Below are 56,431 nucleotides of genomic sequence, written 5' to 3' on the forward strand. Positions count from 1 at the left end.
GGTGTGCGTAGCCAGATCCTCGGTGTGTCAACCTGAGTGTTCGCTGGAGAAGGCGTTGTTAAGGCCGTCGCTCAGCATGCTGTCGAGGATCTGGGCATGGCCCATGCAGTCGCCCCATCGACCGTCCTCCATCAGGTACGGTGCCCGGTCCATGTTCTCCGTCCCGCCCGCCAACGCAACATCGTGGTGGCCGAGCCGGATCTCGTCGGTGGCCGTCGCGATGGCCTGGGCGCCGGAGCCGCAGACCCGGTTCACCGTCAGGGCCGGCACCGAGACAGGGACGCCCCCGTTCACCGCGGCCTGGCGGGCCGGGTTCATGCGGTTCCCGGCCTGGACGACGTTGCCCATCGTCACGCTTCCGAGCCTGCCGCCGTCCAGCCCCGAACGGCGAAGGGTCTCGCGGATCGAGGTCGCGCCGAGCTCGGTCGCGACAACGCCTTTCAGGCTCCCGCCATAGGCGCCGATAGCAGTCCCACGGGATTGCAGAGGACGATGTCACGCATGGTCAGGCCTCCATGTCCATCAAAAGCGTGGCGTCAACAGATCTTGTACCAGTCGGACACATCCCAGGTTCGGTCTGGCTTAGCTGGGACGCTAGTGTCGGGCGTGTCGACGATGAGGCAGGTCATCGTCGCCTTTGCGTAGGTCTGCCCGTCGCCATCAGCGAGCTGCGCCTCGGCGACCATCCGCTGTTCCCCAACGTCGATGATCTTGGCCGTTACTACCAGGGCGTCCAAAGTGGCCGTCACGGGACGCAGGTAGCTGATCCGGGTGTCCAGCGTCGTGTAGGTCCGACGGTCCGGCAGGACGGACTGGAACGCAGATCCGAGCGCCAAGTCGAACAGGGCAGCCACGGTGGTGCCATCAGCCGGACCGAAGGGATTGTAGAGATAATCGACAGGCCTTCGGCGCAGCGTGGCGTTGCCCTCGGTGACCGAAACGAATTCGATGCCGAGTAGGCTCATTGAGGGCGGTGGCAGGATCTCCCCCGCGACCATGGCGCGGAGCAGGGTCATTCCAGGCCCTCCACCTCCGCGACGGCCGGTGCCGCCGCGGGTTTTGGGCGCGGCCGGGGGCATGTCGGCTTGGAGCGCATTTGCATCTGCGTTTGGCTTGAGATCGTCCATGGGGTGCGAACTCCAGTGCCGTGCCTGAGGTTACCTGGTCGGACTCATCCAGGGCAGTCTCGCCACAATAAATATTATGATCAACATCTATTATCACAACAGCAGCGCGTCAACCGCCGTGTCAGTTCATTCGCGGATGTCTCGCTTCCGGGAGCGTGGCCCTCAGCTGGTGGGCATCCGTCTCAGGACGATGCTCGCGTTCACGCCCCCGAATCCGAAGCCGTTCGAGAGGGCGTAGTCCACGGTTGCCCGCCGCGCCGTCGGACCGATCAGGTCCAGGCCGTCGGCGGCCTCATCGGGGTCTGTCAGGTTGAGCGTGGGCGGGAGGACGCCCTCGCGCAGCGCCTGGACCGTGATGATGGCCTCCAGGCCGCCCGCCGCGCCGAGGAGATGCCCGGTCGCTGACTTGGTCGAGGAAATCGCCGGGCCGCCTTCGCCGAAGACGGACCTGAGCGCCGCCAGTTCGCCCGCATCGCCGACCGAGGTCGCGGTGGCGTGCGCGTTCACGTAGCCGATGGCGGCGGGTTCGAGCCACGCCATCGCCAAGGCCGTGGTGATCGCCTGCCGGGCGCCGCTACCGTCCGGAGGGCAGGCGGTGAGGTGGTAGGCGTCGGCGCTGGTCCCGTACCCGACCAACTCGGCCAGTGGGACCGCGCCCCGCCCCAGGGCATGCGACAGGGTCTCCAGCACGAGGATGCCAGCACCCTCGCCCATCACGAACCCGTCACGGCGCCGGTCAAATGGGCGGGAGGCCGTCGCCGGCGTGTCGTTGAAGCTGGTGGAGAGACTTCGGGCCGCGGCGAAGCCGCCGAGCGCGACGTGGTTGATGCATGCCTCCGCGCCGCCGCAGACGACGACATCCGCCTCGCCGCTGCGGATGAGACGCATGCCGTCGCCGATGGCTTGAACGCTTGCCGCGCAGGCGGTGACGGGCGCCCCGAGCGGTCCCTTGAACCCATACCGGATGGAGACATGCCCCGCGGCCAGATTAACCAGGAAGGCCGGAACGGTGAATGGAGAAAGGCGCGTCGCACCACGTGTGCGAACCGTTTCCACCGCATCTGTAATGGTTTGGAACCCACCGATGCCGGACGCTACGACGGTGGCGGTCCGGACACGCTCCAACTCGCTGGATGGCTTCCAGCTAGACTGTCGCAGCGCCTGATCCGCCGCCATCAGCGTGAACTGGATGAAGCGGTCCATCTTCCGGCGGTCCTTCACCGGGATGAGGGCATCCGAATCGAAGCCGTCGGGATCCTCGTCCTTCGAAGGGACAATCCCACCCACTTTGGCGTCGATATCGGGGACGATGTCGTCGGGCAGGCGCCTTACGCCGGACTCGGAGGCGATCAGACGGCGCCACATCCCCTCAACGCTGCAGCCGAGCGGGGAGACCACGCCCATTCCGGTTACCACGATCGGCTCACGCATCGGCATTGACCTGTTTCATCGTGAAGCGCGCGAAGACACGGCGCGCATGTTGTTCGGATCGCATCATCGGTCCACTCGATCAGGGCTTTCGGGACGCAAGCGCCGAGGTCCCTGAAACCATGCCCGTGAATGTCAGCTGGCGACTGAAGAATGCGCCGCCTGGAGCAGGTCGCTCGCCAGCGTCTCGTCGTTGATGGCCCGTGCCAGAACCACGGCTCCGACGAGCGTCGACAGCGTCGCGAGGGACTTCTGCCGACGGCGCACTCGCGATGCCTTCGGGGTCAGGTTGGCCAGGATAGAGGCCAAGCGCTCGACGCCGTGTGTGAACCGAGCCCGAACGGGGCTGCCCGGCGCTTCCCGCGAGATGTCGTTCGCTAGAGCTGCAAGGGGACATCCCTTCCCGGGTGCCCGGACGTGCCCTAGGGAAAGGTAGTTCGGGAGGATGGTGTTCACGTCCCTGCTTCGATCCTCGCTAACCGCAGCATCGAACGCCTCGGCCGCCAGGGCGTCCTTGTTGGCGAATTGGCCGTAGAAGCCGCCATGGGTCAGGCCAGCAGAGGCCATGATGTCGGCAACGCCGACGCCGTGTAGGCCGCGCTCGCGAAACAGGGTCGCCGCGGCCTCGACGACGCGCTGACGGTTGAGCCTGGCCTGCTCCTGCGAAACTTTTGGCATGCCCTGCACCTTCGACCTTCCGACGCCCAATATACATTAAGATCATCATCAAAAAAGGCGAACCCTAGACAGCTCGCTACGAGGCCAACAAGAGACGACATGCGACCGGCTTGAGCGGGCGGGGCTGGAGAGCAGCCCGTCCGGCGTAGGTGTTATCGGGGCCGTGAGGCCGGAGCCGGCGTCGACGCGGCGTCAATCGCGGACACGGTCCGATCGCTTGGGCGGAGGAGCCGCGTTGGACGATCCGCAAATCTCTCGCCGGTCTGCGCGTCAACGACGACTGCCGTGACCTCTTTGCCGGTCTTGGCGTCAACGATGCGGCTCAACGGTCCTCCAACATGATGTCGACGCTCCCATTCGCCGAGCGCGAACAGCACGGGAAGGAAGTCTCGGCCAGATACCGAAAGCACATACTCGTCGCGTGGCGGCCGCTCGCTGTAGCGTCGCTTCTCAAGGAGGCCGGCATCGGTCAGCGCCTTGAGGCGCCGGGACAGGATGTTGGGTGCGATCCCAAGGCTCGCCCGGAACTGGTCGAAGCGCGTCTGTCCGGCGGATGCGTTCCGCAGGACCAGCATGCTCCAGATGTCACCGACACGCGCTAAGCCATGTGCGATTGGGCACGTGGTTGATGAAAGTTTCTCGATGTCCATTGCAAAAGAATAGCGACTCGCTACTCATTTGCAAGCGACGTCCGGCCTGGGCGCTGGGAGACATCGACATGAGCATACAAGCGAAGGGTACTGCGGTCATCACCGGAGCGTCGTCCGGGATTGGAGCGGTTTATGCGGACCGTCTCGCCGCCCGTGGCTACGACCTGGTCGTGGTGGCGCGTGACGTGGAGCGTCTTGATGCCCTGGCCGCCAGGCTGAAGCAGGACACCGGGCGAAACGTGGAGGTCATGAGGGCCGATCTCACAGATCGTGAAGACCTGCGGGCCGTCGAGACGAAATTCGCGTACGATCCCTCGATTACCCTCCTCGTCAACAACGCGGGCATGTCCCTCCACGGCGGCCTGCTCGACACCGAGCCAACGGCGCTGGAGCGCTTGATCGCCCTCAACATCACGGCCCCCACGCTTCTGGCGGCCGCGGCCAGCAAGGCTTTTGTCGCTCGGGGTACCGGCGGGATCATCAACATCGCGTCCGTGCTCGCGCTCGCACCCGAGATGTTCGACGGCGTCTACAGCGGGTCCAAGGCGCACCTGCTCAACCTCTCCCTGTCCCTCGCTAGTCAGACGAAAGACAAGGGCGTGCAGGTCCAGGCCGTGCTCCCGGGTGCGACTCGGACCGAGATCTGGGAACGGTCCGGCAAGGACATCGACGCGTTCCCCGCGGAGATGGTGATGGGGGTGGACGACCTGGTTGACGCCGCCCTGGTCGGGTTCGACCGCGGCGAGATCGTGACCATCCCACCGCTTCCGGACGAGGGCCAATGGAAAGCCTTCGACGAGGCCCGTCTAGCGATGGGACCGAACCTGTCAAAGCGTGACGTCGCCGAACGTTATCGCACCCCGATCGCGGCCTGAATTTGCTCCGTCGGCGCCGTGGTCCGGGTACACGAAGGTCGCCTAAAGGTGATGCTCGGCACTGGTCCAAGGCCTGCGGCTCGGCGGTGCGTAGCTGCGGAGCCTGGGTACGCGCCGATACTCCGCCGACGAGGTCTGGCCTCGCACAAGGCCGACACGCAGGAGTGTGCCGGCCTTGCGGATGCGAAAATCCCGGCGATCCGGGCCAGACCGCCCGCCCCGGTTTCGAAGCAGCGAACGGAAGCTCGCCCCCGGTCGACGATCCCGATGAGATGTCGCGTCGCGCAGTTGTAATTGGAGACTACGATGCACCCTGGTGAACTCGCCGCGAGTTCCGTCGACCCCATCGCCGAAGGCGAGTCGCCCGTTCCAGCGGAGTCGCGGATTGCTCGGCCGGTTCGGCCGAACCAAGTGCTCGCAATCGTCTGCGTCGGCATCGTGCTGGCCAACCTCGACCTGTTCATCGTCAACGTCGCGTTGCCAGACATTGCCCGGGACTTCCGGGGTGCGGACCTGCAACAGCTGTCCTGGATCTTGAATGCCTACGCCATCGTCTACGCGGCGCTGTTGGTGTTCTTCGGACGGCTCGCCGAACGCTATCGCCGCGACGCCAGCTTCTTGCTCGGCGTGGCTCTGTTTACGCTCTCCTCGGCAGCCTGCGCCGCCGCGACGAGCGTCGGGATGCTGGTGGCATTCCGCATCGTCCAGGCCGCCGGCGCCGCGCTGATGACGCCGACGTCGCTCGGCCTCCTGCTCGCGACCTTCCCGGCCGAGCGACGCGGTCACGCAGTGCGGACCTGGACGGCCATCGGCGGCTTCGCCGCGGCGCTGGGCCCCGTCGTCGGCGGCCTGCTCGTAGCATGGAGCTGGCGCTGGATCTTCATTGTGAACGTGCCGATCGGCGTCTTCGCGCTCGTCATCGGCATACGGAAGTTGCCGTCCATCCCCGGTCACGCTGCGCGCCGGCCGGATGCCTGGGGGGCGCTGCTCGTCACGCTCGGCGTCGGCGTCCTCACCTTCGGGATCATGAGCTCGGCCGAGTGGGGCTGGGCATCGGGCGCCACCATGCTGACCCTGGCCTCGGCGGTCGTCCTGCTCGCCTTGTTCGTCGTCGATTGCCTGCGGTCGGACAACCCACTGGTCGACCCGAAGCTGTTCCGCATCGTACCGTTCACCGGCGCGGCGCTGATCCTAGCGCCATACTCCGTCGCCTTCGGCGCGATGCTGCTGTCGATTGCGCTCTGGCTTCAGGAGGGCTGGGGCTGGTCGGGACTCAAAGCCGGCCTGACCATCGCGCCGGGGCCGTTCCTCGTTCCGGTGACGTCTCTCCTGGTGGCGGGTCGTCTGATTGCCCTGATCGGTCAGGCGGCCGTCGTGGCGCTCGGCATCGTCCTGTTCGCTGGCGGCCTGATCTGGTGGGCTCTCGTGCCGGGGCTCGACCCGAACCTTCCCGCGGCGCTCGTCGGCATGACGTTCCTCGGGGTTGGCGTCGGCTTGGCCTTCCCGACGCTAATGGGCGTGGGGACGGCCGCGCTACCCCCCTCGTCCTTCGCCACCGGCTCGGGCGTCTTGAACATGGCGCGCCAGACCGCTCTCGCTCTCGGCGTGGCGATCTTCGTCGCCGTGACGGGCACGCCGGGCACGCCCGCCGTTCGGTTGATCGCCTTCGAGCGCACGTGGTGGTTAATGGCGGGTTTGACGCTCGCTTGCCTCTGGCCGGTGATGCTGTTGCGGCGTCCGCGCGCGCACTCCAGCTAACAGGCCTGGCCCCTCCAGGCGGCTCATCGCGCCTCAGACGCGCAGCTCGATGCGCTCCCCCGACAGGACTGCGCGTCGGGCCGGTGGTCAGTCTCGTCCTCGACGTAGTCGACGGCGGCTTTCCGGCTTCGGAACAGGCCGCCAGCGCGCCCGTGGATCTCGATGGCGACACAATGGCCCTCGGGGTCCTGGCCGACCATGAACCGGGCCGCATCCGAGACCGGGGCCTCTGCATGGATGGCGGGGACTTGAATGGTGGGAGACATCGTGTGTCTGGGGTTCGCGCGGCCCTCTGGGAACCGCCCGACTAAGCTGTGCCCGAACGCGTTAGGGTTCGAGCGGGAAGCGGAGCCGATCCTCTCGCGTAACGGCGGCGCGTTGCCCAACTGGGCCTCAAGGCTTGGCAGGCGGGTGGGGGATTGTGTGCGCGTAAGTTGGCGTTGCCGCGCGTCCGTGAGGCGTTGCTCCCCCTGGGCCTGACGGCTCTGCTCGTGCTCGGTGCCATCGCGGCCTTCTACCTGACACGTCCCACGACCCTGACCATCGTGGTGGCGCCGAGCGGCGGGACAGAGCTGGCGCTGCTGCGGGCCTACGGCGACGAACTTGCCCGGCGGAAGCTCGGAATCCGGCTGAAGGTGGTCGCGTACGGCGGGGTGCGCGAGAGCGCCGAGGCGCTCCAGGTTGGCAAGGCCGACCTCGCGGTGGTTCGGTCGGACGTGGTGATGCCGGGCAACGGCCTCACCCTCACGGTCCTCCGGGAGCTCGCCGCCTTCGTAGCGGCGCCGGGCGCCTCCGGCATCAAGGGCATCCCGGACCTGGCGGGCAAACGGCTGGGAATGCTGGCGAGCCGGACGGCCGACAGAGCCCTGGTCGGCAACCTCGCGGCCGACTACGGCTAGAGCTCCTGGCAGACGCGCCGGCCGATGCTGTGCCCAAGAAAGCTGTCGTGCTCGTCCCGTTGCAGGAGGCCGAGGTCGCAGCCGCGCTTCGGGACGGTCGCATCGACGCGATGGTGCTGGTAACGACAGCCACCTCCCCGGCCGCGCGTAGGGTCGTCGGCCTGGTACGGGATGCCAGCGGGGACGATGAAGTCCTATTATTCGGCATCTCCGCACCGCGGCGGTCCTGGCGCGCTGGCCACGCCTGCAGTCCGTCACGGTGCCTGCCGCCCTGTACGGCGGCAACCCGCGCCTGCCGGGCGAGGACGTCGCGACCGTGGGCTTGTCCTATCGGCTGATGGCACGGGCCGAGCTGTCGCGCAGCCTGGCCGCCGAGGTCACGCAGCACCTGTTCGAGATGCGCGCGGCCCTCGCCGAGACCGTGCCCGCGGCCGAGGACGTCAGCCACCCGGATTATGAGGACACGGCCGATGCCACCAGCGCCCGCCTGCCCATCCACTACGGCGCCATCGCCTACTACGAGCGCGAGCAGGAAACCTTCATCGAGCGCTACGAGAGCTGGATCTACCTCGTGGCCATCCTGGGCGGCGGCCTGGGCTCGACGGCGGCTTGGCTGCGGCAGCGACTTGGACGCATCCGCCGGGAGTGGATCGAGGTGGCGACGGCGCGCCTACTCGAACTCCAATCAGAGGCACGCGGGGAGACCGACCGTGAGCGCCTTGAGAGCATGGCAGGCGAGGTAGACGACCTCGCAGGCAGCATCGCGCGCCACGCCCTGAACAGGCCGACCGAGACCCGGACGCTAGGAGCCGCCACGCTGGCCATCGACGCCGCCCGCTCGACGATCCGGCGCGCTATTGTTCGTGAGGGATATTGCTCGTTAAATGACCGAGCCTCATCCCTCGACGTCCGCTTACAGGATACAAGCAAGGACGGGTGAATGACCGGGATGGGCGCAAAGCGGAACGTCCGCTTTCGGTTTACGGCAGCGCTACCCTGCTCTGGCATGCCAAACTCCACATCCCTACCAAATTTCAGCCGATCGCAAGTTTGCAGCTTAGATACATTATCCCTGACAGGGCCCCGATACATCACATCAATAAAAATGCGAACGCAATCGCTGCGATGGTGATCTGTTGATCTAGGCAAACTAAAATCTATATAGATTTAGCTGATACATCGTATCAGCGGCGCCTTACCCCGACCAGGAAATTGGTTGCCCCTCCACACACGAGCTATTCATTTCAAATCGCTATAGGTAGAGGCAATCTCCTCTCGCACCTCTTTTTCACCCCTCCAGCTCCTCTCCGTCAGGGTGAAGCGCTACAGCCAAGCAACAGATCGTCATCTGTCCTGTGTTCGTTCGACGAGCTGAAACGGTCGGCCACCTGCACCAAGTAGAGACAAGCTCTTACCCGCCAAAATAAAAGAGACAGCTCCCTATGAGCCCCGAGCCTCCACCGCCAGCCATGCGGGACGGAGATCGCCGGGTCGCAAGCCGAAGGGCATCGGTATAAAAAAGCGGTACCGTACTTCACGGACCGCAGGATGGAGGGAATGGGTAGCCCCAGACCTCCAGAACGACCCCGATGCCCCGCGGATCGAGCGGACGGGTCCGTCCGCGCTGGCCGTCCAAGCTGACGGGAAGCAGTGTCTAAAGGCCGACCGCACAGCCCCGGCCTACCTGTCGCAAGGTTGCACCTCGATCCGCCGGTCGACCGACGGCGTGGCTCCGGGATCCGGACATCCTCGGTAGAGCGTGGCTTTGCCGCTCACCGGCAAAGCCTTGCCTGCAGCAAGCCGATCTCCCTCAAACGTCCACCAAGATCCGGGGCAGGACAGGGAGCACTGACCCCGTATCTCCGCCGCTGCCCGGCTGCGGCCCCACCCAAAGCTTTTGTGAAAAGCCGTCGTACCTACGGGAATCCCGCCCCGAGGCCGCCAACGCCGTGGCTGCACCGGAGCCTGCCTTTCATGCCTACCAACGACCTGCACGCCCGTCTCGCCGCGACCATCCTCGAGCAGCTCGAGACCGCCGACCCCGCTTCATGGACGCCGCCCTGGCACGGCGCAGATCCGATGCCGTGCAACACCCGCACCGGTCGGCGCTACCGCGGCATCAACGTGCTTGCGCTGTGGTCTGCCGCCCAAGCCCATGGCTACACCAACGCAAGCTGGGCGACATACCGGCAGTGGGCGGCGCTCGGCGCGCAGGTCCGCCAGGCCGAGCGCGGCACCCTCGTGCTGTTCTACAAGGAGCTGCCCCGCGGGACTGACGCCGATCCCGCCGATGGCACCCCCTTCGTCGCCCGCGCCGCCTACGTCTTCAACGCCGCGCAGGTCGATGCTGCCCCGCCGCCTGCAGATGCGCCTGGGGCCAGCGTCACCCCAGACCCACTGCCCGCCTTCGACGCGTTCGCGGCGTCTACCGGCGCCGCGATTCAGCATGGTGGCAACCGCGCCTGCTACATCCCAGCCACCGACACGATCCACCTACCGCCCCGCACCGCCTTCCGCACGCCGACGGGCTACGCCGGGACCACCGCCCACGAGCTCGTGCACTGGACCGGCGCGCCCCACCGTCTCGACCGTGACTTCACCGGCCGGTTCGGTGCCCGGGCGTATGCCGCTGAAGAACTCGTGGCAGAGCTCGGCGCCGCCTTCGTACTGGCGGATCTAGACATCAAAGTACATGGACTGAAACGGACCCCAAGTCGGCTGGTGGGGGCAATGCGCGTGCCGCTCGATCATCGCCGCGAAGTCGACCTCGCCGGTTTCAGGATCGAAACTCGGCCCGCGTTCTTTAGCCGACTCAGCTTTGACATGGTGACCCGGGGGCACGCCGACCTGACGTGCTGCCGGACCCAGCGCCTGAGAGCAGCCAACGCGCTTCATTCCCAAGACTAGGCCTGGATTGCGCCACGGAAACGCGATCAAATCACCCAGCCGCACTGCTTGTCGTACTGGGCTGTTCTGCCAAGCGACGACGACAGCGCTCCAATCGAAGCCTTTCATCTGGTAGTGGAAGCCGATCCAGTTTCGATAACTGCTGTGCCTGTTGTGCCGACTGACATAAACGGCGTTTGGCACGGCGCCCTTCATACGGTTACTGACTCAGGTGCGCTGCACCCACTCACGAAAGGCTGGCCCGTAGTTCGGCCAGTCCGGCCTATCGAGCGGCACATGGACCTGCATATGTGTGTGCAGCGCACCATCTGGACCTGCCTCGTGCACATAGAAGTAGGCCGGCGGTAGATCGCGCTGACTGAGCCAGTCGTCCAAGCATTTCTGAAACGAGCGAAACGCAGTCTTTGTCTCCTGCAAGCTAGTGCAATCGAGCAAGCTCCAGTGCAGGGTCACGGACGTGTCGCCGTTTATTCCCGAGCTCTCCGCGAAGTCAGCCGCCGCATACTGCGAGGCGAACTCCTCAATCGAGATCAGACTAGGCTGCGGGCCCATTGGATCCCACAGGAACGGCTTGACGGCCCGTCCCTGCAATTTCCTGACACAGCAATATGGCCTCCGCCGCTGCTCTGCCTGCAGTTCATACGCGTCGGCGACATCACATTCCGCCGGATCGTGCCCATGAACGGCGACCAGCAACTGCCCCTTCTCGCCGATGCCGCTGAAGCAGTAGTTGTGATTCGCTGACGGACCACCGGCATCCCACACGGCGGCTTCATGAGCCTCAGCATCGCGGTAGTTCTCTGGGTTCACGTGCCTGTTCGCCCGACGCACGATCACGCCCCCGTTGTTCTTCGAACTACGACACTCAAGATACGACTTCGCCCGTGCAGTACAACGCCCACGCCTCCATTAGCGCGCGACGCTTCTCCAGCGCATCCCCACGCCGATACGCCCGTTCGACCGCATCCCCGACGAGATGCGCTAGCGCCGCCTCTGCCACCTCTGGCGGAAACGCTGTCTCCTCCCCCGCCCAATCCCGAAACGCGGAGCGGAACCCGTGCGGTGTATCCGTCACCCCAGCCCGGCGCAGCACCATCTCCAGCGCCATCACGGACAACCCTTTGCCAGCGCGCTGTCCCGGGAACACGAACGGGTTGTCGCCGTCCACCGCGGCCAACTCCCGCATCTCGGCCACGATCGACAGCGCCCGCGCGCGCAGTGGCACGCGATGATCCCGCTCCGCCTTCATCCGCGCTGCCGGGACCGTCCACACCCGCGCTGCCACGTCGATCTCGGACCACCGCGCCCCCAGAACTTCGCCCGAGCGCGCCGCAGTCAGGATCGTGAACTCCAGCGCCCGCCCCGATACGCCCGTGCCCTCGCGCAGTCGCGCCACGAACGCCGGCACTTCCGCGTAGGCCATCGCCTTGTGGTGCCCCCGCGTCAGCCGATGCCGCTTGGGCAGCAGCAGGTCGAGGTGCCCACGCCAACGTGCCGGGTTCTCCCCCGCGCGCAGACCCTGCGCCTTCGCCGCGTCGAGCACCCGCTCGATCCGGCCGCGCAGCCGCGAGGCCGCGAGGCCGTCTCCGGCTTCGTCTGCCAGAGAGGCTTCAGCACCCCCACCACGTCGTTCGTCGTCACCGCGTCCACCGCCACCGACCGCAGCGGCGCCGCGTACTCGCGCAGCGTCATCTGCCACTGCGCCACGTGCTTGTCGTTGCGCCACTGCACCCGCATCGCCTCGACGAACTCATCCGCTTGCTCGCCGAACGTTGGCACCGCGCGTACGTCCGTCTGCTTGACCTCCAGCGGATCGCGCCCGTCTGCCACCAGTTCGCGCGCCCGCGTCGCCGCTTCGCGCGCCCGGGCCAGCGGCACGTCCCGCGGGGTACCCAGCCCCATCTCGCGCAGCTTCCCCCGCTAGCGGAACAGGAACACCCACCGACGCCGACCGTCCTTCGAGATCGAGAGGTACAGGCCCCCGCCATCGGCATGGCGACCTGGGTCGGCGAGCGCGGCGACCTTGCGCGCCGTGAGCTGGTTGAGCTGCCTTGCCGCCATCGTCTTCGTCCCGTGCGCTTGTCTGGCGGCCCCAACAACGGCCCCAATACGCGGCGTGGATGCTACCGAACGCCAGCGGACGAGGCCAGACGTCAGCACAAATAAAGCGCAACAAATACAAGGTGATAAGTGAACGCACGCGGATCTTGCCGGACGCCAGCGTACATGAGTTTTGCGGCCTCCGTCTCCGCCATTCAGGGCGACCAACTCGCTGAAACCGCCGCTTGTTCTTGGCCCACCGGCCTGAAGGCCCCCATCGATCCCATGGATCTGCGTGAACCCCTTTCAGGGCCGAGGCCAAGCGAACACCCCCTGGATATGCAGGCTGTCGACGGCGCCCGGCAGGATGGTGTCGTTCATACGCAGCTCGGGGCGTCCGTGTGCTTCGACGGGCTCTCCGACCATGCGCCCGATCTGCTGCGTTCTGTCAAAGACGTCGCACCGCCCCGTCCCGGGGCCCGGCAGGTCGCCGGCGGTCTTCTGGAGCCCGTCACTGTGGATGACGCAGACGAACCTCCGGGCGGTCCACGGCCGATGCCCTCTGCGCCGGCAACACGCTGTGCCGTTCGCGGCGTTCGCCCCTTCGGATGTGTGGCGTCCGGCGGCCCAGGGATCCACGTCCGCCCTTGAATGATGCGCCCCTAATTGATAGCTTGCTATCGATGCGATAGGCCGTCTGATGTGGTCCATCGCAATCGCCCGGGGGCGCGAGATGACGGCCGAAACCCTCCGCCAGCTCCGTCTGGCCTACACCCAAACGCTGCTACTGTCCGGGCGCCAGTGGCGGCGGCTGGCCAATGCGGCGACCGAGGCGCATGGCATCTCGGAAGCCAAGGCCATGCCGCTGGTTCTGATCGCCCGCATGGGCGGCGCGCCGCGTCAGACCACCCTGGCGGACGCGATCGGCATCGAGGGCCCGTCGCTGGTGCGGCTCCTGGACCCACTGGAAAAGACGGGCCTCGTCGCCCGCCGGGAGGACCCGACTGACCGGCGCGCGAAGGTGCTGACCCTGACGCCGGCGGGGCAGGCGGTCGTGGCGCGGATCGAGGCCGATCTGGAGCGCCTGCGGGATGCGGCCTTCGCCAAGGTGAGCGCCGCCGACTTGGAGGCGGCCTTACGGGTGTTCCAGGCCCTGCAGGACCATATCGGCGGCGCGGTCGCGCTCGACGAGGCGGAGGCCGCGGAATGACCCTTCCGGGCTGGCGCGACTGGGCCTTCGCGCTCAAGACCTTCGGAGCCGGCATGCTGGCCCTGTTCCTGGCGTTCTGGATCGACCTGCCGAACCCCTACTGGGCGCTCGGCACCGTCTACATCACCAGCCAGGTGCTTGCCGGCGCCACCCGCTCCAAGGCGCTCTACCGGGTGCTCGGCACCCTGCTCGGCGCCGTGGTCACGGTCGCCCTCGTGCCGAACCTCGTGAACGCGCCGGAACTCCTGACGCTCGCCATCGCGGCCTGGGTCGCGACGTGCCTGTACGTCTCCCTGCTCGACCGCACCCCGCGCAGTTACCTGATGATGCTCGGCGGCTACACGGCGGCGCTGATCGGTTTCCCGGCCGTGGGCGAGCCCGGGACGATGTTCGATATCGCCGTGGCCCGGGCCGAGGAGATCACCCTCGGCATCCTCTGCGCCAGCCTCGTCAACACGGTCGTGCTGCCGCAATCGGTGGCGCCGGTGATCTCCGGCCGGCTCGACCTCTGGCTGCGCGACGCGCGGGGGTGGGCCATCGACGTCCTCGCCCGCACCCGCGCGTCGCGGGACACGCAGGCCACCCGGCTGAAGCTCGCCTCGGATGCGGTCGCGTTCGATGCCCTGGCGACGCCGCTGCGCTACGACATGACCGGTGCGGAGCGCTCGGCGGAGGCCATGGCGACCCTGCGCCAGCACATGCTGATGTTCCTGCCCATCGCCTCCGCGGTCTCGGACCGCATCGAGACGCTGGAGCGGGCGAACGCGCTGCCGCAGCGCCTGCGCACCCTCCTCGACGCCACGGCGGCCTGGCTGGCGGCCGGAACCACCGAGCAGGCCGCGTCCGACCGCCTGAAGGCCGAGGCGGACGCCCTCGAACCGGGGCTCGGCGCGCGGCCATCCTGGGACGCCCTCGTGCTGGCGAGCCTCCTGGTGCGGCTGCGCGACTTCATCGACCTGCGCCAGGACGCCCGCATCCTGCAGCGGCACATCGCGGACGGCACGCCGGTCACCGAGGACCTGACCTTCCGGTACACCGCGGCGGCGCGCACGATCCGCCACCGCGACCACGGCATGGCGCTGCTGTCGGCTCTGGGCGTGTTCCTGACTGTCTTGGTCACCTGCGCGATCTGGATCGCGACCGGCTGGCCGCACGGCTCGGCCGCCCCGATGATGGCGGCGGTCGGCTGCAGCCTCTTCGCCGCCCAGGACGACCCCGCGCCGTTCATCGTGAGCTTCGCCAACTCGGCCATCCTCGGCGCCCTCGGGTCGGGCGCCTACCTGTTCGCCGTCCTGCCGCTGGCCACTTCCTTCGAGATGCTCGCGCTCGCGCTGTCCCCGGGCCTGCTGATCTGCGGGGTGTTCATGGCCCAGCCCAAGACCGCACCCCTGGCGATGGGCGCGGCACTCAACGGCTCGGCCATGATCGCCCTCCAGGGCAGCTACACGGGCGACTTCGTGGCCTTCGCCAATTCGTCCGTCGCGGTCATCGTCGGGATGTGGGTCGCCGCCATCGTCACCCGTCTCGTCCGCTCGGTCGGCGCCGGCTGGTCGGCGCGGCGGTTGCGGGCCATCAACCGCCGCAGCCTCGCCCGCGCCGCCGAGCGCCAGGGCGCGCAGAACGGCCTCGAACTCGCGGCCCTGATGCTCGACCGGGTCGGCCTGATCGCGCCGCGGCTGGCCGCCCTACCGTCCGACGACGCGGAATGGACCGCCGACCTCCTGGCCGAGGTCCGGGTCGGCATCAACGTCGTGGAGTTGCGGCGCGACCGACGACAGCTCTCGGAGCCGGCCCGGGCGGCCGTCGAGGCGCTCCTGGCCGCGCTGGCGCGCCACTTCGGAGCCGAGCCGGGAAATCCCGCCCCAGACCTGCTCGACACAATCGACGCGGCCCTCGACGCGGTCTCCCGCGATGCCCGGCAGGCGCCCAGCCGGGCCGCCTTGATGGGGCTCGTGGGCATCCGGCGCGGCCTGTTCCCGGACGCGCCGGCCTACCGTTCGGCGCTGACCACCACCACGCATCCGGAGCTCGCGGCATGACGGGTGAACTCGATCTCTACGGGGTCTTCGTGCCGAGCCTCGCGGCCTGGATGCTGATCGCCTTCGTGGTCAGCCTGCCCCTGCGCCGGGTGCTGGCCTGGGCCGGGTTCTACCGCATGGTCTGGCACCGGCCCCTGTTCGACCTCGCCCTCTACGTCGTGCTCCTCGGCCTGGTCGTCTCGGTCGCGGTGCCGCTCACCTCCTGATCGGCGGGCACGTCCGGCCGCCCCGCCTCGCCCCCGCACAGATCTTCCGGATCCACCCCATGCCTCGGTTGCTCGCCCTCCTGGTCCGCCTCCTCGTCACCCTCGGGATGGTCGCCGCCGCCATCGTCGTCGGGCTGGCGCTGTGGGACTACTACATGGAGGCGCCCTGGACCCGGGACGGGCGTGTCCGGGCCGACGTGGTGCAGGTGGCCCCCGACGTGTCCGGCCTCGTCACCGAGGTGCTGGTCGCCGACAACCAAGTGGTGAAGCGGGGCGACGTGCTGTTCCGCATCGACCCGGAGCGCTTCGATCTGGCCCTGCGCCAGGCCGAGGCGATGGTCGAGGGCAAGCAGGCGACCGCCGAGCGGGCCGCCGCCGACTACGTCCGCTATCAGAAGCTCAGCGACGCCGCCGCGTCCCAGCAGCGGGTCGAGGCGGCCCGGGCGTCCGACCTGGAAGCCAAGGCGGCCTACGGACAGGCTTTGGCCGACCGCGACCTCGCCAAGCTCAACCTCGAACGCTCCGCGGTGAAGGCCTCGGTCAACGGGCGCATCACCAACATGGAGTTGCGTCCAGGCACCTACGTCACCACCGGGCGCGGGGTGATGGCGCTGATCGACAGCGACACGCTGCGCGTCGAGGGCTACTTCGAGGAGACCAAGCTCCCGCGCATCCACGTGGGCGACCGGGCCAGCGTCCGCCTGATGGGTGAGAATTCCACGCTGAACGGCCGCGTGGAGAGCTTCGCGGGCGGCATCGAGGACCGCGAGCGCACGGCCGGCTCGAATCTGCTGGCCAGCGTCAACCCGACCTTCGCCTGGGTCCGGCTGGCCCAGCGCATCCCGGTGCGGATCAAGCTGGACGACGTTTCCGACGAGACCCGCCTGGTCTCGGGGCGCACCGCGACGGTTGCAGTGGAAGCCGCGGGCGAGAGACCGCATTTCAGCCTGTTCGAGTCCTGGCGCGGGGCGCCGGAGCCCGCAGCCCCGGTGACGAAAAGCCGTTGAGGCCCTGCTGGCGACCCCATCTTTCAGAGGGGCAGACGTATCTGGAGACGGACCATGGCGACACCCGCTTCGAGCCAGACCCCGGTCGGGCCGGACCGCGTCCTGGCCGAGGCGCCCTACCGGATCGGCGCGGTGAGCCTCGTCGTGCGCGACCTCGCTGCGCTCACGCGGTTCTACCGGGACATCCTCGGGCTCCGCATCCTCTTGGAAGCCGATGGCGCTGCGCACCTCGGAACGGGCGATGCGCCCCTTCTCGTCCTGCGGCACGACCCGGATGCGCGGCCACGGCAGCCCCGCGAGGCCGGCCTGTTCCACACCGCGTTCCTGCTGCCCGGCCGGGGCGACCTCGGTGCTTGGCTCCCGCACGCCGAGAAGCGCGGCATCGCGCTCACGGGTGGTGCCGACCATCTCGTCAGCGAGGCCGTCTACCTCGACGATCCCGAAGGCAACGGCATAGAGATCTACGTCGACCGGCCCGCCTCCGCATGGCCGCGGGCTCCGGACGGCTCGGTCGAGATGCGCAACGAACGGCTCGATCATGCCGGGCTCGTCGGTGCCGCCGCACGTCCCTGGTCGGAGATGCCGGCGGCTGGGTGCGTCGGGCATGTCCATCTCCAGGTGGGCGATCTGGATGTCGCGGAGCGCTTCTACGCGCACCTGCTCGGCTTCGACGTGATGTGCCGCTATCCCGGCGCCCTGTTCCTGGGGGCGGGCGGCTATCACCACCAGCTGGCCGGCAATGTCTGGAACAGCCGTGGCGCCCCGATGCGCTCGGACGGGACGACGGGCCTCGCGGAGGTCGCGCTGCTTACGGACGAGCAGACGCTCGCATCGGCGCGGGTTCGATGCAGCGAGGCGGGCGTAGCTACCAGCGCGGACGGGGACGCCCTCGTGGTCCGCGATCCGTGGGGAACCCACCTTCGTCTGAAGCCGCAGCCGGGGCGTTGATCCGCTCAGGCCCGCGGGATGGACACCCCGCTCCGTTCGATCTGGCCCAGGACCCGATGCAGATCGAACGGCTTGGGCAGGAAGGTCGCACGGGCCGGAAGGGCCTCGCGGCTGACCGGCGCTTCCCCGGAGACCACGAAGAGGAGCGTTGGCGGGAATCGTTCGCGCACGTAATGCGCGAGCTTCAACCCGTCCATGTCGCCGGGCATCTGCACGTCGGTCAGTACGACGCGGATCTCCCCGTGCCGCGCGAGCAGCGCGATCGCCTCCTCGGCGTTGCCCGCCTCGAACACGCGCCAGCCCCGCTCCGCGAAGAAGTCGACGATGTCGAAGCGCAGGAGCGCCTCGTCCTCGACCACGAGCACCGTCTTGTCACCGATCGGCGTCCTCTGCCCCACCGCTACCCGTTCCCCCCTTCGAGAATCGCATCGCCCAGGCGGGCGTCCAGCGTGAACGTCAGCCCGTCCGGCCGGTACTCGGTCTCGGCCGTCCCTCCGAAATACGAGCGCAGGGAGCGCTCGATCAACGTCGAGCCGAACCCACGCCGGGTGGGCTTCGCGACCGGCGGGCCCCCCTGCTCGCGCCAGGTGAGGCGGAAGCGCGCCTCCGGTCCCGTTCCGTCCACCTGCCAGGCCAAGTGAACGCGTCCGGCCTCGGCCGAGAGGGCACCGTACTTGGCCGCGTTGGTGGCGAGCTCGTGCAGGGCGAGGGCCAGGGCGATGGCCACCTGCGGCTGCAGGGTGACGGCGGGCCCGTCGAGGACGATGCGGGTGCCAAGTTCACCGTGCGGCGCCAGGGCATGCTCGGCGAGGGCGCACAGGTCGGCCGAGCGCCACGACGCCCCGGTCAGCACGTCGGTGGCAGCCCCCAGCGCGACAAGGCGCGCGGACAGGTTCTCGCTGGCGGAGGGCAGGTCCGTGGCGTTGCGCAGGGTCTGCAGGGCGATGGACTGGACCACCGCCAGCACGTTCTTCAGCCTGTGGGCCAGTTCGCCGTTCATCATCCGCATGTCTTCCTCGGCTCGCTTGCCGGCGCGGAAGTCGCGGGTGACGGTGCCGTAGCCGAGGGTGTTCCCGTCCGGATCGGTGACGGGGAACATCGCGTAGAGCACGGGGATCGGCTCGCCCGTGACGAAATGGCGGACACGCAGCTCGCCGGCCCAGTGGCCGTCCCGCCCGACCGCCGGCAGGACCTCGTTCGCCACGATCGCCGCCTCCTCGGGCGGGAAGAAATCCGCGATGACGAGTTCGGTGATGTCGGCTGCGCCGAGCCCGACTAGTTCGCGGGCTGCGTCGTTCATGTAGAACATGCGCCCATCGACATGCGCCATGCCGATGAAGTCGGTGCTGTTCTCGGCCAGCCGCACGAAACGGTCGCGCTCCTCCTCGCTCTCGCGCAACGCCGTGATGTCGCGCGACACCGACAGGATGCGCTGCGACGTGCCATCCAGGCCCCGGATCGGACTGACCGCGACGTGCCACCACTTGGGCGTGCCCCGCATGGTGCTGGCGCGTCCCACGAAGCTGGCCGAGCGTCCCTCGCGCGCGCCCTGTACCGCCGCGAGCGCGTCGATGTGGCCGCTGCCGGTCCAGAAGTCCGGCCACGGGCAACCGACGATGGCGTTGAAGTCGCTGACTTCCATCACACGCTGACCGCCATCGCTCATGAAGGTCAGCTTGCCGTCGAGGTCGAGCACCTTGATGCAGTCGGTCGAGCTGGCCAGGACGCTCGTGAGAAAGGCTTCCCGTTCCGCCGCATCCGCCGCCGCGCGGAGCAAGCCGTCCCGTGCGGCATCCGAGGCGCGCAGCGCCTGCCGCAGGACGACCACGAGCCCGACAAGGCCGGACGTCGTCGCGGCGTAGAGCGCGGATGCGGCCCACCGGATCGACGTGAGGTTGCCGGACGCGGGCGGGTCGAGGAGCACGTAGCCGGCACAGAGGGTCGAGAGCAGCGTGGCCCACAGCCCGGCGCCGCCCCCCAGCAGCAGGGTCACCACCACGACGGCGGGCGTGAACAGGAACCACGGGGCGAATTCGGCGAACAACGCGGAGCGCAGCAGGGCGACGGCAAAGACCGCCAGCGCCGCGATGCCGTATCTCAGCAGAAGGGGCGGCGGGCTTGCGACGACGCCAGCGCGGAGTCGAGAGAGGGCGAAGGCCGAAATGGTCGTGGTCTCACTGGCCCATGACGGTCAACGTCAGGTCCGTCCCGTTGCCGGGACGATTGTGTCTGGGCCAAGGCTGACCGGGATCGCGCGTCATCGGTCCGCGGTCGGGCTGCAGCCGAACTGGGATCGGTAGCTGCGCGAGAAATGGGCCGCGCTGGCGAAGCCGCAGGCCGCCGCGATCTCGCCGATCCGGAGCGGGCTCTGCCGCAGCAGGCGCCGGCCATGGGCGAGGCGGATGGCCCGGTACTGGGCCGTGAAGCTCAAGCCCCGCTTCTCGATGAACAGCCGGTCGAGGTGGCGCTCGCTGATCGACACGAGGCGGGCCATGGCGCGGCGCCCGAGCGGCGCTTCGACCGTCTTCTCCATCGTCTCGATGACGGCGAGCAGGGCCGGGTGATGGACCCGGTACCGCTCCGCCGCGGAGGCGCGCTGGGGGTCGTCGGCCGCGCCCACGGCCGTGTGCAGGAACCAGTCCGACACCCGGCGCGCGAACGCCGCCCCCATGCGTTCGGCAATCAGCCCGTAGGCCATGTCGAGGGGCGCGACCCCGCCGCCGCAGGTCGGCCGGTCGGCATCCGCGACGTAGCGCGCGCGGGTCAGGCGCGCATCCGGAAACGCCTCGACCGTGGCTCCGGCATATTCCCAGTGGATCGTGAACGCGCGATTGCCCAGCAGCCCGGCCGCGGCCATCAGGTAGGGGCCGCCCGAGATCCCGCCGATGCGCACGCCGAACCGGGCCATCCGCCGCAGGGTCGCGTGGATCGCCGGCCTGTCCCAGCCAGCCGGTTCACCGCCCGCGCAGACGAACAGGGTGTGGAGACGGATGCGCGCGCGGGGCAGCGGCTCGGCGGGAATTGCGGCTCCGGAGGAGGACATGACCGGGCCTCCGCCCTCCCCGAAATAGCGCAGCCGGTATAGGGCCCGCCCGGCGAGGTCGTTGGCGGCCCGGAACGGCTCGCAGGCCGAGGCGAACGACAGCAGCGCGAAGCCGGGGACGAGGAGGAACCCGATCTCCTGCGGTCGCCCCCCGGAGGCCGGATCACCCTCCTCCGATATCAGCGGTCCAGTCTGGCTCATGCGTGCAAGAAATCGTCTCCTGTGGTCAAGCGCAACCAGCCAGGACGGGCATCCTGGGCCGCATCCACCGTTCTCCCGAGATCGCGCCCGCATGCCCGGCTCCGCAGCACCGCCCCCCGTCGCCGACCCGCACGACGGCACCCGCATGCCTGGGGAGGTCCGATGACCCGGCGGGTGGATGTCGCGGTGCTGGGATTGGGCGCGATGGGCAGCGCCGCCCTCTACCAGCTGGCCAAGCGCGGGGCCTCGGTCATCGGGATCGACCGCTACGCGCCGCCGCACGCCCTCGGGTCGAGCCACGGCGAGACGCGGATCACCCGCCAGGCCGTCGGCGAAGGGCGCGACTACGTCCCGTTCGTCACCGCCTCGCACCGCATCTGGCGCGAGCTTGAGGCCGCGACCGGCGAGACCCTGCTGAACGCCTGCGGCGCCCTCGTCATGGCGCCCGGCCACGGGGTCTCGTCCCACCACGGCAAGCCGGATTTCGTCGGCCGCTCGATCAGCGCGGCCGAGGGCGCGGGCATTGCCCACGAGGTGCTCGACGGCGCCGAGGTCGCCCGCCGCTTCCCGCAATTCCTGAACCTCGCAGGCGACGAGAAGGCCTATTACGAGCCGGGCGGCGGCTACGTGATCCCGGAGCGCTGCCTCGCGGCGCAGCTCGCCTGCGCGGCCGCGTCGGGCGCCGAGATCCGGACCGGCTGCGCAGTGCGGGCCTTGCGGCAGGACGGGGACGGGATCCGCGTGGAGACCGCCGACGGCGAGATCCGCGCCGACCGTGCGGTGGTCGCCGCCGGCGCCTGGACAACTCCGCTGCTCGGCCAGCCCTTCGACCGGCTGCTCACGATCCGCCGCCAGTTGCTGCACTGGTACGCCCTGGCGGACACGACCGCCTACGGCCCGCAGGCGCCGGTCTTCATCTGGATGTACGGGACGGGCGACACGGACTACCTCTACGGCTTCCCGCCGATGCCGGGGGAGCGCGCCCTCAAGGTCGCCACGGAGCAGTACGACACCAGCACCACCGCCGACGCCGTGGAGCGCCGGGTCGACCCGCTGGAATCGGCCGAGATGTACCGGATGCGGGTCGCGAACCGGCTGGCCGGCGCCACCCCGGAGGTCGTCCGGGCCGCGGCCTGCGTCTACACGGTGACCCCCGACCGCGGCTTCATCATCGATCGGCACCCCGCGATGGACCGGGTGCTCGTGGTCTCGGCCTGCTCGGGGCACGGCTTCAAGCATTCGGCCGGCATCGGCGAGGCGATCGCCGCAGATTTCGCCGGCGAGCCGCAGCCCATCGACCTCGCCCCGTTCGCCCTCGCACGCTTCGGTTGATCCGCCGGGCGTTGGCGCTGCACCTGTCCGAGAAAGGGCTAACCGTTACATCCTACGCCGGCTGGCGCAGCGCCGGCATCGCGCCGAAGCGGATGATCTCGTGGTGCATCCGGTCCAGGGGCAGGACCTTCATGGCCGCGCCGCGCTCGATCGCCTCCTTGGGCATGCCGAACACCACGCAGCTTTCCTCGTCCTGCGCCACCGTGAGCGCCCCGGCCCGGTGCATCTCCAAGAGGCCGTTGGCGCCGTCATCGCCCATGCCGGTCATCAGGATGCCGAGCGCGTTCGCGCCGGCACAGCGCGCGGCCGCGCGGAACAGCACATCCACGGAGGGCCGGTGGCGCGAGACCAGGGGGCCGTCCTTCACCGAGACGGTGTAGCGGTTGCCGGTCCGCTGCAGCAGGAGGTGGCGCCCCCCGGGGCGATCAGGGCCCGGCCGGGCAGCACGGCGTCCCCGTCCTCCGCCTCCTTCACCGCGATGGCGCAGGGGCCGTCGAGCCGCCTGGCGAAGGACGCGGTGAAATGCTCGGGCATGTGCTGGACGATCACCACCCCCGGGCAATCCGGCGGCAGCAGCTCCAGCACGTCGCGCAGCGATTCCGTGCCCCCCGTCGAGGCGCCGATGCAGACGATCCGGTCCGTCTCGGCCACGGCCCGGTTGAGGCTGGGGGCTGGCAGCACGGCGTCGGCCGTCAGCTTCTTCTCGATGCGGCGGGGCTCCGGCCGGCTCGGACGCGGCTTCGCCCGGGCGGCGGCCCGGACCGCGTCGGAGGCTCGCACCGAGGAACCGGTATCCACCGCGTCGGAGGGCGCTCTCAGATCGACTTCGGATCACACGTCGAGCGTGGTCTCCCGCTCCCAGGCGGTGAAATGGTCGCAGTAGCTGTTCCACTCGCCCTGTTTCAGCTTGAGGTAGGCGGACGAGAAGGCGCTCCCCAGATTCGTCCGCAACGCCTCATCGGCCTCGAAGGCGCGCAGGGCGTCCAGCAGGTTGAGCGGCAGGCGTGGGGCGTCGGCGACCGTGTGGCCGTCCCGGTACATGTCGATGTCGCTGTGCGGCCCGGGATCGGCGGCGTTCGCCAGCCCGTCGAGGCCCGCCGCCAGGATCGCCGCCTGGAGCAGGTAGGGGTTGGCCGCGCCGTCGGGCAGGCGCAGCTCGAACCGGCCCGGGCCGGGCACCCGGACCATGTGGGTGCGGTTGTTGCCGGTCCAGGTCACGGCGTTCGGCGCCCAGGTCGCCCCCGAGATCGTGCGCGGCGCGTTGATGCGCTTATAGGAATTGACCGTCGGGTTGGTGATCGCGGCCAGCGCGGGCGCGTGCCGCATGATCCCGCCCAGGAAATGCCGGCCCCGGGCCGACAGGCCGAACGGCATCTCGGGATCCGCGAAGGCGTTCTCGGTGCCGGCATTGTTCCACACCGAGACGTGGCAGTGGCAGCCGTTGCCGGTGAGCCCCGGGAACGGCTTCGGCATGAAGGTCGCCCGCAGGCCGTGCCGCTCGGCGACCGACCGGACCATGAACTTGAAGAAGGCGTGCTTGTCGGCGGTGGCCAGCGTGTCGTCGTACTCCCAGTTCATCTCGAACTGGCCGTTCGCGTCCTCATGGTCGTTCTGGTAGGGCTTCCAGCCCAAAGCCAGCATGTGGTCGCAGATTTCGGCGATCACGTCGTAGCGGCGCATCAGCGCCTGCTGGTCGTAGCAGGACTTCTCCGCCCGGTCGTGGTGATCGGAGATCGCCGCCCCGTCCGGGCTCAGCAGGAAGAACTCCGCCTCGACGCCGGTCTTGACCCGCAAGCCCTCGGCGGCGGCCCGCGCCACGAGCTGCTTCAGCACCACCCGGGGCGCCTGATCGACGGGGGCGTCCGCCATGGTGCAGTCGGCTGCCACCCAGGCGACGTCCGGCTTCCAGGGCAGGCGGATCACCGAGGCGGCGTCCGGCATCGCGAACAGGTCGGGATGGGCCGGGGTGAGGTCGAGCCAGGTGGCGAAGCCGGCAAAGCCGGCGCCGTCGCGCTGCATGGCGCCGATCGCCTGCGCGGGCACCAGCTTGGCGCGCTGGCAGCCGAACAGGTCCGTGTAGGAGATCATGAAGTACCGCACGCCGTGCTCGGCGGCGTAGGCGGAAAGGTCGGTCGTCACGGCAGCCCCCTGAGCGCGGATCGGTTGGGGACCGGCCGCGCCCGAACCGGCGCGACCGGCGGGGTTGAAGGGCCTAGAAGCCCGCTTTGCCCGGGTACCAGTCGGTCCCGGCCAGCGGCACGCGGGCCATGGCGGCGGCCTCCAGGGTCAGCGCCACGAGGTCCTCGGGCTCCAGATTGTGCAGGTGGTTGTGGCCGCAGGCGCGCGCGATCGTCTGCGCCTCCAGGGTCATGACCTTCAGGTAGTTGGCGAGCTTCCGGCCGGCGCGCACCGGGTCGAGGCGGGCCGCCAGTTCGGGATCCTGCGTGGTGATGCCCGCGGGGTCGCGGCCCTCGTGCCAGTCGTCGTAGGCGCCCGCGGTGGAGCCGAGCTTGCGGTACTCCTCCTCGTAGGCCGGGTCGTTGTCGCCGATGGCGACGAGCGCCGCGGTACCGATCGAGACTGCGTCGGCCCCCAGCGCGATCGCCTTGGCGACGTCGGCGCCCGAGCGGATGCCGCCGGAGATCACGAGTTGCACGCTCCGGTGCAGGCCGAGATCCTGCAGCGCCTGCACGGCGGGCCGGATGCAGGCCAGCGTCGGCTGGCCGACATGCTCGATGAACACGTCCTGGGTCGCCGCCGTGCCGCCCTGCATGCCGTCGAGCACGACGACGTCGGCGCCGGCCTTCGCGGCGAGCGCGGTATCGTAATAGGGCCGCGCGCCGCCGACCTTCACGTAGATCGGCTTTTCCCAGTCGGTGATCTCGCGCAACTCGCCGATCTTGATCTCGAGGTCGTCCGGTCCGGTCCAGTCCGGGTGGCGGCAGGCGGAGCGCTGGTCGATGCCCTGGGGCAGATCGCGCATGGCGGCGACGCGGTCGGAGATCTTCTGGCCGAGCAGCATGCCGCCGCCGCCGGGCTTGGCGCCCTGGCCGACCACCACCTCGATGGCATCGGCGCGCCGGAGGTCGCGCGGGTTCATGCCGTAGCGGGAGGGCAGGTACTGGTAGACGAGGATCTCGGAATGGCCGCGCTCCTCATCGGTCATGCCGCCGTCGCCGGTGGTGGTGGAGGTGCCGGCCAGGCTCGCGCCGCGGCCCAGCGCCTCCTTGGCGTTGGCGGAGAGGGATCCGAAGCTCATGCCGGCGATGGTGATCGGGATCTTCAACGCGATCGGCTTCTTCGCAAAGCGTGTGCCGAGGGTGACGCCGGTCCCGCAGGTTTCCCGGTAGCCCTCCAGGGGATAGCGCGACATCGAGGCGCCGAGGAACAGCAGGTCGTCGAGATGCGGGAGCTTGCGCTTCGTGCCGCCGCCGCGGATGTCGTAGATGCCGGTGGCCGCGGCCCGGCGGATCTCCGCCAGGGTGTGGTCGTCGAAGGTCGCCGACTTGCGCGGCGGCATCGGCGGGTTCTGGTAGGTCATGCCCGGTCTCCCGCTCAGTAGGCGTCGGCGTTGTCGACGTTGAAGCTGTAGAGCGTGCGGGCCGAGCCGTAGCGCCGGAACGCCTCGGGCCGCACGTCCGTGACCCCGGCCCGGTCGAGCAGGGCCGCGAGGTGCTCCACGTGCTCGGGGCGCATCGGCTTCTCGATGCAGTCGGCGCCGAGGCTCTTCACGCTGCCGCGGACGAACAGCTTCGCCTCGTAGAGCGAGTCCCCCAGAGCCTCGCCGGCATCGCCCAGCACCACCAGGGAGCCGGACTGGCCCATGAAGGCCGACATGTGCCCGATCGAGCCGTGCACGACGATGTCGATCCCCTTCATGGAGATGCCACAGCGCGAGGCCGCGTTGCCCTTGATGACGAGGAGGCCGCCGCGCCCGGTGGCGCCGGCATATTGCGAGGCGTCGCCCTCGATCACGACGGTGCCGGACATCATGTTCTCGGCGACGCCGGGGCCCGCCGAGCCCTGCACCGTAACGGTGCCGCCGTCGTTCATGCCGGCGCAGTAATAGCCGACCGAGCCGCGCACCGTGACGCTGACGGGCCCGTCGATCCCGACTGCCACCGCGTGCTGGCCCCGCGGGTTCAGCACCTCGAAGGCGGTGTCGTTGGCGCCCGGAGCGACGCCGTGGAGGGCCTGGTTCAGGGCGCGCAGGGGCGTCGCCGCCAGATCGAAGACGGGCATGGGCGAGATCTGTGGACGAGATCCGTGATGGGCGGGAAGCGGGGCGGCTCAGGCGGCCTGCCGCTGGTCCCAGAAGTAGACGGTCGCCGGCTCGGGCTCCCAAACGCGCGCGGATTCGATCCCCGGCAGGCCCACGAGCGCCCGGTATTCCGAGCCGAAGGCGACGTAGCGCTCGGTCTCGGCCATGATCGCCGGCTTGCAGGCGATCGGATCGCGCAGCACCCCGAAGCCGGAGCGTGTGCCGACCACGAAGGTGAAGAACCCGTCGAGATCCTCGAGCGCCCCAGCGAGCGCCGCGCCGAGGTCCCGGCCCTGCGCCATCACGGTGGTGAGATAGGCGGCAGCGACCTCGGAATCGTTCTGGGTCTCGAACACCATGCCGTCGCGGGCGAGGCTCCGGCGCAGGTTGTTGTGGTTCGACAGCGAGCCGTTATGGACGAGGCACTGGTCGGCGCCCGTGGAGAACGGGTGCGCGCCCATCGTGGTCACGGCCGATTCCGTTGCCATCCGGGTGTGGCCGATGCCGTGGGTGCCCGCCATTCCGGCGATGCCGAAGCGTGCGACCACGTCTTTCGGCAGGCCGACCTCCTTGTAGATCTCGACGCTCTCGCCCGCGCCCATCACACGCAGATCGGGCGAAAGGCCCTTCAGCGCGCTCCGCGTCGCTGCGAGGCGGTCGGTCGCCACGGTGATCACCGCGTGCGAGCTCTTCACCGTCACCCGCGCCGAGCCGCCGGACACCTCCGCGAGGCGCTGCTCCAGGGCGGGGAAATCCACCAGGGCCTGAGCCGATTGCACGGTGATCTTCGACTGGCCGGGCGTCGGCGACCCGTAGATCGCCAAGCCCGCCGAATCCGGCCCGCGATCCGTCATGGTCACGAGCATGTCGGCGAGCAGCGCACCGAGCTGCGGCTCCAGGGCCGGGTCCTTCAGGAACAATCCGACGATGCCGCACATGGCACCACCTCCGTTTCGGGTACGCCCGGAGCATAGGCGGCCCTCACCGCTGAAATCAACCAGCAAGAAATAAAATTTCTTCTCAGGAACGCGGTGCGGTCGCTCAGTCGAGACTGGCCGCCTGCGGATAGGCGATGATCGACAGGTAGCGGGCCGGCAGCACGAGCAGTTCCGACGGCCCGTGCGGGGCGTCGGCGTCGAAGAACAGGCTGTCGCCCGGCCGCATGTGAAAGTGCCGGTTGCCGTGCCGGTACAGCACCTCGCCCTCGAGCATGTAGAGGAACTCCAGGCCCGCGTGCTGGAAGGTCGGGAACACGTCCGAATCGGTGGTGAGCGTGATCAGGTACGGCTCGACCGTGACCCCGCTGGTATTCTCGTGGATGTGCCCGAGCAGGTTGTACTGGTGCCCCGCCCGTGTTCCGCGCCGCTCCAGCTCGATCCCCTCGCCGGCCTTGACGAAGACCGCGTTGCGGACCTCCTCGTAGCGCCGGAAGAAACCGGTGATCGGCATGCCGAGCGCCTGCGCGAGCGCCTGCAGCGTCGTCAGCGACGGCGAGATGTTGCCGTTCTCGATCTTCGACAGCATGCCGGGCGACAGGCCGGTGGCGGCGGCGAGGTCGGCGGAGGTGAGGCCCAGCTGCTTCCGGCGCTCCCGCACCGCGTGGCCGATCGCCCGTTCGAGGTTGTTCTCGCGCGGCTCGCGGACGGCGTGCGGATCCTGCGACAGGAGGGGTTCCCCCGCCCGCCCCGCCGCCCGGTTCGAAGAGCCTGACGGCATGGCGGGTCCTCTCCTCAGCCGATCGCGGGCTCCGGCCGCGCGGACTTCGGGGCGCCCTGCCGCGGCGTCCCGTGTCTGTCAACCTTGAGGTCGCGACGCTGGGCTTCTCCATCGATGCCGCGATCTCCAAGCTGCACCTGGAGGTCGCCGTGGTGCTGATCGTCGCCACGGCGCTCCTGACCGCGCTGGTCGATGCCCTGTCCCGGGCCCTGCGCCTCACCGATCTGCCGACACGGCTGTCCAGATCCCTGCCCGGATCCCGGGTTTCCAAAGGGCTTCAGCCCTCTGGCGGGGTTCGGGGGCGGAGCCCCTGAGGTTCGGGCCGTGCCCGACACCGGACAAAGTCCGGCACCAGGGCTCTGCCCTGGACCCGCGAAAGGGCTCGCCCTTTCGAAACCACAACGGGATGCACCGCGCGGGAGCGCGCCCTACGCCTTCGGGAGCGTCGGCGCCGGCGGGCTCACGAGGCTGTCGCGGCGCAGGCCGACGCCGCTGGTCCCCTGCGCCATCATGGCCCGCAGCAGGGCCTCCATCTGGTCGGTGGCCGCCTCGACCGCGAGCCCGTCCTGCCGGATGTTCGAGATGCAGTTGCGCCGGGAATCCGGCAAGCCCGGTTCCGGCGCGAAGGTGATGTAGCAGCCGAGGCTGTCGGAGGCGGACAGGCCCGGCCGCTCGCCGATCAGCACGACGACGCAGCGCGCCTTCAGGCGGGCGCCGATCGGATCGCCGATCGCGACCCGGCCCTGCTGCACCACCGCGACGGGGGCAAGGCTCCAGCCGGCTTGGGCCGCCCGCGCGGCGAGCGCGGCGGCGGTCGGCACCGCGTTGAGCGCGACCGCCGTGGCCGAGAGCCCGTCGGCGATCACCAGGGCGACGTCGAAGCCCTGGCCGAGCCCGTCGAGGGCCCCCTCCGAATCCGGGTGCAGCGTGCGGCCCCGGTCCGGCCGGCGCAGGTATTCCGCCCGGTCGGCGACATTGGCGCAGAGTTCGACCGATTCGAGCCCCTCGGCCCGCAGGGCCTCGCGGATCGCCTCGGCGTCGAGGGGCGTCCAGACCGCCTCGCGGGCCCGGGCATGGTCCAGCCCGAAAGCGAGAGCCGCCCCGGTCGGCAGGCCGGCGCCGTGGGCGCCCAGCGCGATGCGGGCCTGCGTCAGCGCGCGCAGGTCGCGCAGCGATGGGGGTCCGGCGCGTTTGGGCTCCGTGGGCGCGCTCATGCCGCCCGCCCCGGCAGGAGGCGCGACGCCTCGGCCAGAGCCGGTGGCAATTCGCCCGGCGCGTTGGCGAGCCGGCCCTGCACGTCCGTGATGCGGACCTCGCGCAGCCACGCTTCGAATTCCGGGGCCGGCGGGCGGCCCAGGGTCTCGCGGGCGAAGACCGCATCGTGGTGGGAGAGGGACTGGTAGTTCAGCATCACATCGTCCGCCCCCGGCACCGTGATGACGAAGTTGACGCCCGCCGCGCAGAGCAGGGTCAGCAGGGCGTCCATGTCCTCGCCGTCGGCATCGGCGTGGTTGGTGTAGCAGACGTCCACCCCCATCGGCAGGCCGAGCAGCTTGCCGCAGAAATGGTCCTCCAGCCCGGCCCGGATGATCTGCTTGCCGTTGTAGAGATACTCCGGCCCGATGAAGCCCACGACCGTGTTGACGAGGAGCGGATCGAATTCCCGTGCCACCGCGTAGGCGCGGGCCTCAATGGTCTGCTGGTCGACGCCCCAATGGGCATCGGCCGAGAGGGCCGAGCCCTGGCCGGTCTCGAAGTACATGAACTGCCCACCCTCCGGGCAGCGGCCGAGTGCGCGGGCCGCCTCGGAGGCCTCGCGCAGCACGGCGAGATCGACGCCGAAGCCGGCATTGGCCTTCTGCGAGCCCGCCACCGACTGGAACACGAGATCCACCGGCGCGCCCTTCGCCATCGCGTCGATCGCCACCGTGACGTGGCCGAGGCAGCAATGCTGGGTCGGCACGTTCAGGCGCAGGCGCAGGGTCTCCAAAAGCTCGACGATGCGGATGTAGTCCGGCAGCGAATCCGTGGCCGGATTCACCCCGATCACCGCGTCGCCCGAGCCCATCAGCAGGCCGTCCAGGGCCGAGATCAGGATGCCGGCCGAGGAATCGGTCGGGTGGTTCGGCTGGTTGCGAGTCGCGAGCCGGCCGGGCAGGCCGATCGTCGAGCGGAAGCGCGTCACCACCGGCCGCTTGGCGGCGATCGCCACGAGATCCTGCAGCCGGCAGATTTTTGAGACGGCCGCCACCATCTCGGGCGTCAAACCGGGGGCGAGGGCCACCAGCGCCGCCGCATCGGCCGCCGGGGAGAGGAGCCATTCCCGAAAAGCGCCCACCGTCAGCGCCGCCACCGGCGCGAAGGCTTGTCCGTCGTGCCGGCGGGCGATGAGGTCCGAGACCTCGTCCTTCTCCGAGGGGATCAGCTCCTCGGCCAGGAAGGTCTTCAGCGGCAGGTCGGCCAGGGCGATCTGCGCCGCCAGCCGTTCCACCGGACCCTCGGCGCAGAGCCCGGCGAGCTGGTCGCCGGACCGCTCCGGCGTCGCCTTGGCCAGCAGGCTGCGCAGATCGGGAAAGGTGAAGCGCGTGCCTTCGATCGTCGTCGCGTATGCCATGGCCGGCGCTCCGGGCGAGCTGTTCGGTGTCAGGTATACCGGTCCGGCCCGATTGCGAGGGCCGTCGCGCGTCATCAGCGGGGTCAAAGTCCGCATACTGACCCTGCCCCAGCGAACGGGTCCGCGCTGAGCGCAAGTTTTTCGGGCATCCTGAGCCCTGAAGGTGGGAGGATGCCATGCCCCGCAAACGCTTCGCGAACGAACAGATCGCCTTCGCCCTGCGACAGGCGCAGAACGGCGCGACGGTGGACGAGATCTGCCGGAAGATGGGTGTATCCGAGCCGACCTTTTATCGCTGGAAGAAGCAGTTCGTCGGCATGGGCGTGCCGGAGATCCGACGGCTCAAGCAACTGGAGGACGAGAACAGCAAGCTCAAGCGGCTGGTCGCCGACCTGACGCTGGACCGCTCCATGCGTGCCGAGACGTCCTCAAACGAAAGCGGTTAGGCCTGCCGCTCGCCGTGAGGTCGCTGGTCACCTGCAGGTGGCTTATGGGATCAGCGAGCGTTGGGCCTGTCTGGCTACCGGGCTCGGCCGTTCGTCCCAGCGCTACAGGAAGCGCTCGGACCCTCAGGCCGCGTGCGGATGCGGTGAAGGAGTTGGCTGTCGCACGGGTGCGCTACGGCTACCGGCGGCTGCACATCCTGTTACGACGGGAGGGCTGGGCCGTGAACCATAAGCGCACCTACCGGATCTACCGCGACGAGGGGCTGTCGATCCGGTCCAAGCGGCCCAAGCGCAAGCGAGCCTGGCGCTATCGCCAGGGACGACCGGCGATCGGTGGACCCAACGAGGTCTGGGCCACGGACTTCATGTCCGACCGCCTGTCCCACGGGCGCCCGTTCCGGATCCTGACGGTCGTCGATTGCCACACGCGAGAGGCGCTCTCACTGACACCGAGAGCCAACTTCCGCGCCTTCCAGGTGACCGAGGCTCTGGACGCCTTGGTCCGGCTGCGAGGTCGACCCAAGAGCTTACGGGTGGACAACGGGCCGGAGGTCGCCGGGCGCATGCTCGACCAATGGGCCTACCCGAACGGGGGCGAGATCGACTTCTTCCGACCGGGCAAGCCGACCGACAACGCCTATATCGAGTCGTTCAACGGCCGTCTTCGAGCGGAGTGCTTGAACGCCTCGTGGTTCCTGTCGCTGGCTGATGCCCGTGAGCGCATCGAGGACTGGAGGTGCCACGACAACGAAGATCGACCTCACACGGCCCTGGGCGGCTCGACGCCCCGAGCCTTCGCCAAGCAAGCTGTCACAGCCCGAGAACTTGCATAGGCCGTGGATCACAAACGGGGTCAACTCCAAGATGCCCATGAACTGACCCTCGGTGTGGACCAGTTTGGTGGGTCAGGGTCACATCGTGCAGGCCATAACCCGTTCTTGTTTAGAAATCGTTAATCATTTCATCGCCAAACTCAGAATGTGCATATCGTTGACCGACCATTACGCTCACGACCGCCAATAGAACAGCGATCGACCTTCGCCACAGGTCACTCACAGGCTGATGGCGCGGTTCGGCATCCAGAACGCGGGTCTGCGTCCCGCGATCGAGGCGGCGGTCTGAGGCGGCCCACATCGTGGCCGCGCGGAACGAAGTCTACGACGGCTGCCGGCCGGCGCTGTAGTATTGATCGAGAGTGTTTTTGGGTGGCAGTGCGTCAGGTCCCGTCCTCATCGATGCCCAGGCACATCGTCAGGTTCGCTGAAGATAAGCAATCAATAGAAATACTATAGAACGAACGGCATGATTGCGCCATGGTCGCGTCCTTTCATGCCAGTATGGCATGACCCGATCACCGGATCCGGAAAAGACCAATGACTGTTCAATCCGCGGTGCGCGCTGCTGATATCGTAGGCAAGCTCGGCGTCAACACTCATATTATTTATAACGATGGTCAGTATGCAAATATCGCTCAGGATTTAAGCGATGTCCAATATCTTGGAATAAGAAACCTTCGCGACGCGGCGCCGAACGCGGCGACAGCGGGGCAGGACGCAGCTATAGCGGGGCAGAACAATCTTGCCGCTGCCGCGCAGGCCGGAATGAAGTTCGACTTCATCGTGCAAGGCTCGGTCAATCCCGTAGATGCTGTCAAACAGATCCACGCGTTCGTCGTTGCTCACCCCGGCTCGGTCACCGGGATCGAGGGGCCGAATGAGGTGAACAACTTCCCGGTAACGTATCATGGCCTGACCGGGACTGCGGCCGCTCAAGCTTATCAGCAGGACCTCTATACTGCCGTGAAGGCCGATCCGATCCTTAAAGACATACCCGTACTAAGCTTCACTGATTTCCCTGCCCCGAAAACCGCCTCGGATATGAACAATATCCATCTCTATAACAAAATTGGCGGTCAGCCTGGCGGTGATATCAGTGGCGCCGACGCCTCTGTTTTGTCCATCGACCCCGGAAAACCAATTGCAATTACAGAGCTGGGCTATCAAACCTCGATCACGGCGGGAATAGCCAATAAATGGGAAGGAGTCGATGAAAATACTCAGGCCAAGCTGATTCTGAACAGTGTTTTGGACGCCGCACAGCTTGGTCCGTCTAAAATATATCTTTATCAACTACTTGATGCCTATTCAGATCCACAAAATACGAATATCGAGAATCATTTTGGCCTTTTCCATCTAGACAACACGCCGAAACCTGCCGCGACGGCGTTGCATAATTTGACAACAATCCTCAGCGATCCGGGATCGAACGCATCACAATTCAATCCCGGAGGACTCGTCTATTCGCTGAGTGGGATGCCGAGTTCAGCGAATAGTCTCCTCATGCAAAAATCTGACAGCTCCTACCAGATCGTGCTCTGGAACGAGCCTGATATTTGGAATGAGCAGACACATCAGCCGATATCCGCAGTATCAAGCCCAATCACAGTCCAATTGGACCAAACCTTTTCGACCGTGCAGGTCTTTGATCCGGTGGGTGGCACGACTCCTGTGCAGATTTTGCACGATGTATCCAGCGTTTCTCTGTCCGTCGCAGACCATCCGTTCATCATTCAGGTGTCTGGCGCGACCGGATCCAGCACAAACGCGCCGGGCACCAGTGCTCCAGTGGCGACCACGGTGGGCACCGGCCCGGACAAGCTGGTGCTGAAGCTCAGCGAGGACGCCTACAAGGGCGACGCGCAGTACACGGTCTCGGTCGACGGCCAGCAGGTCGGCGGGACCCTGACCGCGCACGCCGCCCACGTCGCCGGCTCGACCGCGCTGGACGATACGCTCACCGTGCAGGGCAACTTCGGCGCCGGGCCGCACACGGTCAGCCTCAACTTCCTCAACGACGCCTATGACGGCCCGGGCAACGACCGCAACCTGTACGTGGATGCGGCCAGCTACAACGGCGCCGCCGTCGCCAACAGCGGCCTGACCTTCCTCAACCCCGGGCCCCAGCAGTTCGCCGTCCCGGGAACGAACACGGGCACTGGCGCGTCGGGCGTAGCCACCACAAGTGCCATTACGCAGACGGGTGCGGCTGCCGCCCTGGCTGCTCCGACCGTCGCGCTCACGCACGACACAGGAACAGGCGGCACTCATATTACCAACGACGGTCTGATCACCTATACGCCGTCCGTGAGCGGGGACACGTTGCATTACAGGCTCGACAATGGGGCGTTCACCACAACGGCGCCGATCCTAGCCACCGACGGCAGCTCGGACGGCCAGCATACGGTTACCGTCCACGAAACGACCGCGGCTGGTCTGACGGTGGCCGACGCCAGCCTGATCTTTACCCTCGATACGCATCACTTGACGGGCGGCGTTCACACGATGTGAGGCGCAGCGTGGGCTGGGTAGGATTATTGGGCGAAGGACGAATTGCCGGTGCTGGTTCGGCTGCCTGAGCGGAAATCGGGCATTGGCATAGCGCCCCATGCGGTTCGGTCGCGGTATTCACGCTGATCCATACCCGACCGGTCCCACGCTCCTCTAAGCCCCACGGTCGATCGATTCTGCGGGTGCGATTTAGGGCCTCCCCCGCGGTCGCAACCTCGGTCGGCAATTTCAGGCCCTTGCACCGTCGCGGTTGAGTCACAGCGAAGGACAACGCCTGATCGTCGGTTACCGTCGCATGCCAGGAGACCGATCGGCATCGCCTCTGATCACAAATATTCGTGAAACTGCGCAATAATTCCGGCCCGATATTGACTTGGAAGCGTTCATCAAAAGCGCGTGGATCGATGCCTATTGATGTTCGCGGCCCATCATCCCCAAGAAATCCGATCGTCACGCCGGTCAGTTGAGCTATCGTAGAGCTCAGCACGGACTGTTTAAGTCGCCTGCCCCATCCAGTGGCCCGGGTTTGAAATTAGGGCCTGGTCAAGCAGTGGGCCTCGTCTCCAGGCATCCTCCTGGAAACCGCGATCGAGGCCGCCAACAGGCACGCCAAAGTCAAGGCTTTGGACGGCGCAGCGTGGGCTCGATAAGGGCATGGAATGCTATGATTGGCGCGTTGAGGCTGAACTACTACAGGGGTGCTTGGCATAGATGTTCTATCCTTACTCTGTGCCGATGCTGCTCGTGCCACCGCTGCTTGATCGAGCTTGGCCGCCTTGACTGTTTCAGATGCGCACGACACGCATGACAAACACCCGTCGGACGCGACCTAGGCGCCGATCCAGCTGGCGACTAAGTAGTTTTCACGCACCTGATGAGATACGCGGCCGACCAGCCGGATCAACAAGGCCTTACTAATAACATACTCCTCAACATTAACTATATTATTGCTATGCTGAACTGCAGGACTGGCATTGCGATAAGCGTTATGATTTAAGAGAGATCGAAATTAAGAATTTATTAACCGAGCAGGATTAACCGCTGCGGCCACTCATGCTCAGAAGAGGAGTTCATGTCGCAAAGCGCAGCTGACCAAGATGCCATCGGTGATCTCGCAGTGCTGCGTGCGCTCAGCAATGGTGCCATCACTGCTATGGCCGGACAGGCTTCAGATCAGGCGATCAAGGGGATGGAAGCGAGTGTCGATACCATTCTGCCTATGAAGCCGTCGGTACCGCGCGGCCTGCGCCTGGACTGGGCGGCCAAGCGCGGCCTCGACGTCGGCGTGGCCGTCACCGCCCTGTTCCTGCTGCTGCCGCTTCTGCTGCTGATCGCTCTGCTGGTCTGGGCCGGCGATGGCCGCGCCCCGATCTTCCGCCACATGCGCCTGGGCCGCGACGGCCGCTCCTTCGGCTGCCTCAAGTTCCGCTCCATGGTCACCGACGGCGAGGCGGTGCTGGCCGCCCATCTGGCCGCCGACCCGCGGGCCCGGGCCGAATGGGCCGCCACGCACAAGCTCAGCAACGACCCGCGCATCACCCCGATCGGGCAGGTGCTGCGCAAGACCTCGCTCGATGAGCTGCCTCAGCTCTGGAACGTGCTGCGCGGCGAGATGAGCCTGGTCGGGCCCCGCCCGATCGTGCCGGCCGAGGTCGCCCGCTACGGCCGGGCGTTCCAGACCTGCTTTGCCGTGCCCCCCGGGGTGACCGGGCTGTGGCAGGTGTCGGGCCGCTCGGACACGAGCTACGCCGAGCGCGTGGCGCTGGATCTGGACTATGCCAGCCGCTGGAGCCTGCGCCGGGACATCGCGATCATGCTGCGCACCATCCCGGCGGTGCTGGCCCAGCGCGGCAGCAAGTAATCGTGTAGACGCTCTGGAAGGGCTCCGCCATGGAGGACGACAATGCACTTTAGTGTGACTATGTCGGGCCGGGCTTAACTCCAAACCGGAACTTGCCGCTAGGTGCCGATCTCTTCTAAATGACAGTTCACGGCATGATGGCGGCAGGTTAAGCGTACTTGTTACCAGATCGTATCTGGTGCCGGGCGTCCAATGCGTTGGTGCAATATCGTAAGAGCGAGACGTAGCAGCTTTAAGTGACGCTGAGACGTGTCAGACCGCCGTGTGGCCCGGATCTTCAGCAGACGGAGCGGCATCACAAAGGCGCCAGAATTCGACGAGACCGGCGACGTAGGCGGCAAGCAGTACAGCGGTCCAGTTCACAATCCGGCTCCTCGACCCAGGCGTTCAGTCGTTTTATTGCCAAGACCTTGATAAACTCTAACTCATGTGAGTGGCATTTGCGAGCCGCATCAGTGCGCGCCCGCCATTTGAGGCACAGAGATGTCCGCCAGGTGCGGAACGAGCTGATTGCAGCCCAAACCTAATGGCCCATCTCGGCCAGGGAATATGCCGCAAATCCACGCGCTTAATCGAGGCGCCTGTCCACTCAAACCGGGCAGTTATGCTACGCATCAGGTGCAGCAAAAATGTGCTCAGCTAGCCCGGCATTACTCTTTCAAATTCGTAGTTACTGTCCAGACTCTGGACGAAATCGATTTTTGAATCTGGGCCTGGATCGAGACAGTGCCGTACGTGCCATCGACCGGGGATGGTCGTGCTATCGGATGGGTTAGAATGCGCTGCGTGTGGGATTGCAGCGGCGTGAGAGACCAATTTTCCTCCGGCCCCTGGACGACGCTTGAGGCGCCGCCACCGAGTTTTTCGACTCGATCGGAACCAGAAGGCGATGACGATCCCGAGTCCGGCCGCCGAGTCGTAGTTGGGCGCCAACTTGTCGTAGCGGTAGGGCGATGCGGCGGAAAACTTTCGGGCGGCTGAGGATCGCGTCGATGCGCGAGCGCTCTCAACAGCGGCGCTTGTCGTGACGGATCCCCCTTTCCCGGCCGCGTTTGCCAGGAATGACCGGTGTCACACCGCGCCCCCGCAGGTCATCGCGCCATCAATCGGCGTCGTAGCCCTTGTCTGAGGCCAAGCGGTGGATCTAGCCCAGCGCCTCGGCCAGCACGGCAGGGGCGGTCTCACGTTGCAGGCATCACTAGGGGCCAAAGAAAGGACGCCGGGACGACCGAAGACGTTGGTACTGCCAAGCCCGAGCCATTCCATCCGATGATGACCATGCTAGAAGCTTTAGACTCGATCGACATCGGGCGGCTGAGCTAATTGACTAAAATAGTCTTCTAAGTGAGGGAGAAGCCAAAGCCGCCTCGTCTCTTCCAGATCGAACCACCTCGCTTCTACAATCTCACGCTTGTCCATCCCGACTGGCGGCATTTTGGTGGGATGCCATTCGAAGAGGCTGATTCGATCATGCCGGTATCGGAAATTGAATGTGATATCGCGAACGAACGTGAGATCATCTACTCCGATTTGGATACCAATCTCTTCGTCCACCTCGCGCGTCGCCGCTTCAAACGTGCTCTCCCCCCCCTCGACAGAACCACCAGGCGCCGACCAGCGCGGCTGGTAGGAGTTGCGAATCAGCAGGACACGATCATTAAACCAGACCAACACGAGCGCGCCGTGCTGGTTCGGCCGACGCACGAACCACACCACCCGTAAAGCCTGGAAGGCGCACCATAGCGCGATTTGGTAGCATCGATTTAGCAAAGTCACTTATCGTCTAACCTTCTCATTTCCGGCATACTTTGCGCCAGGCCGATATCCGAACTCATGCATGATTTATAATCAGCGGCTGGAGGAAACGCTATTGATTGTAGTGGCCTTCGATTTCGGCGAACGCGCACCGTCGAGCGTCATCCTGGGTCATCCGGAGGCGCTGGTGTACGAGTTTGATCGAGATGGAATGGAAGAAGCTTTCCATCGCGGCATTGTCGCATCAGTAGCGGTTCCGAGTCATGGAGTGCATCGCCTTCCTGTCGACGAGCTATTTGCCATGGGCCTCGGTAGAGTATTGCCTGCCGCGGCCGGAATGGCTGATGAGTCTGGCTCTGCATTGCTGTCGTTGCATTGCAATGATTAGGGCGGCCGACGTCAGCTCAGTCCGCATGTGATCGTGCATGGACCATCTGAGGATCTAGTAGTTTGGCAGATCGAGCGCGGCAGCCAGGTAGAGTAAGCCCTCTTCCGTCGGTAGGTAGATAAGGCCTGTCATCCAGACCGTGTTGGGCGCCGCAGCCGGGAACTGGCACTCCAAGAGGTTCGGTACGATCGGCAAGCAGTGACGGCTGTCGGTTGTGCATGGCTCAAACCGACGCCCCGCTAGAGCTCGGAACCACGGCGACGCATCAGGCGCTCCACACGCTTGCGGCTGGCCGTCTGATGGCACAGGGATGCGTTCAGTACCAGCCCATCCGACGTCCACAGCACACGCGTGAGGCGTGCTAGACCCCCTCCTGGGGCCAACCGGTTGTTGACCCTGTCGCTCGGTGGTACAGCGCACCGACCAGGTCTGAGGTTGGCGACCTCGTCGGTGCTCGTCGTTCGCCCGGTGATGGGGCCGATTTTATTCCCCGGGGGAACTTCATGGGCCCGCAACGCACCGCCGCAGCTCTCGCACTTCTCTGCCTGACCGGCAGCGCCTGCCTCGCGCAGGCGATGCCGCCCGCGACGCCCATGCGTCAGCCACGCCCGGCCGCTGCGCCCGATCCAATGGTGCCCGATCCGACCGCACCCGTCGATCTCGAGGCCACCCGCAAACGGTTCGATGCCAACGCGGCCAAGACGGCCGACACCGATCGGAAGCGGGACTCGAAGCTCAAGCAGTCGATGGGCTCGATCTGCGCGGGCTGTGGACCGACCTCCCCGGGGAAGCGGACGCGGGTGTCCCACCCGTCGCGCCGGGATGCGGTGGATGAGGCGGACCCCGCCGACTAGGGCCGTTTCCGAGGGCGCGGCCACGGAGCGGCGGTTGCCGCGTTGACCGGTTGACGAACCGGCAATGCCACTATTGTTATTTACGGACGTTCACGGGGTGTGCGCGACGGGCTGGCCGGACAGGCCCCGCGGGCCGCCGATCAGGAGTGCGGCGCTCGCCACGAGAACCGCCGTGATGACCGCGAACATCCCGTGCGGGCCGTAGGCCGTGAGCGCCGGCAACAGGACGAAGGGAGCCAGCGCGGAGGCGATCCGCCCCCCCGCCCAGGCGCAGGTCAGGATCGACGCCCGCCGCCGCGTCGGCAGCAGTTCCGTGGCGTAGATCGACAGGATCGCCCCGTAGATCGCCGCCGCCGTGTTGAACGCGATGCCGAGCAGGACCAGGGTGACGAACCCGGTGCTCGCGGCGAAGGCCGTGCCCACGCCCGCCATCGTCCCGGCGAGGACGGCGAGGCTGGCGCGCCGTTCCAGTCGATCGACCACCATGGCCGTGAGCAGCGTTCCCACCGGCGGTCCCAGCAGCGACAGGGCGGCGAAGACCAGGGATTGCTCGACCTTGAAGCCCTTCTCCAGGAGCACGACGGCGCTCAGCAGGGGGAAGCCCAGGGTCGCCCACGGTGCGAGGGCGTAGAGGGCGATGAACAGGGCAATCCTGCGCCTCGCGGGCGGCTCGTCGGCGGGCGCGCGGCCCTTGGGCGGCGTTGGCGGCTCCCCGGCGGGCGCGGCCGGTCGGGAGCGTGCCGAATTCGTGAACCGCCGACAGGCTTCCCGGGCCTCGACGGGGCGCCCGGCCGCAGCGAGCCAGCGCGGCGATTCCGGCAGGAGCGCGAACAGCGCGGCCGCGAGCGCCGCCAGGCCGGCCCCGAGGATCAGCGCCCAGCGCCACGCCTCCATCCCGAGCGGTGACGCCGGCGCGAGGGTCTGGACCAGCAGGATGACGGCCGAACCGCCGAGGAACCCGATCCCGGCGCAGACCATCAGCATCGCGCCGCGCTGCCGGGGCGGCATCACCTCGGCAAGGAGGGTCGCCACCAGGGGCGGAAAACCGCCGATCGCGAAGCCTGACACCGCGCGCGCGACCGTGAGCGCCGTGAGGCCTGTGCTGAGCGCGGCGGCGAGCGAGCCGATCGCCATCAGCACCAGGGAGGCCTGGAGCGCGCGCTTGCGCCCGAGGCGGTCGCCCAGCAGGCCGAAGACTGGCGCGCCGACCGCCCCGCCGGCGAACACGGAGGCCAGCAGGAGGGACAGGCTGCCGCGCGGCAGGTTGTGGGGCGGGGCGAGGAAGATGGCCGCCAGCGCGTTGCTCAGGGCGACCTCAGCGATATCCGCGAACAGGCCGAGCGTGCTGACGGCGAGGATCGCTAAGTGAAGACGGGTAACCGGCAGAGCATCGAGGCGCTGCGTGATCGCCGCGACTGAGCCGTCGTGGCCATTCTCGGCCCCGTCCGGCGCGTCCGGCCGGCCCCCCCGTGCCTCAACCAAGAGCGTGGTTTCCTCGAACCCTGTGTCTCAGCGCCGGCCGGTATCCCCGACCGGGCGCTACGCGCCGTGATTGTCTATCCGGTCCTCGCCCGGGCCGATCGCCTTCGGCGGCGTCCCAAAGTCTTTGAATGTTCGCCGCCAGACGAAGCGCATGACCTTGGATGGGTGAGCGGTGGGGCAAAAGCAAGCCCGCCGCGGCGGTGAGCCGGGCGGGCTTCTTCAGATCCCAACTTTGAGGGGGCATAGTCCGGATCCAACAACACGATACAGGCTTGCGGTTAACGAGAAAGCCCCGCGCGGCGGGCCATGCAGGCCGGAGGCTCATCTCGCTGAGAAACGAGGTGGATCGGCGTCTCACACACAATGCAGCTCCAGCCACGATGACGGCCGAGAGATGTTATTGCTATGGAGGTTGTCCATCCGAGGGTGTCGGGCGCGGCTGTGGTTGCAAAGCCTGCAACCCCGGATCCGGAGCCTCGGATGGACGCCCACCAGAATGCGCGCACCCCGCCCCATAGTCGACAGCTGATCGTTGCTCGGCTGGTTCAGGGCTGGATGGTGAGTGCCGTGGCCACAGCACTGGGGATCACACCAAAGACGGGGCGCAAATGGCGTGACCGCTTCGCCGCCGAAGGGGCGGCGGGTCTGGCGGATCGCTCGTCGTGCCCGCACACCTCACCGACGGGCCTGGACGACGCCGCGATCACCGAGGTCGCCCGGCTGCGCCGCGAGCGCCTGTCCGGGCCAGCCATTGCCCGGCAGGCGCGCCTGTCGCTGTCCACGGTGGGCCTCGTGCTGCGCCGCCTCGGCCTGGGCCGGCTCGCCGCCCTCGATCCCAAGCCGCCCGTCATCCGCTACGAGCGCGACAAGCCGGGCGAGTTGCTCCACCTCGACACGAAGAAGCTCGGGCGCATCGACGGCGTCGGCCACCGCATCACCGGCGACCGGACCGCCCAGAGCAGCAAGCGCGGCATGAGCTGGGAGGCGCTGCACGTGGTCATCGATGATGCCTCGCGCCTGGCCTACACCGAGATCCTGCCCGACGAGAGAAAGGTGAGCGCCACCGCCTTCCTGGAGCGAGCGCTGGCTTGGTTTGCCAGCGTCGGCGTCACCGTCGAGCGGGTCATGACCGACAACGGCTCGTCCTACAAAAGCCACCTGTTCCGCGATGCCCTTGCAGCCAGGGCAATCACCCACAAGCGCACCCGTCCCTACACGCCCAGCACAAACGGCAAGGCAGAGCGCTTCATCCAGACCACCTTGCGCGAGTGGCTCTATGCCACCCCTACGCCTCTTCACAGGAACGCACTGCCGCCATGACCCCATGGCTGTGCGACTACAACAGCCGCAGACCCCACTCCGCACTCGGTGGACAACCGCCTAAAAGCAGGCTCCCCAAGGACAACCTCCTTGGAAACGACAACCCTTATGGCTGCCGAGGTTGTCCATCACCACGATGTCACCGGGCGCGAGTTCAGGCACGAGGACTTGATCGACGTAGGCTTGGAAGGCGTCGCGGTTGTTCGGCCCGTCGAGCACGAAGGGCGCGGCGATGCCCGACAGCCCTCTACAGCCGGCACATGTTCGATCGCGTTTGCCACGAGCACGGCATCGAGCATCGCCTGACCAAACCCAACCAACCCTGGACCAATGGTCGGGTCGAGCGGATGAACCGCACCATCAAGGACGCCAGGGTCAAGCGTTACCACTACGAGACCCACGAACAGCTCCGGGCGCATCTGCAGCTGTTCGTCGATGCCTACAACTATGCCCGTCGGCTGAAGACCCTGCGCGGCCTCGCGCCCTACGAGCATGTCCTTCAGGTCTGGACCAAAGAGCCAGAACGCTTCAGGATCGGTTCGTTACACCTCATCCCAGGACCATACACCTAGCCAAGCGTCCGCCTCGTCGGCCAGGGTCGGCTCGGCCGTCTTCACCCACCGGTAGCTCATTGCTTTGTGGCGTGAGGCGTTCGCCTTCAGCTTGCTGCCATCTGCCGCCTTGTGAGCGAACTCGACCAGACCGGCGGCTCAACATAGGCGCATTACTTGTACGAAAAGGTCCGACGGGATCGCGAGGTGGCGCTTGCGGAAGTCGGCAATGACGCGGAAGTCGGGCCGGTTCAGGCCGGTGACAGCCATGACGTCGACCCGCTCCTAACAAGCGCGAGCGAACTGACGCGAGGAGTACAGGCCGCGGCTGTAGCCGTAGAGAAGCAGCGCCACCATCAGGCCGGTATGGTATGGCAGGTAGCCGCGCTCCTCCGAGTAGGCGTCGAGAATGGCCGAAAGATCGAGCGTCTCTCGCACCATATCTTGCATGAAGTGCGCCATGTGCCCGGGTGGCACGAATTCGTGCAGCGAGGGCGGCAACAGCCAGCCCAGATCGACGTCCCAGGAGCGAAACACCTTGGCCATGAGCCGCGTGAATCACCCTCTCGATCCGACGTCGAGCGGATTACCCGAACAGGCTCCTAGGTGTTGTTGAGCTAAGCTTTCTGACTGCCCAGAAGGCGCGGCCATTCCACCGTATAAACTCTACAAATAAAGGATGCCGTGACGCTTCAGCGTTCACGCCACGCCTTCGATACCTGATCCTGAAGCGGTTTGAGGATGTAGCTCATCACCGTACGTTCGCCGAGCTTGAGATTGGCCTCGACCGGCATCCCGGGCACCAGCCGCACGGTTCCCAGCCGCTCCAGCTGGTCTGCCGGGATTTCCACGCGCACGGTATAGTAGCTCTGTCCGGTCTTCGGATCGCTAGTCACGTCGGCGGAGAGCCGCGAGACCCGGCCTTCGATCTCGGGCGTGGTCCGCACGTTGAAGGCGGGGAAGCGCAGGACCGCAGCCTGACCCTGCTGCACGCTGTCGATGTCCTGCGGCTGCATGCGCACTTCCGCGGCCAGCCGGTCCGCATCGGGTACGATCAGCATCGCGGGTTCGGCGGGCACCACCAATCCGCCCACCGTATGCACGCTCATCTGATGCACGACCCCGTTCTGGGGCGCCCGCATCTCCACGCGCCGCAGCTGATCCTCCGCCGCGATCCGCTTCTCGACCAGTTCGGACCACTTGCTCCGAATGTCGGCCAGATCTTTGCCGACTTCCGTCCGCATCTCGGCGTCGACCTGCAGGATCTGCAAACAGATTTCCGAGATCTTGCCCTTCACGGAGGCAATCGAGGCGACGAGCTGGCCCCGCTCGCCATCTAGTGCACTGACTTAGACGGATGGTTCAGGAGCTCGGCTGAGGGCGTCGAAGATCGCAGAGGCGGGCTTGGTCCAGATGAAGGGCCTTGGGCTTCGGTTGTGCTCGGCGATGAAGCGATTGATGGCGACCTGAAGGTCGACGACGCCGGTAAAGGTACCCTGCTACAGGCGGCGACGGATCAGGGTGGAGAAGAAGCCCTCGACAGCGTTGAGCCAAGAGGCAGAAGTCGGCGTGAAGTGGAAGGTCCACCGTGGGTGGCGAGCGAGCCAAGCGCGGACCTTTAAGTGCTTGTGGCTGCCATAGTTGTCCAGGATGACGTGGACGAGTTTGTCGGCCGGCACGGCAGCCTCGACGGCGTTGAGGGAACGGATGAACTCGCTGTGGCGATGACGCTGCATGCAACGCTCGAGCACGGTGCCATTCAGGACGTCGAGGGCGGCAAACAAGGTCGTCGTGCCGTGGCGGGTATAGTCGTGGGTCTGAGCGGCTGGGTGGTCTGGCCAAGGGGCTGGTCGGGGCGGGTGCGCTCCAGGGCCTGGATCTGGCTCTTATCGTCGATGGACAGCACCACGGCGCGGGCGGGCGGATCCATATAAAGGCGCACAACCTCCTCGACCTTCTCGGCAATGGCCGGTGTCAAACAGCGTCCAGTCGCCGGCAGGCGCGTCCTCATCGCGGTCCGCGTCCGCGATCAGCCCGACCGGCTTAACGGTCGGATGCAGGGCCAACATCTCCTGCCGATCACGCCCGAATCCGTTGAGGCCGGGGGCCGACCAGATCGTAGTGCGGTTGCGCCCGTGCCGGCCCAGCGCGACATTGTTGATGTGCCAGCCCGTCCCGCGCTTCATCACCAACACGAACTCGACCTGTTGGCGGTAGAGAGACCCCATACCGCCGATGCCTTTGTCTCAAACGCAGGTGGTGAGGTGCGTGAGGCCAGCGCCGCGGGCGGCGCTCATCAAGGGGTGCATGCCGCGGCAATCGATGAACATCTCCGCGATCGCACTGCCCTCGAGATGTGGGGTGACCGCCGTGAAGAAGTCTGCGAAAAAGGCTTCCGCCCCCGCCTCGCTCATGTCGGAGCCCTCGATGAACTCGCCGTGCGATCCGCTGACGTGGCCGCGGATGGCGCACCCGTACGGCGGATCTGTCGCGAGCTTCTGCGCGCGCCGCCCGGCGAGCAGGGTGTCATAACTGTCTCCGGTGCGCGCGTTGCCGCACAGCAGCCGATGGCCACCGGCGAAGGTTCAGAGATCACCGAGACGCGAGACCGGCACGGCCGGCGGCTCCGGAACAGCATCAATGGGATCGGTATCGCCGAGACTCAATGCCGTCAGCGCGAGATCGACCTCGGGCAGATCAAAGCCGGTGAACGCGATGAGGTCGGGTTCGATCGCCAGGATATCGGCGAACGCGGCCGCTAAGGCGTCCGTGTCCCAGCTGCTCTTGTCGGCGATGCGGTTCAGCGACAAGTGGAGCGCTTTGATCTCCGCGTCCGCGAGATGGTCGATGACGATCGTAGGCACGCTCGCGTGGTTAAGCCGTCGACAGGCCTCGTAGATGGCGTGGCCGTCGATGATCTCTCCCGAAGCGGTGACGAGAATCGGTACGAGGCAGCCGAAGCGCTCGATGTTGGCAGCTAAGCGATCGACTTGACCGCGGCCACGTTTGCGCAGGACCTGTTTGGACGGCCGGATGTCGGTGATCGACTGAAGTGTGATGACGATGCCCGGCTTGGGCGGGGATACACCAATGCTCGGAACGGGTGACGCGCCCAAAGGAGCGCTGCGGTGGCGGATCCGGATGGGAGGTGATGAAGACATAGCGATGCGAGCTCCGCGACGGGAAGGACAAACGACTGGGAACGCAAGCTTCAGCGGGCCGCAGCTCGAGACTGCAGCACGGCAAAGTCAGTTCCAGGTCGGTCGTCGCTCGCCGAATATAGGCGAAGCTCGTATACCTGGGCCTCCTGCAGCGCAGGAGCTCTTATGGGAAAGCGGATGCCGCGACGGCTCACCTGAGTAAAAGGTGAGTACCAGCGAATTCCACGCAGGATTGTTAATGTCGGCCCGACTTCAAGTCAACGCTCTCAGGGCGGGATCGTGGCGGGCGGGCCGAAACGCTGTGAAAGGGGTTATGATGACGCGGGCCGCCATGGCGGACAGATATTGTGATGTCTCGTGCAGGCGAGGACACCTTTGACGATGTTTCATCGCCCACCCCGATCGAGCCGCTCGCCGGTATCGCGGCGGATGACGCCCCCGCCGATCAACTGCTTGAACGCGCTGGCCTTACCGCCCGGCAATGGTCGCCGGTGCGGGTCGGCAATGCCTACGTGCCGGTCGCGCACCCGTCGCACCCGCGCGATCACGCCGACGTCGGCCACGGTTTTGGCCGCATGACAGGGGTGGCACAGGACCTGACAGTTCTCCAACGAGACGTCCTGCGTCAGCGCGGCCGGTACGATGTGATCGTATTGGAAGCGGCCGGCCTGCAGCGCGCATGGGCAACGGCTTCCGTCCGTAAGCCGTCCCTCGCAGCGTCCGTCCGCGCGGGCGAAAGCGGCACGCAGCACCGCTTTGCCGAACTCCCGACGCGCCATCACGCCGCCCCCGCGGCCGTTGTCGCCGCCGATCCGCTTAAGTCGGCGGCGATCGCCGCGCGCTCGAGGGTGGTCTCGGCTAATCGGTAAGCGTGCACCTCGCGCGCGCCGAGCCGGGCGCAGGCCGCGAGCCAACCGAGAAAGCCGGGATCGCCGGTCTCGCAGGCGCGGGCGGCAATGATCGAGGCTTGCCCGCACTCATCGCGAGCGACCGCAAGGACGACCGCGGCGTGCTCGGCGACCAAGTCGGGAGCGTCGAGCGGCTGCACGACGACGACGTAGCGTCGGCTCGACTGTCCGCGCCACGCGCTCATGGCGAGCGCCGGCGCACCGCGTCTGCCCACGCTCGTGCGCAGACGCTCCTCACGCACGGGGGAGCGGACGGCACGGTCAGCCTTGAGCTCGCGCAGGGCGGCGGCCCAGGAGATGCTGCGGTTCGACATGTCTGCCCTCACGCTGCGAGTGAGGAGAGGCGCGGAACGTTCGGACACGCAGCTGAGCTACCGGGTGGCACCGGCGCCGGAGCGGCCCGGGACGATGCGGGTGCGGAACTGATTCGGACTTGGGAACTGGTTCGGACTGAGGTGTAGATGGTCACGGCGGTGCGCCTCGAGCGGGCGGCGGGAACAGCCCCGCCACTGCCCTGGCCCCGCACACCACCGGGTAGGCGTTGCGGGGCGACACGTGACCGCTGGTAACCTCTGCCGCTGGCGCGAAAGCGCCTCAGCCCACTGGCATGCGCGCGCTCGTATCGCCGTGCCGTAAACCCCTGACACGGCGGACGCGAAGCCGCCTGCCGGCCCACGCCAGCGAAGCGAAATTTCGAAGCGGCGGTCTATCCTGCCGTTGCGCTACAGCCGTGGCGCAGATCATGCGCCCTGCCACCTCCGCGTGCGCGACCGCCGAACCTCAAAATCTCGTGGGCGGACAGGTGGCGCTGCTGGGATGATATATGCTCATGTTCTCCTCATCGCGACTCAAGCAGATTGATCGCCTGGCCATACTAGTATTTCGGCTCCATTCGTGCCTGAAGTCCAGTCGAACGACGATAAAATCACGTTTTTTCTTTCGATCTAAAATACCGCGGCCGAAACGGCCGACTTCGATGCCGATGACACTCGTAAAATCTCGATTGACGCCCCTTGGGAGGCGCTAACCTGACGGCATGTCTGCAGACTGGGTTGGCGGCCGATCGAAGGTCTAATCGCCGGATGGCCTGCCGCCGTCCCGGAAGCCAGATCAGCACCCATTGCCCGTCTGTGGATCACCTGGCCGCGAAACGGCCGCCCGAGTTCGTGCATGAAGCGATTTCGTCGGGCGAACAGCCTGTTCCGGGCCCGAGGGCGCCTGTTATCGCCCGGTTTGACCTGCAGGCTTCGGCGCAAGTGGCCATCGGCAAGCCTCTGCTGGGCCAGTGCAATCCGATCGAGAGGCCTGACACGATTTGCTTGAGGCCCTGAAAAATCAGCTGAACAGGTTGCCTCGCGTCCAGAGTTGAACCTCGGCTGCGTCCAGCGGCACATGGGCGAGGCATCAGCGCTATGTCGACCCGCATGCCAATCCGATTATTGACGCCAATGGCTCCGCACTCAGGATGAGGGCCGGGGGTCGTACTGTGCCCAGCGCATCCCCGTCGCCGCCAACCCGGCGCACGAAACAGCTTGCGCGGCCGGCCGGATCCGGACAGGCCGGGGACCGGTTCATGCCGGGGCGTCACGCCCGCGTCTGGAGACCGCGCTTGTCCGCCCCGAATCCGACAGCATCCCGTCCCCCAGCCTCGCCGCCCGCGCCCGCCCGGCGCCGCCGGACCGCCGCCGGCCGGGGCAGCGTGAACCGGCCCGGCGCCGACCTGCGGCGCCTGCCGACCGGCCTCGATCTGCGGAACGTGCGGCTCGTGGAGGGCGTGCGGGCCGCCTTCGCGTTCGGCGTGGTCATCCTGATCAACATCTGGCTGCAATGGCCGCCGCTTCTGACCATGGCGCTCGCCGCCAACCTCGCCTGCTTCTGCGACAACGGCGGGCCGATGCGGGTGCGCCTGCGGGTGCTCACCGCCTTCTCGGTGCTGGGCGGCCTGCTCTGGGCCGGGCTCGGCCTGATCCAGCCGTTGGGCTTGGCCGTCGTCGTCCCGGTGGCCTGCGCGCTGATCTTCGCCTGTTCCTACGCCCGCGTCTGGAGCGTGCAGGCGCAGGCGGCCGGCAACGTGCTGGTGGTGGTCTTGTGCATCGCCCTCGACCGGCCGCTCACCCTGGAGCAGGCCGCCACCACCGTTCTGATGTTCGCGGCCGGCGGCCTCTGGGCGACGTTCCTGGCCCTGGTGATCTGGCGGCTGCACCCCTACCGGCCGGCCCACCGGGCGGTGGCGGAGGTCTGGCGCGACCTCGCGCGGCTGTGCGGCGACCTCGAACGGCTCGTCGCCCTGCCGGAGCCCGACACCGAGGCCTTCGACGGGCACGCGCGCGGCCACCGGCGCGGCGTCCGCACGAGCATCGAGACCGCGCGGACCATGATCCTCGATCTCGCCCGGTCGCGCGAGCGCGTCTCGGACCGGACCGCCCAGGCGCTGCTGCGCCTGGAGAGCGCCGAGCAGATTTTTTCCGCTTTGATCGCGGTCGGGGAGTTGATCGACAGCCGCCCGGATGCGCACCGCCGGGCCCTCGCAAAGATCGTCCTGCGGCGCCTGCGCCCCCTGCTGGTGACCATCGCGCGGGCGATCCGCGACGATGTCGCCCTCGACCTTGCCCGCCTGGAGCATTCCATCGCCCGGACGGCTGAGGGCTTGTCGGAGGATCCGACCCTGGCGCGGCTGGCCGAGCGGATCGTCGGGCGCGTGCGGATCGGCGCCAAGCTTTCGACCCCGGAGGGCTACCGGCCCGGCGGCACGCTGATGGAGGGCGGCAGCCTGGGCCGGTGGACCCGCTATCTCGGGCCGCTGCGGCACAACTTCACCCTGGCCTCGCCGAACCTGCGCCATGCCCTGCGGGCGAGCGCGGTCTCGGCCCCGGCGCTCGCCGCAACGCTGAGCTACGCGGGGGCCTTCACGCACTGGCTGGTGATGACCGTGGTGCTGACCATGCAGCCCTTCTACGCGGCGACGTGGCAGCGGGCCCTGGAGCGGATCGGCGGCACGGTGCTTGGCGGGCTCGTGGGGGCGGTGCTGGCCTACTACGCCACGACCCCGCTCGCCGAGGCGGGGCTGATCCTGGTGCTCTCGATCGTGGGCTTCGCGGCCCGCCAGATCTCCTACGGCTTCTTCATCGCCTGCCTGACGCCCCTCGTGGTGCTGCTGGTGGAGCTTCTGGAGCCCGGCCACAGCTCCTGGGAGATCGTCGCGATGCGGGGCGGCTTCACGGTGCTGGGCGGCGTGATCGCGGTGGCGAGTTGCCTCGTGCTCTGGCCGATCTGGGAGCCCGATCAGGTCCGCCAGGAACTGCGCCGGGCGCTCAAGGCCCACGCGGATTTCGCGGAGGCCGTGCTGCGCGCGTCCGCCGGGCCGGAGCGGGAGGCGGCGATCCTGGCCGGCGCCCGCGCGACCGGCCTCGCCCTCAACGATCTGGAGGCGGCGCTGTCGCGGGCCCTGCAGCAGCCCCGGGCCGGCCACCATCCGGAGGTCGAATCCGCCCTGGTGGCCGACGCGACCCTGCGCCGGATCAGCGCCCGGCTCACCGTGCTGCGGCACGCCCCCGAGGCCGTGGACCCCTCGGCGGAACCGTGGCGGGCCTGGATTGCCGCGACCCTGGCGGCTTTGGGCGAGGATCGGCCGCTGCCGGATCAGCCTGCCCTCGACCGGGGGCAATCGCTCACCCGGCTCGTGAGCCAGGTGGATCTGCTGATCGGGACCCTGCGCCCGGGGGAGATCCGGGGGGGAGCACCCGTTATGGTTTCGAAAGGTCGAGACCTTTCGCGGATCCAGGGCGGAGCCCTGGAGAACATCTCGGGGCCAGAGATCTCAGGGCTCTGCCCTGAGAACCCACCGAAGGGCTGAGCCCTTTGGAAACCCGGATCGCGGTCGCGTCAGAACCGCGGCAGGGCGTTGGCCGGGCCGCCGGCATGCGGGCCGGCATAGCGGTAGGCAGCCGGCCGGCCGTAGGCGGCGGGGGTCTGCGACGCCACCGTGGCGTTGCCGACCCAGCCCGAATAGGCCGAGGCGGGATAGGGCGAGTGCTTCGAATCCAGGCCCTGCGCGAGGGCTGGCGTGGAAACCGCGGCGACCAGGGCGGCAGCGGCGGCGAGCATGCGAATGGTCATGATGATCTCCGAACGTCTTCGGTTGACTTCAGTGGGAAGTCATCCGGTCAACCGTGTCGGGTGAGGAAGATCGTCGGTGCGGCGGTCTTGATCACTCAGGCTTTGCTTGGCCGAATGTGACATCTCAACGGGGATAGTCTGCCTCGGGTTCACGGGCTGCCGTGCGCTGGCGCACCGGGGAAACGCGATTCGGTTGCTTCGGCGAGGATTCGGCGTGGGGGTGCGTCCCGCGCGGAAGCGTGCCACAGACCGCGGCCTCAAAGGGATGCAACCACCATGCGGCTGATCGTCGGCCTCGGAAACCCGGGCGCGCGCTATGCGAGCAACCGGCACAATATCGGTTTCCTGGCGGTCGACGCGATCGCCCGCCAGCACCGGGCAGGCCCGTTCCGCCACCGCTTCCAGGGGGAGGCCGCCGAGGTGGTGCTGGGTACGGAGCGGGCGATCCTGCTCAAGCCCTCGACCTTCATGAACGAGTCGGGCCGCGCGGTCTCGGAGGCCCAGCGCTTCTACAAGATCCCGCTGGCCGACGTGATCGTGCTCCACGACGAGCTCGACCTCGCCCCCGCCAAGCTCCGGGTGAAGCTCGGCGGCGGCAATGCCGGGCATAACGGGCTGCGCTCGATCACCGCGCAATGCGGCAACGATTATCGACGGGTGCGGCTCGGCATCGGCCATCCCGGCGACAAGGCGCTGGTGCATGCCTACGTGCTCAACGATTTCGGCAAGGCCGAGCAGCCCTGGGTCGAGGATCTCTGCCACGCCGTTGCCGACCATGCCGCCCTGCTGGCGGCCGGAGAAGATGCGAGCTTCCAGAACAAGGTCCACCTCGCCATGGCGGGCCGCGGCTGGGACGAGGTGAAGACGCTCGGCGCGAAAAATTGACACGAAAACACGGGAACACGATATGGATCGGCCGTGGAGGCTGCCATGAAGAACGTCACCGTGACGATGAGCGAGGCCCTGCTGCAGCGGGCACGCGTCGCGGCCGCACGCGACGGCAAGAGCCTGTCGCGCTTCGTGGCCGAGGCGGTCGAGCAGCGCGTCGGCCGGCCGCTGACGCAGCGCGAGGCGCTCGAGCGCTTCCTGGCCGGACCGCCCCTCCACGTTCTGGACGAGAACGGGAAGGCTCCCACCACGGACCAACTGTACGATGACGACTGATCTGGTCTTCGTCGATACGAACGTCTTCCTGTATGCCCGCGACGACCGTTATCCGGACAAGCAGCGGACGGCCACGCACTGGCTGGCAACGCTCGCGGCCCGCGAGGCCCTCGTCGTGAGTCCGCAGGTGATCGGCGAGATCCACAATGCGGTCCTGCGCGGGAAGGTCGCCGTCGACAGCGCGGAGATGCGGCGCATGACATTGGAGCTGCAACCCTTTTCTCAGGGCGCGACCGATCTCGAACTCATCACGCGGGCTTGGTCGATCCGAACCGAGACCGCCTTCCAGTGGTGGGATTGCATCATTCTCGCAGCTGCGATGCGCGCCGGATGCCGCTATCTTCTCTCGGAGGATTACCAGCACGACCGCACGGTCCGCGGCACCACCATCCTCAACCCCTTCATGGTCGGCCCCGAGGCCGTCGTGACCGAACACTAGGACCGATCCATGGGCTTCAAATGCGGCATCGTCGGCCTGCCGAACGTCGGCAAGTCGACCCTCTTCAACGCGCTGACGCAGACGGCGGCCGCCCAGGCGGCCAATTACCCGTTCTGCACCATCGAGCCGAATGTCGGCGAGGTGGCGGTGCCCGATCCCCGGCTCGACGACCTCGTCCGCATCGCCGCCTCCAAGGAGAAAATCCCGACGCGGCTGACCTTCGTGGACATCGCCGGCCTCGTGCGCGGCGCCTCCAAGGGTGAGGGCCTGGGCAACCAGTTCCTGGCCAATATCCGCGAGGTCGACGCCATCGCCCACGTGGTCCGCTGCTTCACGGACGGCGACGTCACCCACGTGGAGGGCAAGGTCGATCCGGCCGCCGATATCGAGACCATCGAGACCGAGCTGATGCTGGCCGACCTCGACAGCCTGGAGCGCCGGGCCGTCGCCCTGGAGAAGAAGGCCAAGGGCGCCGACAAGGAGGCCAAGGAGAGCCTCGACCTCGTCAACCGCGCCCTGCCGCTGCTGCGCGAGGGCAAGCCTGCCCGCCTCGTGGAGCGCAAGCCCGACGAGGAGAAGCTGTTCCAGTCGCTCGGCCTGATGACCGCCAAGCCTGTCCTCTACGTCTGCAACGTCGATGAAGGCGATGCCGACAAGGGCAACGCCTATTCGGACGCGGTCTTCGCCCGCGCCAAGGCCGAGGGCGCCATCGCGGTGGTGGTCTCGGCCAAGATCGAGAGCGAGATCGCCGTGATGCCCGAGGCCGACCAGGCCGAGTTCCTGGAGGCTGTGGGGCTTGCCGAGCCCGGCCTCAACCGGGTGATCCGCGCGGGCTACGATCTCCTGGGCCTCGTGACCTACTTCACGGTCGGTCCCAAGGAGGCCCGGGCCTGGACGATCACCAAGGGCACCCGCGCGCCGGGGGCGGCGGGCGTGATCCACTCGGATTTCGAGAAGGGCTTCATCCGCGCCGAGACCATCGCGTTCAAGGACTACACGACGCTGAACGGCGAGGCTGGGGCCCGGGACGCCGGCAAGCTTCGGCTGGAGGGCAAGGACTACGTGGTGCAGGACGGCGACGTGCTGCACTTCCGCTTCGCCAACTAATCATCCCTGGACCGCCCGCCATGTCCGATCCCGCCCTCGAAGACTTTTCCGTCGGTGACGTGATCGTCGGCGAGCCGCTGACGGTCACCCGCGACGACATCGTGGGCTACGCGAAGGCGTTCGATTTCCAGCGGTTCCACCTCGACGAGGCGGCGGCGGCAGGGACCTTCGCGGGCCGACTGATCGGCTCGGGCTGGCATACGGCCGCGCTCGGTATGCGGCTGCTCCAGCAGGGGCCGTTCCGGGGCGGCTCGTCGCTCGGCGCGCCGGGGATCGACGATTTGCGCTGGCGGGTGCCGGTGCTGCCGGGCGATGCCCTGACGCTGACCTTCCGGGTGCTGGGACTGCGGGACTCGGCCTCGAAGCCCGGGCTCGGCTTCGTGACCGCGGAGGTCGCCCTCGGCAATCAGCGCGGCGAAACGGTGCTGACCCAGCGCTTCACCTTCATGCTGGCCCGTCGCGGCACCGATCCCCTGCCGCCGCGGCCGGTCGAGATCGGCGAGCCAGCGCCCGTGACGGAGCCGGAGGATGCCGAGATCCTGCCGTTCCTGCGGGATGCAGAGATCGGATCGACCCGCGATCTCGGCCCTTACCCGTTCAGCGCCGAGGCGATCATCGCGTTCGCCCGGGCCTACGACCCGCAGGCGTTCCACCTCGACCCCGAGGCGGCCAAGCGCAGCCATTTCGGTGGGCTCTGCGCCTCCGGCTGGCACACGGCCGCCGCCTACATGAACCGGCTGCTGACCACCCGTGCCCGCGACGAAGCCTACACCGCCGCGCGCGGCCCCGTGCCCGAGGCAGGCCCCTCCCCCGGCTTCAAGAACCTGCGCTGGCTCAAGCCCGTCTATGCGGGCGACACGGTGCGGTTCAGCGCCAAGCTGACCGACAAGCGCGCCTCGGCCTCGCGGCCCCGCTGGGGGCTGGCCTTCGCCCGCAACACCGGGGTGAACCAGCGCGGCGAGCCGGTCTTTTCTTTCGACAGCACCGTGTTTCATCGCTGGGAGCCCTGAGCGCACCGGGCCCCGCCCCGGGCGTTGACAGTCACGACACGGACGGAATCAGGCAGGCATGTACCAGAAGAAGCTCGGCAACACGGGGCTGTTCGTCTCCGAACTCTGCCTCGGCACCATGACCTTCGGGGGTGGGGCCGGGATGTGGCGCCAGATCGGCGCCCTCGACCAAGCGGAGGCCGAGCGCCTCGTCGGGCGGGCGCTCGAGGCTGGGATCAACTTCATCGACACCGCCGATGTCTATGCCGAAGGGCTGTCGGAAGAGATCACCGGCCAGGCTCTGCGCGACCTCAAGGTCCCGCGCGACAGCGTCGTCGTCGCCACCAAGGGCTACGGGCCGACCGGCTCGGGCGCCAACGCCAAGGGCGCCTCGCGCCTGCACCTGATCGACGCCTGCAAGGCGAGCCTCAAGCGGCTCCAGCTCGACCATATCGACCTCTACCAGATCCACGGCTTCGACCCGGCGACGCCGATCGAGGAGCAGGTGCGGGCGCTGGACATCCTCGTGCAGCACGGCCACGTCCGCTACGTCGGTGTCTCGAATTGGGCGGCGTGGCAGATCGTGAAGGCGCTGGGGATCAGCGCACGGGCCGGGCTTGCCCGCTTCGAGACCCTGCAGGCCTACTATTCCATCGCGGGCCGCGACCTGGAGCGCGAGATCGTCCCGATGCTGCACTCGGAGGGGCTGGGCCTTCTGGTCTGGAGCCCGCTGGCCGGCGGCCTGCTCAGCGGCAAGTATGCGGGCGGCGCCGGCGAGGGCCGGCGCGCAAGCTTCGATTTCCCGCCGGTTGACCGGCCCCGGGCCGAAGCCTGCATCGACGCGATGCGGACTGTCGCGGAGGCGCGCGGCGTCTCTGTGGCCCAGGTGGCGCTGGCTTGGCTTCTGCACCGCAAGGCGGTGACCAGCGTCATCGTGGGGGCCAAGCGCCTCGATCAGCTGGAGGACAACATCGCGGCGACCGAACTCAGCCTCACTGGCGAGGAACTCGACGCCCTCGACGCGGTGAGCGCCCTGCCGGCGGAGTATCCGGGCTGGATGTTCGAGCGCCAGGGCGCCCGGGCGCAGCAGCTCGCGGAATCGGGCCGGCCAGGTGTGCGGTAAGACGGCTCACGCCGCCTTGCGCCGCTCCGGATAGAGCCCGTACAGCCCCTCGGCGCTCGCGTCACACACGCCGCGCTCGGTGATGATGCCGGTCACCAGCCGCGCCGGCGTCACGTCGAAGGCCGGGTTGGCCACGGGGCTGCCCGGCGAGACCACCTCGATCGTGGCGAAGCCGCCATCCGCGAGCCGGCCGGTCATGTGGGTGACCTCGCGCCCGTCGCGCTCCTCGATCGGGATCTCCTTCACGCCGTCCTGCAGCGTCCAATCGATCGTCGAGAACGGCAGCGCCGCGTAGAATGGTACGCCGGTGTCGTAGGCGGCCAGCGCCTTCAGGTAGGTGCCGATCTTGTTGCAGACGTCGCCGCGCGCCGTGGTCCGGTCCGAGCCGACGATGCACAGATCGACCTGCCCGTGCTGCATCAGATGGCCGCCGGCATTGTCGGCGATCACCGTGTGGGGCACGCCGTGGCCGTGCAGCTCG

General features: G+C 67.6%; 46 protein-coding genes and 13 pseudogenes (1 of these 59 cut by a window edge). 25 read left to right on the forward strand and 34 right to left on the reverse strand.

The window, feature by feature from the left end; genetic code table 11:
- Positions 1 to 30: 30 nt before the first annotated feature.
- The 5 genes and pseudogenes from OXS27_RS23185 to OXS27_RS23205 all read right to left on the reverse strand — a co-directional run.
- Positions 31 to 509: pseudogene (locus OXS27_RS23185) on the reverse strand (beta-ketoacyl synthase N-terminal-like domain-containing protein); the annotation flags it as partial.
- 27 nt (positions 510 to 536) lie between these two features.
- Positions 537 to 1,016: a PaaI family thioesterase gene (locus tag OXS27_RS23190; protein WP_267358942.1), complete on the reverse strand. Its 480-nt coding sequence runs from the start codon at positions 1,014 to 1,016 to the stop codon at positions 537 to 539.
- A gap of 273 nt (positions 1,017 to 1,289) precedes the next feature.
- Complete coding sequence (gene fabF / locus OXS27_RS23195) at positions 1,290 to 2,558, reverse strand: beta-ketoacyl-ACP synthase II (RefSeq protein ID WP_267358944.1); 1,269 nt, start codon at positions 2,556 to 2,558, stop codon at positions 1,290 to 1,292.
- Positions 2,559 to 2,690: 132 nt separating this feature from the next.
- The gene (locus OXS27_RS23200) at positions 2,691 to 3,233 is read right to left on the reverse strand and encodes a TetR family transcriptional regulator (protein ID WP_267358946.1); all 543 of its coding nucleotides are present in this window, start codon (positions 3,231 to 3,233) and stop codon (positions 2,691 to 2,693) included.
- 152 nt (positions 3,234 to 3,385) lie between these two features.
- Positions 3,386 to 3,877 (reverse strand): helix-turn-helix domain-containing protein, encoded by a 492-nt coding sequence (locus OXS27_RS23205; RefSeq protein ID WP_267359012.1) that lies wholly within the window; start codon positions 3,875 to 3,877, stop codon positions 3,386 to 3,388.
- A 5-nt stretch (positions 3,878 to 3,882) separates the two neighbouring features.
- On the opposite strand from OXS27_RS23205, the gene OXS27_RS23210 reads away from it, so the two are divergent.
- Positions 3,883 to 4,758, forward strand: a complete 876-nt coding sequence (locus tag OXS27_RS23210; RefSeq protein WP_346733008.1) for an SDR family NAD(P)-dependent oxidoreductase — start codon at positions 3,883 to 3,885, stop codon at positions 4,756 to 4,758.
- A gap of 306 nt (positions 4,759 to 5,064) precedes the next feature.
- Entirely contained in the window at positions 5,065 to 6,516 is a 1,452-nt protein-coding gene (locus tag OXS27_RS23215; protein ID WP_267358948.1) for an MFS transporter, read from the forward strand.
- Positions 6,517 to 6,549: 33 nt separating this feature from the next.
- Here the strand turns inward: OXS27_RS23215 and OXS27_RS23220 are convergent.
- Positions 6,550 to 6,782 (reverse strand): annotated as a pseudogene (locus OXS27_RS23220) (hypothetical protein).
- A 210-nt stretch (positions 6,783 to 6,992) separates the two neighbouring features.
- Here OXS27_RS23220 and OXS27_RS23225 point away from each other — a divergent pair.
- Together OXS27_RS23225 and OXS27_RS23230 are read left to right on the forward strand one after the other, a co-directional pair.
- Positions 6,993 to 8,355 (forward strand): annotated as a pseudogene (locus tag OXS27_RS23225) (TAXI family TRAP transporter solute-binding subunit).
- 1,034 nt (positions 8,356 to 9,389) lie between these two features.
- On the forward strand, positions 9,390 to 10,322 hold the full coding sequence (locus tag OXS27_RS23230) for a zincin-like metallopeptidase domain-containing protein (protein WP_267358949.1): 933 nt from the start codon (positions 9,390 to 9,392) through the stop codon (positions 10,320 to 10,322).
- A gap of 207 nt (positions 10,323 to 10,529) precedes the next feature.
- On the opposite strand, the gene OXS27_RS23235 is transcribed toward OXS27_RS23230, so the two are convergent.
- The 3 genes and pseudogenes from OXS27_RS23235 to OXS27_RS23245 all read right to left on the reverse strand — a co-directional run bounded on the left by OXS27_RS23235 (position 10,530) and on the right by OXS27_RS23245 (position 12,383).
- Entirely contained in the window at positions 10,530 to 11,132 is a 603-nt protein-coding gene (locus tag OXS27_RS23235) for a hypothetical protein (RefSeq protein ID WP_267358951.1), read from the reverse strand.
- A 55-nt stretch (positions 11,133 to 11,187) separates the two neighbouring features.
- Positions 11,188 to 12,224, reverse strand: a pseudogene (locus OXS27_RS23240) (site-specific integrase).
- Positions 12,225 to 12,242: 18 nt separating this feature from the next.
- Positions 12,243 to 12,383: an integrase arm-type DNA-binding domain-containing protein gene (locus tag OXS27_RS23245; RefSeq protein WP_267358953.1), complete on the reverse strand. Its 141-nt coding sequence runs from the start codon at positions 12,381 to 12,383 to the stop codon at positions 12,243 to 12,245.
- A 712-nt stretch (positions 12,384 to 13,095) separates the two neighbouring features.
- Here OXS27_RS23245 and OXS27_RS23250 point away from each other — a divergent pair.
- From OXS27_RS23250 to OXS27_RS23270, 5 genes are read left to right on the forward strand one after another with little or no spacing between them, the layout of a single operon-like run.
- Complete coding sequence (locus OXS27_RS23250; protein ID WP_267359016.1) at positions 13,096 to 13,572, forward strand: MarR family transcriptional regulator; 477 nt, start codon at positions 13,096 to 13,098, stop codon at positions 13,570 to 13,572.
- Positions 13,569 to 15,611, forward strand: a complete 2,043-nt coding sequence (locus tag OXS27_RS23255) for an FUSC family protein (RefSeq protein ID WP_267358955.1) — start codon at positions 13,569 to 13,571, stop codon at positions 15,609 to 15,611. The genes OXS27_RS23250 and OXS27_RS23255 overlap by 4 nt, the downstream gene beginning before the upstream one ends.
- Positions 15,608 to 15,817: a DUF1656 domain-containing protein gene (locus tag OXS27_RS23260; protein WP_243926271.1), complete on the forward strand. Its 210-nt coding sequence runs from the start codon at positions 15,608 to 15,610 to the stop codon at positions 15,815 to 15,817. Before OXS27_RS23255 ends, OXS27_RS23260 begins: the two co-directional genes overlap by 4 nt.
- 59 nt (positions 15,818 to 15,876) lie before the next feature.
- Complete coding sequence (locus OXS27_RS23265; protein WP_243926269.1) at positions 15,877 to 16,824, forward strand: HlyD family secretion protein; 948 nt, start codon at positions 15,877 to 15,879, stop codon at positions 16,822 to 16,824.
- 54 nt (positions 16,825 to 16,878) lie between these two features.
- Positions 16,879 to 17,772 (forward strand): VOC family protein, encoded by an 894-nt coding sequence (locus OXS27_RS23270; RefSeq protein WP_267358960.1) that lies wholly within the window; start codon positions 16,879 to 16,881, stop codon positions 17,770 to 17,772.
- A gap of 5 nt (positions 17,773 to 17,777) precedes the next feature.
- On the opposite strand, the gene OXS27_RS23275 is transcribed toward OXS27_RS23270, so the two are convergent.
- The 3 genes from OXS27_RS23275 to OXS27_RS23285 all read right to left on the reverse strand — a co-directional run bounded on the left by OXS27_RS23275 (position 17,778) and on the right by OXS27_RS23285 (position 21,016).
- A complete protein-coding gene (locus OXS27_RS23275; RefSeq protein ID WP_243926265.1) occupies positions 17,778 to 18,170 on the reverse strand; it encodes a response regulator in 393 nt (130 codons plus the stop codon).
- Between the two features lie 2 nt (positions 18,171 to 18,172).
- Entirely contained in the window at positions 18,173 to 19,816 is a 1,644-nt protein-coding gene (locus OXS27_RS23280) for an HWE histidine kinase domain-containing protein (protein ID WP_267358963.1), read from the reverse strand.
- A gap of 213 nt (positions 19,817 to 20,029) precedes the next feature.
- On the reverse strand, positions 20,030 to 21,016 hold the full coding sequence (locus tag OXS27_RS23285) for a GlxA family transcriptional regulator (RefSeq protein ID WP_267358965.1): 987 nt from the start codon (positions 21,014 to 21,016) through the stop codon (positions 20,030 to 20,032).
- A 162-nt stretch (positions 21,017 to 21,178) separates the two neighbouring features.
- Between OXS27_RS23285 and solA the strand changes: the two genes are divergently transcribed.
- A complete protein-coding gene (gene solA / locus OXS27_RS23290) occupies positions 21,179 to 22,348 on the forward strand; it encodes an N-methyl-L-tryptophan oxidase (RefSeq protein WP_243926258.1) in 1,170 nt (389 codons plus the stop codon).
- Positions 22,349 to 22,400: 52 nt separating this feature from the next.
- Here solA and OXS27_RS23295 read toward each other — a convergent pair.
- From OXS27_RS23295 to OXS27_RS23320, 6 genes and pseudogenes are all read right to left on the reverse strand, one after another.
- Positions 22,401 to 23,134 (reverse strand): annotated as a pseudogene (locus OXS27_RS23295) (chemotaxis protein CheB); the annotation flags it as partial.
- Between the two features lie 45 nt (positions 23,135 to 23,179).
- Positions 23,180 to 24,487, reverse strand: a complete 1,308-nt coding sequence (glnT, locus tag OXS27_RS23300) for a type III glutamate--ammonia ligase (RefSeq protein WP_267358967.1) — start codon at positions 24,485 to 24,487, stop codon at positions 23,180 to 23,182.
- A 73-nt stretch (positions 24,488 to 24,560) separates the two neighbouring features.
- Complete coding sequence (locus OXS27_RS23305) at positions 24,561 to 25,889, reverse strand: FMN-binding glutamate synthase family protein (protein WP_243926255.1); 1,329 nt, start codon at positions 25,887 to 25,889, stop codon at positions 24,561 to 24,563.
- 14 nt (positions 25,890 to 25,903) lie between these two features.
- Complete coding sequence (locus OXS27_RS23310) at positions 25,904 to 26,590, reverse strand: GXGXG domain-containing protein (protein ID WP_267358969.1); 687 nt, start codon at positions 26,588 to 26,590, stop codon at positions 25,904 to 25,906.
- Between the two features lie 48 nt (positions 26,591 to 26,638).
- Complete coding sequence (locus OXS27_RS23315) at positions 26,639 to 27,547, reverse strand: glutamine amidotransferase family protein (protein ID WP_267358971.1); 909 nt, start codon at positions 27,545 to 27,547, stop codon at positions 26,639 to 26,641.
- Positions 27,548 to 27,650: 103 nt separating this feature from the next.
- Complete coding sequence (locus OXS27_RS23320; protein ID WP_267358973.1) at positions 27,651 to 28,325, reverse strand: helix-turn-helix domain-containing protein; 675 nt, start codon at positions 28,323 to 28,325, stop codon at positions 27,651 to 27,653.
- 71 nt (positions 28,326 to 28,396) lie between these two features.
- Between OXS27_RS23320 and OXS27_RS23325 the strand changes: the two genes are divergently transcribed.
- On the forward strand, positions 28,397 to 28,639 hold the full coding sequence (locus OXS27_RS23325) for a hypothetical protein (protein ID WP_267358975.1): 243 nt from the start codon (positions 28,397 to 28,399) through the stop codon (positions 28,637 to 28,639).
- A 114-nt stretch (positions 28,640 to 28,753) separates the two neighbouring features.
- Here the strand turns inward: OXS27_RS23325 and eutC are convergent, their stop codons facing one another.
- Positions 28,754 to 29,539, reverse strand: a complete 786-nt coding sequence (gene eutC, locus OXS27_RS23330; protein ID WP_267358977.1) for an ethanolamine ammonia-lyase subunit EutC — start codon at positions 29,537 to 29,539, stop codon at positions 28,754 to 28,756.
- Positions 29,536 to 30,939 carry an ethanolamine ammonia-lyase subunit EutB gene (locus OXS27_RS23335; RefSeq protein ID WP_267358978.1) on the reverse strand — a complete coding sequence of 468 codons (1,404 nt, stop codon included), beginning with the start codon at positions 30,937 to 30,939 and terminating at the stop codon, positions 29,536 to 29,538. The genes eutC and OXS27_RS23335 overlap by 4 nt, the downstream gene beginning before the upstream one ends.
- A gap of 176 nt (positions 30,940 to 31,115) precedes the next feature.
- Here OXS27_RS23335 and OXS27_RS23340 point away from each other — a divergent pair.
- The 3 genes and pseudogenes from OXS27_RS23340 to OXS27_RS23350 all read left to right on the forward strand — a co-directional run bounded on the left by OXS27_RS23340 (position 31,116) and on the right by OXS27_RS23350 (position 36,593).
- Positions 31,116 to 32,218: pseudogene (locus OXS27_RS23340) on the forward strand (IS3 family transposase).
- Positions 32,219 to 32,758: 540 nt separating this feature from the next.
- Entirely contained in the window at positions 32,759 to 34,732 is a 1,974-nt protein-coding gene (locus tag OXS27_RS23345; protein ID WP_267358980.1) for a carbohydrate-binding domain-containing protein, read from the forward strand.
- A 1,189-nt stretch (positions 34,733 to 35,921) separates the two neighbouring features.
- A complete protein-coding gene (locus OXS27_RS23350; protein ID WP_346733009.1) occupies positions 35,922 to 36,593 on the forward strand; it encodes a sugar transferase in 672 nt (223 codons plus the stop codon).
- A gap of 879 nt (positions 36,594 to 37,472) precedes the next feature.
- Here OXS27_RS23350 and OXS27_RS23355 read toward each other — a convergent pair.
- Positions 37,473 to 37,835, reverse strand: a pseudogene (locus tag OXS27_RS23355) (IS5/IS1182 family transposase); the annotation flags it as partial.
- Between the two features lie 48 nt (positions 37,836 to 37,883).
- Complete coding sequence (locus tag OXS27_RS23360; RefSeq protein WP_267358984.1) at positions 37,884 to 38,297, reverse strand: NUDIX hydrolase; 414 nt, start codon at positions 38,295 to 38,297, stop codon at positions 37,884 to 37,886.
- A gap of 133 nt (positions 38,298 to 38,430) precedes the next feature.
- Here OXS27_RS23360 and OXS27_RS23365 point away from each other — a divergent pair, with 133 nt between their 5' ends.
- Both OXS27_RS23365 and OXS27_RS23370 read left to right on the forward strand, forming a co-directional pair.
- Positions 38,431 to 38,736: a hypothetical protein gene (locus OXS27_RS23365; RefSeq protein ID WP_267358985.1), complete on the forward strand. Its 306-nt coding sequence runs from the start codon at positions 38,431 to 38,433 to the stop codon at positions 38,734 to 38,736.
- Positions 38,737 to 39,239: 503 nt separating this feature from the next.
- Positions 39,240 to 39,590, forward strand: a complete 351-nt coding sequence (locus OXS27_RS23370; RefSeq protein ID WP_267358987.1) for a hypothetical protein — start codon at positions 39,240 to 39,242, stop codon at positions 39,588 to 39,590.
- Between the two features lie 90 nt (positions 39,591 to 39,680).
- Here OXS27_RS23370 and OXS27_RS23375 read toward each other — a convergent pair whose 3' ends face one another.
- Positions 39,681 to 41,072 (reverse strand): MFS transporter, encoded by a 1,392-nt coding sequence (locus tag OXS27_RS23375; RefSeq protein WP_267358988.1) that lies wholly within the window; start codon positions 41,070 to 41,072, stop codon positions 39,681 to 39,683.
- A 480-nt stretch (positions 41,073 to 41,552) separates the two neighbouring features.
- On the opposite strand from OXS27_RS23375, the pseudogene OXS27_RS23380 reads away from it, so the two are divergent.
- Positions 41,553 to 42,469: pseudogene (locus OXS27_RS23380) on the forward strand (IS481 family transposase); the annotation flags it as partial.
- Between the two features lie 25 nt (positions 42,470 to 42,494).
- On the opposite strand, the pseudogene OXS27_RS23385 reads toward OXS27_RS23380, so the two are convergent.
- Positions 42,495 to 42,635, reverse strand: a pseudogene (locus OXS27_RS23385) (IS630 family transposase); the annotation flags it as partial.
- 14 nt (positions 42,636 to 42,649) lie between these two features.
- Between OXS27_RS23385 and OXS27_RS23390 the strand changes: the two are divergent.
- Positions 42,650 to 42,964: pseudogene (locus OXS27_RS23390) on the forward strand (integrase core domain-containing protein); the annotation flags it as partial.
- Here the strand turns inward: OXS27_RS23390 and OXS27_RS23395 are convergent.
- From OXS27_RS23395 to OXS27_RS23430, 8 genes and pseudogenes are all read right to left on the reverse strand, one after another.
- Positions 42,962 to 43,489, reverse strand: a pseudogene (locus OXS27_RS23395) (transposase); the annotation flags it as partial. The pseudogenes OXS27_RS23390 and OXS27_RS23395 sit on opposite strands and share 3 nt — an antisense overlap.
- A 146-nt stretch (positions 43,490 to 43,635) precedes the next feature.
- Positions 43,636 to 44,283 (reverse strand): annotated as a pseudogene (locus tag OXS27_RS23400) (HlyD family type I secretion periplasmic adaptor subunit); the annotation flags it as partial.
- A gap of 9 nt (positions 44,284 to 44,292) precedes the next feature.
- Positions 44,293 to 44,912 (reverse strand): annotated as a pseudogene (locus tag OXS27_RS23405) (IS630 family transposase); the annotation flags it as partial.
- Positions 44,830 to 45,171 carry a hypothetical protein gene (locus OXS27_RS23410; RefSeq protein ID WP_267359020.1) on the reverse strand — a complete coding sequence of 114 codons (342 nt, stop codon included), beginning with the start codon at positions 45,169 to 45,171 and terminating at the stop codon, positions 44,830 to 44,832. The pseudogene OXS27_RS23405 and the gene OXS27_RS23410, both read right to left, overlap by 83 nt.
- A gap of 18 nt (positions 45,172 to 45,189) precedes the next feature.
- Positions 45,190 to 45,357 (reverse strand): hypothetical protein, encoded by a 168-nt coding sequence (locus tag OXS27_RS23415; protein WP_267358990.1) that lies wholly within the window; start codon positions 45,355 to 45,357, stop codon positions 45,190 to 45,192.
- Between the two features lie 171 nt (positions 45,358 to 45,528).
- On the reverse strand, positions 45,529 to 46,104 hold the full coding sequence (locus tag OXS27_RS23420; protein WP_267358992.1) for a ParB N-terminal domain-containing protein: 576 nt from the start codon (positions 46,102 to 46,104) through the stop codon (positions 45,529 to 45,531).
- A 386-nt stretch (positions 46,105 to 46,490) separates the two neighbouring features.
- Positions 46,491 to 46,883, reverse strand: coding sequence for an HNH endonuclease signature motif containing protein (locus OXS27_RS23425; RefSeq protein ID WP_267358994.1), 393 nt, complete (start codon positions 46,881 to 46,883; stop codon positions 46,491 to 46,493).
- Entirely contained in the window at positions 46,883 to 47,326 is a 444-nt protein-coding gene (locus tag OXS27_RS23430) for a hypothetical protein (protein WP_267358996.1), read from the reverse strand. The genes OXS27_RS23425 and OXS27_RS23430 overlap by 1 nt, the downstream gene beginning before the upstream one ends.
- A gap of 1,295 nt (positions 47,327 to 48,621) precedes the next feature.
- On the opposite strand from OXS27_RS23430, the gene OXS27_RS23435 reads away from it, so the two are divergent.
- A complete protein-coding gene (locus OXS27_RS23435; RefSeq protein ID WP_267358998.1) occupies positions 48,622 to 50,865 on the forward strand; it encodes an FUSC family protein in 2,244 nt (747 codons plus the stop codon).
- A 29-nt stretch (positions 50,866 to 50,894) separates the two neighbouring features.
- Here the strand turns inward: OXS27_RS23435 and OXS27_RS23440 are convergent, their stop codons facing one another.
- Entirely contained in the window at positions 50,895 to 51,128 is a 234-nt protein-coding gene (locus OXS27_RS23440) for a hypothetical protein (protein WP_267359000.1), read from the reverse strand.
- Positions 51,129 to 51,404: 276 nt separating this feature from the next.
- Between OXS27_RS23440 and pth the strand changes: the two genes are divergently transcribed.
- Genes pth through OXS27_RS23470 form a run of 6 tightly spaced genes read left to right on the forward strand, consistent with a single transcriptional unit; the run spans position 51,405 to position 55,950 of the window.
- Complete coding sequence (gene pth / locus OXS27_RS23445) at positions 51,405 to 52,013, forward strand: aminoacyl-tRNA hydrolase (RefSeq protein WP_267359002.1); 609 nt, start codon at positions 51,405 to 51,407, stop codon at positions 52,011 to 52,013.
- Between the two features lie 45 nt (positions 52,014 to 52,058).
- Positions 52,059 to 52,292, forward strand: coding sequence for a hypothetical protein (locus tag OXS27_RS23450; protein WP_267359004.1), 234 nt, complete (start codon positions 52,059 to 52,061; stop codon positions 52,290 to 52,292).
- Positions 52,282 to 52,731 carry a PIN domain-containing protein gene (locus OXS27_RS23455; RefSeq protein WP_243919749.1) on the forward strand — a complete coding sequence of 150 codons (450 nt, stop codon included), beginning with the start codon at positions 52,282 to 52,284 and terminating at the stop codon, positions 52,729 to 52,731. Before OXS27_RS23450 ends, OXS27_RS23455 begins: the two co-directional genes overlap by 11 nt.
- A 9-nt stretch (positions 52,732 to 52,740) precedes the next feature.
- Complete coding sequence (gene ychF, locus OXS27_RS23460; protein ID WP_267359006.1) at positions 52,741 to 53,838, forward strand: redox-regulated ATPase YchF; 1,098 nt, start codon at positions 52,741 to 52,743, stop codon at positions 53,836 to 53,838.
- Positions 53,839 to 53,858: 20 nt separating this feature from the next.
- Positions 53,859 to 54,848, forward strand: coding sequence for a MaoC/PaaZ C-terminal domain-containing protein (locus tag OXS27_RS23465; protein WP_267359008.1), 990 nt, complete (start codon positions 53,859 to 53,861; stop codon positions 54,846 to 54,848).
- Positions 54,849 to 54,906: 58 nt separating this feature from the next.
- Positions 54,907 to 55,950, forward strand: coding sequence for an aldo/keto reductase (locus OXS27_RS23470; RefSeq protein ID WP_243919759.1), 1,044 nt, complete (start codon positions 54,907 to 54,909; stop codon positions 55,948 to 55,950).
- Between the two features lie 6 nt (positions 55,951 to 55,956).
- On the opposite strand, the gene mtnA is transcribed toward OXS27_RS23470, so the two are convergent.
- Positions 55,957 to 56,431 carry the 3' end of an S-methyl-5-thioribose-1-phosphate isomerase gene (gene mtnA, locus OXS27_RS23475; RefSeq protein WP_267359010.1) on the reverse strand. 626 nt of this gene lie beyond the right edge of the window, so the window shows 475 of its 1,101 coding nt (coding positions 627–1,101); its start codon lies off the right edge, out of view — the gene reads right to left on this strand; it ends in the stop codon at positions 55,957 to 55,959.

It is taken from the genome of Methylobacterium sp. GC_Met_3 (genome assembly GCF_026540775.1).
GTDB lineage: Bacteria > Pseudomonadota > Alphaproteobacteria > Rhizobiales > Beijerinckiaceae > Methylobacterium.

Excerpts from the sequence above, each read along its gene's own strand:
- OXS27_RS23190 (WP_267358942.1), bottom strand. The coding sequence starts at position 1,016 with ATGACCCTGCTCCGCGCCATGGTCGCGGGGGAGATCCTGCCACCGCCC.
- fabF (WP_267358944.1), bottom strand. The coding sequence starts at position 2,558 with ATGCGTGAGCCGATCGTGGTAACCGGAATGGGCGTGGTCTCCCCGCTC.
- OXS27_RS23200 (WP_267358946.1), bottom strand. The coding sequence starts at position 3,233 with ATGCCAAAAGTTTCGCAGGAGCAGGCCAGGCTCAACCGTCAGCGCGTC.
- OXS27_RS23215 (WP_267358948.1), top strand. The coding sequence starts at position 5,065 with ATGCACCCTGGTGAACTCGCCGCGAGTTCCGTCGACCCCATCGCCGAA.
- OXS27_RS23230 (WP_267358949.1), top strand. The coding sequence starts at position 9,390 with ATGCCTACCAACGACCTGCACGCCCGTCTCGCCGCGACCATCCTCGAG.
- OXS27_RS23245 (WP_267358953.1), bottom strand. The coding sequence starts at position 12,383 with ATGGCGGCAAGGCAGCTCAACCAGCTCACGGCGCGCAAGGTCGCCGCG.
- OXS27_RS23250 (WP_267359016.1), top strand. The coding sequence starts at position 13,096 with ATGACGGCCGAAACCCTCCGCCAGCTCCGTCTGGCCTACACCCAAACG.
- OXS27_RS23255 (WP_267358955.1), top strand. The coding sequence starts at position 13,569 with ATGACCCTTCCGGGCTGGCGCGACTGGGCCTTCGCGCTCAAGACCTTC.
- OXS27_RS23260 (WP_243926271.1), top strand. The coding sequence starts at position 15,608 with ATGACGGGTGAACTCGATCTCTACGGGGTCTTCGTGCCGAGCCTCGCG.
- OXS27_RS23265 (WP_243926269.1), top strand. The coding sequence starts at position 15,877 with ATGCCTCGGTTGCTCGCCCTCCTGGTCCGCCTCCTCGTCACCCTCGGG.
- OXS27_RS23270 (WP_267358960.1), top strand. The coding sequence starts at position 16,879 with ATGGCGACACCCGCTTCGAGCCAGACCCCGGTCGGGCCGGACCGCGTC.
- OXS27_RS23285 (WP_267358965.1), bottom strand. The coding sequence starts at position 21,016 with ATGAGCCAGACTGGACCGCTGATATCGGAGGAGGGTGATCCGGCCTCC.
- solA (WP_243926258.1), top strand. The coding sequence starts at position 21,179 with ATGACCCGGCGGGTGGATGTCGCGGTGCTGGGATTGGGCGCGATGGGC.
- OXS27_RS23305 (WP_243926255.1), bottom strand. The coding sequence starts at position 25,889 with ATGACCTACCAGAACCCGCCGATGCCGCCGCGCAAGTCGGCGACCTTC.
- OXS27_RS23310 (WP_267358969.1), bottom strand. The coding sequence starts at position 26,590 with ATGCCCGTCTTCGATCTGGCGGCGACGCCCCTGCGCGCCCTGAACCAG.
- OXS27_RS23315 (WP_267358971.1), bottom strand. The coding sequence starts at position 27,547 with ATGTGCGGCATCGTCGGATTGTTCCTGAAGGACCCGGCCCTGGAGCCG.
- OXS27_RS23320 (WP_267358973.1), bottom strand. The coding sequence starts at position 28,325 with ATGCCGTCAGGCTCTTCGAACCGGGCGGCGGGGCGGGCGGGGGAACCC.
- eutC (WP_267358977.1), bottom strand. The coding sequence starts at position 29,539 with ATGAGCGCGCCCACGGAGCCCAAACGCGCCGGACCCCCATCGCTGCGC.
- OXS27_RS23335 (WP_267358978.1), bottom strand. The coding sequence starts at position 30,939 with ATGGCATACGCGACGACGATCGAAGGCACGCGCTTCACCTTTCCCGAT.
- OXS27_RS23345 (WP_267358980.1), top strand. The coding sequence starts at position 32,759 with ATGACTGTTCAATCCGCGGTGCGCGCTGCTGATATCGTAGGCAAGCTC.
- OXS27_RS23350 (WP_346733009.1), top strand. The coding sequence starts at position 35,922 with ATGGAAGCGAGTGTCGATACCATTCTGCCTATGAAGCCGTCGGTACCG.
- OXS27_RS23365 (WP_267358985.1), top strand. The coding sequence starts at position 38,431 with ATGATTTATAATCAGCGGCTGGAGGAAACGCTATTGATTGTAGTGGCC.
- OXS27_RS23370 (WP_267358987.1), top strand. The coding sequence starts at position 39,240 with ATGGGCCCGCAACGCACCGCCGCAGCTCTCGCACTTCTCTGCCTGACC.
- OXS27_RS23410 (WP_267359020.1), bottom strand. The coding sequence starts at position 45,171 with ATGGGGTCTCTCTACCGCCAACAGGTCGAGTTCGTGTTGGTGATGAAG.
- OXS27_RS23415 (WP_267358990.1), bottom strand. The coding sequence starts at position 45,357 with ATGAGCGAGGCGGGGGCGGAAGCCTTTTTCGCAGACTTCTTCACGGCG.
- OXS27_RS23420 (WP_267358992.1), bottom strand. The coding sequence starts at position 46,104 with ATGTCTTCATCACCTCCCATCCGGATCCGCCACCGCAGCGCTCCTTTG.
- OXS27_RS23425 (WP_267358994.1), bottom strand. The coding sequence starts at position 46,883 with ATGGCGCGTCGGGAGTTCGGCAAAGCGGTGCTGCGTGCCGCTTTCGCC.
- OXS27_RS23430 (WP_267358996.1), bottom strand. The coding sequence starts at position 47,326 with ATGTCGAACCGCAGCATCTCCTGGGCCGCCGCCCTGCGCGAGCTCAAG.
- OXS27_RS23440 (WP_267359000.1), bottom strand. The coding sequence starts at position 51,128 with ATGACCATTCGCATGCTCGCCGCCGCTGCCGCCCTGGTCGCCGCGGTT.
- pth (WP_267359002.1), top strand. The coding sequence starts at position 51,405 with ATGCGGCTGATCGTCGGCCTCGGAAACCCGGGCGCGCGCTATGCGAGC.
- OXS27_RS23450 (WP_267359004.1), top strand. The coding sequence starts at position 52,059 with ATGAAGAACGTCACCGTGACGATGAGCGAGGCCCTGCTGCAGCGGGCA.
- OXS27_RS23455 (WP_243919749.1), top strand. The coding sequence starts at position 52,282 with ATGACGACTGATCTGGTCTTCGTCGATACGAACGTCTTCCTGTATGCC.
- ychF (WP_267359006.1), top strand. The coding sequence starts at position 52,741 with ATGGGCTTCAAATGCGGCATCGTCGGCCTGCCGAACGTCGGCAAGTCG.
- OXS27_RS23465 (WP_267359008.1), top strand. The coding sequence starts at position 53,859 with ATGTCCGATCCCGCCCTCGAAGACTTTTCCGTCGGTGACGTGATCGTC.
- OXS27_RS23470 (WP_243919759.1), top strand. The coding sequence starts at position 54,907 with ATGTACCAGAAGAAGCTCGGCAACACGGGGCTGTTCGTCTCCGAACTC.